At 51.1% G+C, this 56,339-nt stretch carries 58 protein-coding genes and 1 tRNA gene (1 of these 59 cut by a window edge); 24 read left to right on the forward strand and 35 right to left on the reverse strand.

All coding sequences use genetic code 11. The features are described from left to right. From rsmI to P771_RS0102110, 11 genes are all read left to right on the forward strand, one after another. On the forward strand, nt 1-373 hold the end of the coding sequence (rsmI, locus tag P771_RS0102060) for a 16S rRNA (cytidine(1402)-2'-O)-methyltransferase (RefSeq protein ID WP_028573822.1). It extends 473 nt beyond the left edge of the window; the window shows 373 of its 846 coding nt (coding positions 474-846); the start codon falls outside the window, past its left edge; its stop codon occupies nt 371-373. Further along, a complete protein-coding gene (locus tag P771_RS0102065) occupies nt 373-1,134 on the forward strand; it encodes a PTS system mannose/fructose/sorbose family transporter subunit IID (protein ID WP_028573823.1) in 762 nt (253 codons plus the stop codon). Before rsmI ends, P771_RS0102065 begins: the two co-directional genes overlap by 1 nt. 54 nt (nt 1,135-1,188) lie before the next feature. Then, nucleotides 1,189-1,470: an HPr family phosphocarrier protein gene (locus P771_RS0102070; protein ID WP_244147279.1), complete on the forward strand. Its 282-nt coding sequence runs from the start codon at nt 1,189-1,191 to the stop codon at nt 1,468-1,470. Beyond that, on the forward strand, nt 1,471-3,237 hold the full coding sequence (ptsP, locus tag P771_RS0102075) for a phosphoenolpyruvate--protein phosphotransferase (protein ID WP_028573825.1): 1,767 nt from the start codon (nt 1,471-1,473) through the stop codon (nt 3,235-3,237). A 46-nt stretch (nt 3,238-3,283) separates the two neighbouring features. Then, complete coding sequence (locus tag P771_RS0102080) at nt 3,284-4,054, forward strand: MlaE family ABC transporter permease (protein ID WP_028573826.1); 771 nt, start codon at nt 3,284-3,286, stop codon at nt 4,052-4,054. 102 nt (nt 4,055-4,156) lie between these two features. Next, nucleotides 4,157-4,921, forward strand: coding sequence for an ABC transporter ATP-binding protein (locus tag P771_RS0102085; protein WP_150112111.1), 765 nt, complete (start codon nt 4,157-4,159; stop codon nt 4,919-4,921). A 122-nt stretch (nt 4,922-5,043) separates the two neighbouring features. Continuing rightward, nucleotides 5,044-6,567: an MlaD family protein gene (locus tag P771_RS0102090; RefSeq protein ID WP_028573828.1), complete on the forward strand. Its 1,524-nt coding sequence runs from the start codon at nt 5,044-5,046 to the stop codon at nt 6,565-6,567. A 101-nt stretch (nt 6,568-6,668) separates the two neighbouring features. After that, nucleotides 6,669-6,953, forward strand: coding sequence for an amphi-Trp domain-containing protein (locus P771_RS0102095; RefSeq protein WP_028573829.1), 285 nt, complete (start codon nt 6,669-6,671; stop codon nt 6,951-6,953). A 175-nt stretch (nt 6,954-7,128) separates the two neighbouring features. Further along, nucleotides 7,129-7,992, forward strand: a complete 864-nt coding sequence (locus tag P771_RS0102100) for a LytR/AlgR family response regulator transcription factor (RefSeq protein ID WP_028573830.1) — start codon at nt 7,129-7,131, stop codon at nt 7,990-7,992. 193 nt (nt 7,993-8,185) lie between these two features. Next, nucleotides 8,186-10,105: an acetate--CoA ligase gene (acs, locus tag P771_RS0102105; RefSeq protein ID WP_028573831.1), complete on the forward strand. Its 1,920-nt coding sequence runs from the start codon at nt 8,186-8,188 to the stop codon at nt 10,103-10,105. 134 nt (nt 10,106-10,239) lie between these two features. After that, nucleotides 10,240-10,539 carry a hypothetical protein gene (locus tag P771_RS0102110; protein ID WP_028573832.1) on the forward strand — a complete coding sequence of 100 codons (300 nt, stop codon included), beginning with the start codon at nt 10,240-10,242 and terminating at the stop codon, nt 10,537-10,539. A 48-nt stretch (nt 10,540-10,587) separates the two neighbouring features. On the opposite strand, the gene P771_RS0102115 is transcribed toward P771_RS0102110, so the two are convergent. After that, entirely contained in the window at nt 10,588-11,460 is an 873-nt protein-coding gene (locus tag P771_RS0102115) for a hypothetical protein (protein WP_028573833.1), read from the reverse strand. A gap of 151 nt (nt 11,461-11,611) precedes the next feature. Between P771_RS0102115 and P771_RS16160 the strand changes: the two genes are divergently transcribed. Then, on the forward strand, nt 11,612-13,411 hold the full coding sequence (locus tag P771_RS16160; RefSeq protein ID WP_084301597.1) for a histone deacetylase family protein: 1,800 nt from the start codon (nt 11,612-11,614) through the stop codon (nt 13,409-13,411). Nucleotides 13,412-13,527: 116 nt separating this feature from the next. Beyond that, nucleotides 13,528-14,661, forward strand: a complete 1,134-nt coding sequence (locus P771_RS0102125) for a metallophosphoesterase (protein WP_028573834.1) — start codon at nt 13,528-13,530, stop codon at nt 14,659-14,661. Here the strand turns inward: P771_RS0102125 and P771_RS16165 are convergent. The 15 genes from P771_RS16165 to hysB all read right to left on the reverse strand — a co-directional run bounded on the left by P771_RS16165 (nt 14,636) and on the right by hysB (nt 25,442). Continuing rightward, the gene (locus P771_RS16165; protein ID WP_051617050.1) at nt 14,636-15,310 is read right to left on the reverse strand and encodes a DVU0298 family protein; all 675 of its coding nucleotides are present in this window, start codon (nt 15,308-15,310) and stop codon (nt 14,636-14,638) included. The two genes, P771_RS0102125 and P771_RS16165, sit on opposite strands and share 26 nt — an antisense overlap. 111 nt (nt 15,311-15,421) lie before the next feature. Next, complete coding sequence (locus P771_RS0102135; protein ID WP_028573835.1) at nt 15,422-16,633, reverse strand: FprA family A-type flavoprotein; 1,212 nt, start codon at nt 16,631-16,633, stop codon at nt 15,422-15,424. 56 nt (nt 16,634-16,689) lie between these two features. Next, nucleotides 16,690-16,851 (reverse strand): rubredoxin, encoded by a 162-nt coding sequence (gene rd / locus P771_RS18620; RefSeq protein ID WP_084301599.1) that lies wholly within the window; start codon nt 16,849-16,851, stop codon nt 16,690-16,692. Between the two features lie 13 nt (nt 16,852-16,864). Beyond that, nucleotides 16,865-17,041, reverse strand: coding sequence for a rubredoxin (locus tag P771_RS18625; protein ID WP_084301601.1), 177 nt, complete (start codon nt 17,039-17,041; stop codon nt 16,865-16,867). A gap of 13 nt (nt 17,042-17,054) precedes the next feature. Beyond that, complete coding sequence (locus P771_RS0102150) at nt 17,055-17,261, reverse strand: rubredoxin (RefSeq protein WP_028573836.1); 207 nt, start codon at nt 17,259-17,261, stop codon at nt 17,055-17,057. 12 nt (nt 17,262-17,273) lie between these two features. Beyond that, nucleotides 17,274-17,654, reverse strand: coding sequence for a desulfoferrodoxin (locus tag P771_RS0102155; RefSeq protein WP_028573837.1), 381 nt, complete (start codon nt 17,652-17,654; stop codon nt 17,274-17,276). 161 nt (nt 17,655-17,815) lie between these two features. Then, on the reverse strand, nt 17,816-18,394 hold the full coding sequence (rbr, locus tag P771_RS0102160; RefSeq protein ID WP_028573838.1) for a rubrerythrin: 579 nt from the start codon (nt 18,392-18,394) through the stop codon (nt 17,816-17,818). A 46-nt stretch (nt 18,395-18,440) separates the two neighbouring features. Further along, complete coding sequence (locus P771_RS0102165; protein WP_028573839.1) at nt 18,441-18,836, reverse strand: Fur family transcriptional regulator; 396 nt, start codon at nt 18,834-18,836, stop codon at nt 18,441-18,443. 155 nt (nt 18,837-18,991) lie between these two features. Further along, nucleotides 18,992-19,258 carry a ComEA family DNA-binding protein gene (locus tag P771_RS0102170; protein WP_051617051.1) on the reverse strand — a complete coding sequence of 89 codons (267 nt, stop codon included), beginning with the start codon at nt 19,256-19,258 and terminating at the stop codon, nt 18,992-18,994. A gap of 441 nt (nt 19,259-19,699) precedes the next feature. Beyond that, nucleotides 19,700-20,143, reverse strand: coding sequence for a hypothetical protein (locus tag P771_RS0102180; protein WP_028573841.1), 444 nt, complete (start codon nt 20,141-20,143; stop codon nt 19,700-19,702). 256 nt (nt 20,144-20,399) lie between these two features. Then, nucleotides 20,400-21,773 carry a PFL family protein gene (locus tag P771_RS0102185; protein ID WP_028573842.1) on the reverse strand — a complete coding sequence of 458 codons (1,374 nt, stop codon included), beginning with the start codon at nt 21,771-21,773 and terminating at the stop codon, nt 20,400-20,402. A 19-nt stretch (nt 21,774-21,792) separates the two neighbouring features. Then, nucleotides 21,793-22,341, reverse strand: a complete 549-nt coding sequence (locus P771_RS0102190) for a glycine cleavage system transcriptional repressor (RefSeq protein ID WP_028573843.1) — start codon at nt 22,339-22,341, stop codon at nt 21,793-21,795. Nucleotides 22,342-22,410: 69 nt separating this feature from the next. After that, on the reverse strand, nt 22,411-22,875 hold the full coding sequence (hysD, locus tag P771_RS0102195) for a NiFeSe hydrogenase maturation protease (protein ID WP_028573844.1): 465 nt from the start codon (nt 22,873-22,875) through the stop codon (nt 22,411-22,413). Nucleotides 22,876-22,975: 100 nt separating this feature from the next. Then, nucleotides 22,976-24,490 (reverse strand): NiFeSe hydrogenase large subunit HysA, encoded by a 1,515-nt coding sequence (hysA, locus tag P771_RS0102200; protein WP_084301603.1) that lies wholly within the window; start codon nt 24,488-24,490, stop codon nt 22,976-22,978. A 37-nt stretch (nt 24,491-24,527) separates the two neighbouring features. Then, a complete protein-coding gene (hysB, locus tag P771_RS0102205; RefSeq protein WP_028573846.1) occupies nt 24,528-25,442 on the reverse strand; it encodes a NiFeSe hydrogenase small subunit in 915 nt (304 codons plus the stop codon). Nucleotides 25,443-25,978: 536 nt separating this feature from the next. Between hysB and P771_RS0102215 the strand changes: the two genes are divergently transcribed. The 5 genes from P771_RS0102215 (at nt 25,979) to P771_RS0102235 (ending at nt 30,381) form a co-directional block, all read left to right on the forward strand. Continuing rightward, a complete protein-coding gene (locus P771_RS0102215; RefSeq protein WP_028573848.1) occupies nt 25,979-27,139 on the forward strand; it encodes a TraB/GumN family protein in 1,161 nt (386 codons plus the stop codon). 58 nt (nt 27,140-27,197) lie between these two features. Further along, on the forward strand, nt 27,198-28,622 hold the full coding sequence (locus tag P771_RS0102220) for a S1 RNA-binding domain-containing protein (RefSeq protein ID WP_028573849.1): 1,425 nt from the start codon (nt 27,198-27,200) through the stop codon (nt 28,620-28,622). A 199-nt stretch (nt 28,623-28,821) separates the two neighbouring features. Beyond that, the gene (locus P771_RS0102225) at nt 28,822-29,493 is read left to right on the forward strand and encodes a hypothetical protein (protein WP_028573850.1); all 672 of its coding nucleotides are present in this window, start codon (nt 28,822-28,824) and stop codon (nt 29,491-29,493) included. 17 nt (nt 29,494-29,510) lie between these two features. Beyond that, nucleotides 29,511-29,813 (forward strand): hypothetical protein, encoded by a 303-nt coding sequence (locus tag P771_RS0102230; protein ID WP_150112112.1) that lies wholly within the window; start codon nt 29,511-29,513, stop codon nt 29,811-29,813. After that, nucleotides 29,737-30,381: a stage II sporulation protein M gene (locus P771_RS0102235; protein ID WP_084301605.1), complete on the forward strand. Its 645-nt coding sequence runs from the start codon at nt 29,737-29,739 to the stop codon at nt 30,379-30,381. The genes P771_RS0102230 and P771_RS0102235 overlap by 77 nt, the downstream gene beginning before the upstream one ends. Here the strand turns inward: P771_RS0102235 and P771_RS0102240 are convergent. Together P771_RS0102240 and P771_RS0102245 are read right to left on the reverse strand one after the other, a co-directional pair. Continuing rightward, a complete protein-coding gene (locus P771_RS0102240; RefSeq protein WP_035243794.1) occupies nt 30,372-31,400 on the reverse strand; it encodes an Lcl C-terminal domain-containing protein in 1,029 nt (342 codons plus the stop codon). The two genes, P771_RS0102235 and P771_RS0102240, sit on opposite strands and share 10 nt — an antisense overlap. Nucleotides 31,401-31,404: 4 nt before the next feature. Continuing rightward, on the reverse strand, nt 31,405-33,306 hold the full coding sequence (locus P771_RS0102245; protein WP_028573854.1) for a molybdopterin-dependent oxidoreductase: 1,902 nt from the start codon (nt 33,304-33,306) through the stop codon (nt 31,405-31,407). Between P771_RS0102245 and P771_RS18880 the strand changes: the two genes are divergently transcribed. The 3 genes from P771_RS18880 to P771_RS0102260 are packed head-to-tail and all read left to right on the forward strand — an operon-like array spanning nt 33,295 to nt 35,354. Then, nucleotides 33,295-33,459 (forward strand): hypothetical protein, encoded by a 165-nt coding sequence (locus P771_RS18880; RefSeq protein ID WP_153304074.1) that lies wholly within the window; start codon nt 33,295-33,297, stop codon nt 33,457-33,459. The two genes, P771_RS0102245 and P771_RS18880, sit on opposite strands and share 12 nt — an antisense overlap. Nucleotides 33,460-33,484: 25 nt before the next feature. Beyond that, entirely contained in the window at nt 33,485-33,997 is a 513-nt protein-coding gene (locus P771_RS0102255; protein WP_028573855.1) for a hypothetical protein, read from the forward strand. Between the two features lie 58 nt (nt 33,998-34,055). Then, nucleotides 34,056-35,354 carry a M23 family metallopeptidase gene (locus P771_RS0102260; protein WP_208595934.1) on the forward strand — a complete coding sequence of 433 codons (1,299 nt, stop codon included), beginning with the start codon at nt 34,056-34,058 and terminating at the stop codon, nt 35,352-35,354. 99 nt (nt 35,355-35,453) lie between these two features. Here the strand turns inward: P771_RS0102260 and P771_RS0102265 are convergent, their stop codons facing one another. The 3 genes from P771_RS0102265 to P771_RS0102275 form a co-directional block, all read right to left on the reverse strand. Next, a complete protein-coding gene (locus P771_RS0102265) occupies nt 35,454-38,369 on the reverse strand; it encodes an insulinase family protein (protein ID WP_028573857.1) in 2,916 nt (971 codons plus the stop codon). A 135-nt stretch (nt 38,370-38,504) separates the two neighbouring features. Then, nucleotides 38,505-39,899, reverse strand: a complete 1,395-nt coding sequence (locus P771_RS16170) for a M23 family metallopeptidase (RefSeq protein WP_051617052.1) — start codon at nt 39,897-39,899, stop codon at nt 38,505-38,507. A gap of 146 nt (nt 39,900-40,045) precedes the next feature. After that, nucleotides 40,046-40,582 carry a hypothetical protein gene (locus P771_RS0102275; RefSeq protein ID WP_028573858.1) on the reverse strand — a complete coding sequence of 179 codons (537 nt, stop codon included), beginning with the start codon at nt 40,580-40,582 and terminating at the stop codon, nt 40,046-40,048. Between the two features lie 321 nt (nt 40,583-40,903). Between P771_RS0102275 and rfaD the strand changes: the two genes are divergently transcribed. Then, nucleotides 40,904-41,872: an ADP-glyceromanno-heptose 6-epimerase gene (gene rfaD / locus P771_RS0102285; protein WP_028573859.1), complete on the forward strand. Its 969-nt coding sequence runs from the start codon at nt 40,904-40,906 to the stop codon at nt 41,870-41,872. 90 nt (nt 41,873-41,962) lie between these two features. Here rfaD and P771_RS0102290 read toward each other — a convergent pair whose 3' ends face one another. The 4 genes from P771_RS0102290 to P771_RS0102310 form a co-directional block, all read right to left on the reverse strand. Next, on the reverse strand, nt 41,963-42,202 hold the full coding sequence (locus tag P771_RS0102290) for a hypothetical protein (protein ID WP_028573860.1): 240 nt from the start codon (nt 42,200-42,202) through the stop codon (nt 41,963-41,965). Beyond that, nucleotides 42,203-43,753, reverse strand: a complete 1,551-nt coding sequence (gpmI, locus tag P771_RS0102295) for a 2,3-bisphosphoglycerate-independent phosphoglycerate mutase (protein ID WP_028573861.1) — start codon at nt 43,751-43,753, stop codon at nt 42,203-42,205. Beyond that, complete coding sequence (gene rsfS / locus P771_RS0102300; RefSeq protein WP_028573862.1) at nt 43,746-44,132, reverse strand: ribosome silencing factor; 387 nt, start codon at nt 44,130-44,132, stop codon at nt 43,746-43,748. Before rsfS ends, gpmI begins: the two co-directional genes overlap by 8 nt. 234 nt (nt 44,133-44,366) lie before the next feature. After that, nucleotides 44,367-45,308 (reverse strand): bifunctional riboflavin kinase/FAD synthetase, encoded by a 942-nt coding sequence (locus P771_RS0102310; RefSeq protein WP_035243796.1) that lies wholly within the window; start codon nt 45,306-45,308, stop codon nt 44,367-44,369. Between the two features lie 237 nt (nt 45,309-45,545). Between P771_RS0102310 and P771_RS0102320 the strand changes: the two genes are divergently transcribed. Further along, a tRNA-Leu gene (locus tag P771_RS0102320) sits at nt 45,546-45,632 on the forward strand. A gap of 133 nt (nt 45,633-45,765) precedes the next feature. Here the strand turns inward: P771_RS0102320 and P771_RS0102325 are convergent. The 9 genes from P771_RS0102325 to P771_RS16185 form a co-directional block, all read right to left on the reverse strand. Beyond that, nucleotides 45,766-46,545: an acyl-CoA dehydratase activase gene (locus P771_RS0102325; protein WP_035243798.1), complete on the reverse strand. Its 780-nt coding sequence runs from the start codon at nt 46,543-46,545 to the stop codon at nt 45,766-45,768. 48 nt (nt 46,546-46,593) lie between these two features. Continuing rightward, nucleotides 46,594-47,358, reverse strand: a complete 765-nt coding sequence (locus tag P771_RS0102330) for an ABC transporter ATP-binding protein (protein ID WP_028573865.1) — start codon at nt 47,356-47,358, stop codon at nt 46,594-46,596. A gap of 5 nt (nt 47,359-47,363) precedes the next feature. Continuing rightward, nucleotides 47,364-48,200: an ABC transporter permease gene (locus tag P771_RS0102335; protein WP_028573866.1), complete on the reverse strand. Its 837-nt coding sequence runs from the start codon at nt 48,198-48,200 to the stop codon at nt 47,364-47,366. Nucleotides 48,201-48,358: 158 nt separating this feature from the next. Continuing rightward, nucleotides 48,359-49,501: an ABC transporter substrate-binding protein gene (locus P771_RS16175; RefSeq protein WP_051617053.1), complete on the reverse strand. Its 1,143-nt coding sequence runs from the start codon at nt 49,499-49,501 to the stop codon at nt 48,359-48,361. A 60-nt stretch (nt 49,502-49,561) separates the two neighbouring features. Next, a complete protein-coding gene (locus P771_RS0102345; protein WP_035243800.1) occupies nt 49,562-50,719 on the reverse strand; it encodes a double-cubane-cluster-containing anaerobic reductase in 1,158 nt (385 codons plus the stop codon). 15 nt (nt 50,720-50,734) lie between these two features. Beyond that, nucleotides 50,735-51,712 carry an ABC transporter permease gene (locus tag P771_RS0102350; RefSeq protein ID WP_035243802.1) on the reverse strand — a complete coding sequence of 326 codons (978 nt, stop codon included), beginning with the start codon at nt 51,710-51,712 and terminating at the stop codon, nt 50,735-50,737. Next, the gene (locus P771_RS16180) at nt 51,712-52,491 is read right to left on the reverse strand and encodes an ATP-binding cassette domain-containing protein (protein WP_035243804.1); all 780 of its coding nucleotides are present in this window, start codon (nt 52,489-52,491) and stop codon (nt 51,712-51,714) included. The genes P771_RS0102350 and P771_RS16180 overlap by 1 nt, the downstream gene beginning before the upstream one ends. Before the next feature lie 86 nt (nt 52,492-52,577). Then, nucleotides 52,578-53,570, reverse strand: a complete 993-nt coding sequence (locus P771_RS0102360) for a sugar ABC transporter substrate-binding protein (RefSeq protein ID WP_028573869.1) — start codon at nt 53,568-53,570, stop codon at nt 52,578-52,580. Between the two features lie 633 nt (nt 53,571-54,203). Next, on the reverse strand, nt 54,204-54,434 hold the full coding sequence (locus P771_RS16185; RefSeq protein ID WP_051617054.1) for a DUF6125 family protein: 231 nt from the start codon (nt 54,432-54,434) through the stop codon (nt 54,204-54,206). Nucleotides 54,435-54,602: 168 nt separating this feature from the next. Here P771_RS16185 and P771_RS0102380 point away from each other — a divergent pair, with 168 nt between their 5' ends. After that, nucleotides 54,603-55,565: a virulence RhuM family protein/type II toxin-antitoxin system death-on-curing family toxin gene (locus P771_RS0102380; RefSeq protein ID WP_028573870.1), complete on the forward strand. Its 963-nt coding sequence runs from the start codon at nt 54,603-54,605 to the stop codon at nt 55,563-55,565. Nucleotides 55,566-55,695: 130 nt separating this feature from the next. Here P771_RS0102380 and P771_RS0102385 read toward each other — a convergent pair whose 3' ends face one another. Next, complete coding sequence (locus P771_RS0102385) at nt 55,696-56,214, reverse strand: DUF6125 family protein (RefSeq protein WP_028573871.1); 519 nt, start codon at nt 56,212-56,214, stop codon at nt 55,696-55,698. Nucleotides 56,215-56,339: the final 125 nt, after the last annotated feature.

Below are 56,339 nucleotides of genomic sequence, written 5' to 3' on the forward strand. Positions count from 1 at the left end.
TGTTCCCACTACCCTGGTTTTTTTTGAACGCAAGAACAGAGTTTCCTCCTGTCTGGAGGTGGCCTGCAGGGTGCTTGGCCCCAGGGAATTCTGCCTGGCCAGAGAGTTGACCAAAAAATTTGAAGAGTTTATTTTTGGGGTGCTGGGCAGTACAGAGGTCAGCAGCCAGGATCTGCTGGGGGAGATAACCATTGTTCTCGGACCGCCGGACAGGGAGCCATCCAGAACAGATCCGGCCAGGGTGCTGGAGCTTATCCGTGAATACCGGGACAGGGGGCACAGGCCCAGAAAGCTGGTCGGGCTTGTCCAGGCCGGAACCTCAGGGTGGACCTCGAAAGAAATCTATGACCTGGTGGTCAGGGGCGATAATTAATGTCCAGAATCAGTCTGAAAGCCCTGATCCTCTGTTTTCTGCGCTCCTATCTGACCGGCAGCGCCTGCAATACCAGAGGCATGCAGAATATCGGACTGGCCTATGCCATGGACCCGGGACTCAGGGAGCTTTATCCTGATCCCCTGAAACTGCAGAAGGCCAGGCGCAGACATTTAAGGTTCTATAATACACATCCTTTCTGGAACCCCCTGCTGGTGGGACTTTTTCTGTTTCTGGAAAGCAAGATATCCAGGAATCTCTTTCCTGCCCGAACCCTGCCCAAGGTTAAATCCACCCTGGTCTTCACTCTGTCGGCCATAGGTGATTCCTTTTTCAGTGGCAGCCTTCTCGTCACCTGGTCCATGGTGACCATCATTCTTATGTTTCTGGGGCTTAACTCCTGGGCCCTGGGACTTGGACTGGCCCTGTTTGCAGCTCTGCAGTTCTTCAAGCTCTTTGTTTTTCACAAGGGTCTGACCCAGGGCCTGGTTTTTATCAATAATCTCAAAAAATGGGACCTGATCAACTGGGGCGGCAGACTCAAGGTGATCAATGCCCTGCTTGTCCCGGCATTTTGGCTTGTCATTTGGCCCTTTAACTGGCATTTGTACAACTTTGTCACTGTATCTATTGCATGTATTGTTCTGGCGTATGCCTATAAAAATCTCAGGTGGGTCAGGGGAATTCTGCTCCTGTCCGTCCTGGCCCTCAGTCTTGTAATGCCCGATCTTTTTCTGTGGCTGGAAGAGCTGGGCCCATAGGGTGCTGCCGGGACAGGAACTTATACCTGGAAGATTCTGATCAGGAATATTAAGGTGGATGAAAACAATCAGGAAATACTGGTGAGCCTTGACAGTGAGTTCGGGCTTCACGCCAGGCCTGCAGCCCTTCTGGCCAGGGAGGCCCAGAAATTTTCCTCGGATATATGGCTTGGCTTTGATGGCCGAGAGGTTGACGCCAAGAGCATTCTGGACATTCTGACCCTGGCGGCACCCAATGGAAGCACCTTGAGGATCCTGGCCAGGGGAAGCGATGCCCAGGATGCTGTCCGGCATATCAGGAGGCTCATAATGGGAAGGTTTGAGGAAAAGGGATAGATGGCCAAAGAGATACTCAAGGGCATTCCTGTTTCTGCCGGCATAGCCATCGGCAAGACATATTACCTGAACCGGGGAGAAAATACCTCCACCATCCGCATGGACATCGACAAGGGGCATGTTCCTGAGGAAAAAAACCGTCTCAGGGAGGCCTTCAGCCTGGCCTTGAACGACCTTGAGAAGATCCGGAAAAAGATCCCCAGGGAACTCAAGGAGCAGGCCGCCATAATTGATTCTCACATCATGCTTCTCAAGGACCGGAAGTTTCAGAATGCTGCTGGAGATTATATCCGCAAGGACATGATCAATGCTGAATGGGCTCTGGAAAAGGCGGTTTCAGACATAGAAAAGGCCTTCAGCAGAATCGAAGACGAATACATCCGGGAAAGGATCCAGGATGTCAGACTGGTGGCTGATCGAGTCCGCAGCCAGCTTCACGGCAGTCCTGCAGATCCCGGGACATTCACCCAGCGGATGATCCTTCTGGCCCCGGATCTTTCCCCGGCCGACACCATCGAGCTGCAGCTGGACAAGATAATGGCCTTTGCCACGATTTCAGGGGGAAAGACCTCTCATGCCGGGATTATAGCCAGGTCCCTGCAGATTCCGGCCATAGTGGGAGTGGAAGGGCTGAATGAGCTTCGGCATGGACAGTTCGTCATCCTGGACGGGTTCAATGGAAAAATAATTGTGGAACCAGGGGAAGATGAACTGGCCCACTATACTGAACTTAAATACCAGTTTGAAGAGTATCAGTCCCAGGTCAACAGAAACTGCCACCTGCCTGCTGAAACCATTGACGGCTATAAAATTCAGGTGTTCGCCAATATTGAGCTGTTTGAGGAGGTTGCAGCCGTCATTGACAACGGGGGTGAAGGAATCGGGCTTTACCGGACCGAATACAGCTTTCTGAACCGGGACGATCTGCCAACTGAAGAGGAGCTTTTCGAAGAATACAGGGACCTGGCCTCCATCATTTATCCGCATAAACTGGTCATCAGGACCCTGGATCTGGGAGCGGACAAGATCGCCTCCCAGTTCGGACCGATAAGAGAAGCCAATCCTGCACTGGGGTTAAGAGCCATCAGGTTCTGCCGCAGACACCCCGGGCTTTTCAAGATGCAGCTCAGGGCCATCCTCAGGGCCAGTGCTGCCGGGAATATATCCATCATGTTTCCCATGATTTCCGGCATGCAGGAGCTGCTGGAGGTCAAGAAGATGTATCACAGCGTGCGCAGCGAACTCAAAGCCGGGAAGGTAGACTTTGATCCCACCATGCCCATGGGTATAATGGTTGAGCTGCCCAGTGCAGTGCTGGTGGCTGACCTCCTGGCCAGGGAAGTGGACTTTTTCAGCATTGGAACCAATGATCTTATTCAGTACTCTCTGGGCATTGACCGGACCAACAAGCACGTTTCCTATCTTTATCAGCCCCTGCATCCGGCCATCCTGAGAAGCATCAAACACGTTGTGGATGCCGGGCATGAGGCGGGTATTGAGGTCAGCCTGTGCGGTGAAGTTGCCTCTGATCCGTATTGCGTCCCCATTCTCATGGGCATGCAGATAGATTCCATCAGCCTTAATCCCCAGGCCATTCCGGGCATCAAGAGAATTGTCCGCCAGGCCACCATGGATGAGTGCAAAGAGCTGCTCAAAAGGGTGCTGGAAAGCAAGGATGTACAGGAGAGCAACAGACTGGTCAGGGAAATGATCTTTACCCGTTTTCCCGAAGAACTCATGTTTTATACGTCTCTGATTGAAGAATAGTCTGGTCGGGCTGCCTGACTCTCTATAAACCGTTATTCGAGGGACAATGAAAGGCATTTTTGCTTACATGGGCAGAAGCACTCTGGACCTGATGAGGGAGATGGGCCAGATAATGCTTCTTTTTATTGAGGCTCTGTACTGGCTGTTTCGTCCCCCGTTCAGGATCAGACACTTTTTCAAACAGATGGAATTCATCGGGGTGAATTCTCTGTTCGTGGTCATGCTCACCTCCCTTTTTACCGGCATGGTCCTGGCCCTTCAGACCTACTATGCCTTTCGCATGTTTTCTGCTGAAACCCTGGTGGGTGCTACAGTGGCCCTTTCCATGACCCGGGAACTGGGTCCGGTCATCACCGGACTCATGGTCACAGGCCGGGCCGGATCGGCCATCTGCGCCGAGATCGGGACCATGAGGGTGACTGAGCAGGTGGATGCTCTGACTGTAATGGCCATCAATCCGGTCCAGTACCTGGTTCTGCCCAGGGTCCTGGCCGGTTTCATTGTCCTGCCCCTTTTGACGGTCATAAGCGATGTCATGGGCATTCTGGGGGGATACCTGGTGGGGGTGAAGGTCCTGGGTATCCACGGCGGCCTTTTTATGAACAAGATTTACGAATTTGTGGAGCTGGGGGATGTATACAACGGGCTGGTCAAGGCCTCGGCCTTTGGGGTGATCCTGACCCTTGTGAGCTGCTACAAGGGGTTTTACACCAGGGGCGGGGCTGAAGGCGTGGGCCGTTCAACCACTCAGGCTGTGGTCATGTCCTCGGTCCTGATCCTGGTGAGCGACTACATTCTGACCGCGCTCATGTTTTAGCCAGCCCCGGCTGAGGGTCAGCAGCTACTGGTTAGGGTGTGCTGTCCGGAATGGGGGCTGATGCGGGATTGAAATTTTTCAAAAATAAGTACAGTCTGAAAAATGAACAGTCTGAAGAAAATAATCGAGCTGAAAAAGGTCAGCAAGTCCTTTGGCAACCATCTGGTTCTTGATGACCTGGACCTGGGCCTGGAAAAAGACAGGGTCAATATAATCATCGGCCGGAGCGGGGGAGGGAAAAGCGTCCTTATCAAGCATATCATCGGCCTGTTAAAGCCTGACCGGGGCCAGGTCCTGATTAAAGGCGAAGATATTGCGCCCATGAGTGAGCGGGAGATATCCAGGATAAGGCGCGGATTTGGGATGCTGTTTCAGGAGGCAGCCCTGTTTGACTCGCTGACCGTGGCTGAAAACGTGGCCTTTCCCCTTCAGGAGCACACTAAGAAAAGCCACAGCGAAATCATGGAGATCGTGGAAACCAAGCTTTCCTCAGTGGGACTGGCCGGCATGGGCTACAAGATGCCCTCGGAACTTTCCGGAGGCATGCGCAAAAGGGTGGGGCTGGCCAGGGCCCTGGCCATGGACCCTGAGATCGTGCTGTTTGACGAACCCACTTCCGGACTGGACCCGGTGATGGCCGCAGCCATCAACGAACTTATCGTCCGGACCCGGCAGGAGTTCAATGCCACCTGCGTAGTCATCAGCCACGACATTGATGCGACCATGAAGATTGCTGATCATATTTACATGCTGTATAACGGCAAGATCATTGCTGATGGTTCTCCTGAAGAGATCCGGCAGTGGGATGATCCTGTGGTAAGGCAGTTCATCCGGGGAGAAGCCACAGGACCCATCAAGGTCAACTGAGCTTCAAGCCGTGAGCAGGCTGAGACCGGGTTAGTTGAACCGGTCTGTTTTAAAGGCCGGTCCTGCCTTCTGGGTCATGGAAGGGCTGCATAAATTAAAACCGTTTTGTCAGAGAAACCGTCATGTCTCAAAAAATCGGAGTTGAAGTAAAAGTTGGCATTTTTGTCTTCATCGCAATTATCCTTCTGGCCTACATGACCACCAGGATCACCAAGGGACAGATGGTGACCAGGGACATGTATACCATTTATGCCTATTTTGACAACGTGTCAGGACTCAAGACCAACTCACCAGTGGAAATTGCCGGAATTGACGTGGGTGTGGTTCATGAAATCGTTCTGGAAAATAATCTGGCCCGGGTAGGCATGGCCATCAGACCGGGAGTGAATATCTATTCCGATTCCAGAGCCACCATCAGGACCAGGGGAGTTCTCGGGGACAAATTTGTGGAGATCAGCCCTGGCAGCTCCCATATGGCCAGGCTGGGCGACAAAGGCAGTATTGCTGACAGTATTCAGCCCACTGACCTTGACCAAGTCATGGCCAAGGTCGGGGATATTGCTGATGACCTGCGCCAGGTTTCCAGGAGTGTGGCTCATGTTCTGGGCGGTCCTGAGGGTGAGGAAGGGATGCGCGATATGTTTGCCAATCTGCGCGAGTTTTCCGAAAACCTCAATCAGCTGGTCCAGGCCAATACCAAAGGCATTGAAATGATCGTGTCCAATCTTCAGAGTTTCTCGGCAGATCTGGCTGATGTCAGCCACAGCAACAAGCAGGGCATAAAGCATATCGTGGACAACTTCGAATCTGCATCCAGAGACCTGAATACAGCCCTGGCCCAGATGAGCAGCATCCTGAGCACAGCCGAGCATGGTGAGGGGCCGGTGTCCACCCTGCTCCAGGATCGGCAGATGAGCGAGGACATGCGGCAGACCGTGGCTTCCCTGGAAAGTCTGACCAGAAAGATTGACGAAGGTCAGGGAACTCTGGGCAGGCTGATCAGCGATGACACCACCGGCCAGAAGATCGACGACGCCCTGGACGGAATCAACCAGTTTCTGGATAAATATGACCGGTTCCAGACCATAGTGGATTTTCATACTGAGTACATGTTCCGGTCCGGTGATACCAAGTCCTACCTGACCCTGACCCTGCAGCCGGCTGAGGATAAATTTTATCTGCTGTCTCTGATAGACGATCCCAAAGGCAGGACCAGAACCACTGATACTGTAACCAGGAGGTGGAAGGACGGGGAATACTTGGGAAGCACCAGGGAATACGAACAAAAAACGTACAAAAACCGGCTTAAGTTTTCTGCCCAGCTGGCCAAGAGGTGGAACGACTTCATCCTGCGCGGAGGGATCATTGAGTCCACCGGCGGGGTGGGACTGGATTATTTCCTCTGGGATGACCGGCTCAAGTTTTCCTTTGATGCCTTTGACCTGGGTAACGAAGACGACCGGGCCCACCTAAAGGCAGCAGCCAACCTTTATTTCTTAAATAACTTCTATCTTACTGCCGGGTATGATGATTTTATCAGCAGAACCAGCAAGAACCGGTCCTTTTTCGGAGGGCTCGGGTTTTACATGACCGATGAAGACCTGAAGTACCTGTTTTCATCAGTCCCTCTGCCTGCCGGAGATTAAAATCCCTCAGGCTGCAGCTGGACCGGTAAAATGGACAGCATGTTTTTTCCCACTGCCATGGTTCATGGCCGGTTAACAAAAGTCAAACCAGGAGGTGCAGAATGGAAAAAGTTCTGTTTAAAAGCGAGGAAAAAAAACAGGCTTCAGAGGTTGCCTCAATCCTGAGGACCATTGCGGACAAGGTGGAATCAGGCCGGATAGAGCTGTCCAGGGGACAGGAAAAGATCGGACTGAATGTCCCAGGTTCCCTGACTCTGGAGATCAAGGTGGAAGAGGAAACCAAAACCGGAAAATCCACCCTGAAAAAGTCCCTGGAGATTGAGCTTGAGTGGATCGAAGGCGAAGACGGTCAACCAGCCCAGCCGGGATCGGTAAGCATCGGCTAGGTCTTCAGATTATCTTCCTGCCAGAAACCAGCAGGGCCGTCCAGGTCCTGCTGGTTCTTCCTTATAGCAAACTGCGGCTTGTCAATTCATCTGGAATCGGGTTACAAAACATTCCATCCTGAGGGACGTTAGAAAGTTTGAAAACCACTATGTCGGGACAGCACAGGTCTAGATCATGTCTTTTTTAAAAGCCCTAATCATTCATCCTGAGCGGGAGGTGACCACCCGGCTGAGGGAGTTTCTCAGCAAAGAAAGCAGGGTCAAGGTCCTTGGCGAGGCCATGACTTCCTTTGAAGCCCTGGAGCTTCTGGAAAACATTTCCTATGATGTATTTTTCCTGGGGATCAACCTTCCCAGCGGGGTGGACGGTGTGGAACTGGCCCAGATCCTGAATCAGAGGAAAAAAAGACCCAACATCGTGTTTGTCGCTGATGACGAGTCCCTGGCCTACAAGGCCTTTGAAGTGGGAGCCACTGACTATCTGGTCTGGCCTTTTTCCAGTTCCAGGGTGGCTAAGACCATTGAAAGGCTGCACAGGTTTTCCAGTCAGACCAGGATCGTGGACCGGGATAAGCCCGACAACTCCAGTCTTCAGGAAGATCTGGAAGAGGAAACCGTTCAGCTGAACCTGGCTGATGTAGACGAGGATTCGTTTCTGACCGCCCTCAGGCAGGCCTGGGATGTGAACCGCGGTTCCCGTCTGGAAATTGAAAAGCTGCCCATCAACCTGGATGGAAAGATGATCCTGGTTCCCTATAACCAGATCGTTTTTGTGGAGGCTTACGAGGACTACAGTTTTGTGCATACCTCACAGGAGAAATTCCTGACATCCTACCGGCTCAAGAACCTGGAAGAGCGGCTCAACAGGCATGGGTTTTTCCGGGTCCACCGCAAATACCTGGTCAACCTGGAGATGGTTACGGAAATAGCGTCATTGCCTGGCAGCAACTTCATGCTCAGGACGGCCGGACGCAAGAAGATCGAGCTGCCCATCAGCCGGAGAAGGATCAGTGAGCTGAAGCAGATCCTGGGTCTTTAGCAGGAGCTTCTTTCCCACCGTTCAACCAGATGGAATGGCCTTTAGCCGATTAAAGATCCCGTTTTATTTGAATTGAATTAAATATACCATTGATTTCCAAATGTACTGACTAGACCGGTATATTCACAGCAGACTTCAACTGATCAAAAGATAGAGCGCCGGGCAGCAGCTGCCGGGACAAAGGAGGATTTTTATGGAAGGCAAAGGAGCACTTGATTCCCTGCTTCAGGAAGAAAGGGTATTTCGTCCGCTTCCCCAGATGGTCATCGAAGCCAACATCAATCCCCAGGAATATTCCGAGGTGATGAAAAAGACCAGGGACGATTACCTGGACTACTGGGAAGAGGCAGCCAGAGAACTGGACTGGTTCAAGAAATGGGACAAGGTCCTGGATGACTCTGAAGCCCCGTTTTACAAATGGTTCACCGGTGCCAAGTGCAATATAGTCTACAATGCCCTGGACCGGCATATTGAGACGGCCAATAAGAACAAGCTGGCCCTCATCTGGGAAGGAGAACCCGGCGACTCCAAGAAAATGACCTATTATGAGCTGTACCGGGCTGTTAATAAATTTGCCAATGCCCTCAGGTCCCTGGGTATTAAAAAAGGGGACAGGGTCATCCTTTACATGCCTCCTTTGCCGGAAACCATGATTGCCCTTCTGGCCGTGGCCAAGGTGGGAGCAGTGCACAGCATGGTTTTTGCCGGTTTTTCGGCCAAGGCCCTCAGGGATCGCATTGATGACGCCCAGGCCAAGCTGGTGATTACAGCGGATGGTTTTTACCGCAACGGCCGGGTGATCAACCTCAAGGGCATTGTTGATGAGGCCCTTGTAGGCGGATGTGACTGCGTAGACACGGTTGTGGTGGTTCACCGGGCCAATGTGGAAATCGAGATGACCGAGATGCGCGATATCTGGTATGAAGACCTGGTCCGCAAGGAGAGTCCGGTTTCCGAGACCGAGGTCATGGATTCTGAAGACATGCTTTTTCTGCTGTACAGCTCAGGCACTACAGGTAAACCCAAAGGCATAGTCCACACCCATGGCGGGTATATGGTCGGGGTTCACCGCTCTTTGAACTGGGTCTTTGACATCAAGCCCACGGATATTTTCTGGTGTACGGCTGATGCCGGCTGGATCACGGGCCACAGCTACGTCATTTATGGTCCCTTGATGGCCGGAACCACCACCATTATGTTCGAGGGTCATCCCCTGTATCCCCAGGCAGACCGTCTGTGGCATATTGTGGCCAGATACGGGGTGAATATTTTTTATACAGCTCCGACCCTGATCAGGATGCTGATGCGTTTTGGGGCCCAGTACCCAAAGCAGCATGACCTGTCTACCCTGAGGCTGCTGGGAACAGTGGGTGAACCCATCAATCCCGAGGCCTGGATGTGGTTCTACAAGAACATCGGCCGGTCGGAATGTCCGGTCATGGATACCTGGTGGCAGACTGAGACCGGTTCCTTTATGATCAGCCCCCTGCCCATTTCCCTGCTCAAACCCGGATCAGTTACCAAGCCCCTGCCCGGCATTGAAGCCGAGGTGCTGGACGAAGAAGGAAAGCCTGTTCCCCCAGGCAAAGGAGGCTACCTGGTCATTAAAAGGCCCTGGCCCTCCATGCTTCGGACCCTTTACAAGGATCCGGAACGGTACAAACAGACCTACTGGGAAAAATTTCCCGGTTACTACCTGGCCGGTGACGTGGCCCGCAAAGATGAGGACGGATACTTCTGGATTCAGGGCCGTTCAGACGATGTCCTGAACATTGCCGGGCACAGGGTGGGCACTTCTGAGCTTGAAAGCGCCCTTGTCTCTCATAAGTCAGTGGCTGAAGCCGCTGTCATTGGTATTCCCGATAAAATCAAGGGTGAGGTGGCCAAGGCTTTTGTCACTCTGAGCGCTGACGTTGAAATCGATGATACTGATGAGCTGATCAAGATCCTCAAGACCCATGTGCGCAAGGAGCTGGGGCCGGTGGCCGTGGTCAAGAGTATTGAGTTCAGGGACAAGCTGCCCAAGACCAGGAGCGGTAAGATTATGCGCCGAGTGCTCAAGGCCCAGGAACTGGGTGAGGAGGTTGGAGACACTTCCACTCTGGAAGATTAAGTTCTGGGGCAGTATCTATACTGGAAGGTCAGAAAAGCCCGGTGCGCAAGTCCCGGGCTTTTCCATTCCAGAGTGTCAACCGGGTCTGATACCGGAAACCAGGTTCCGAGTCTGATCCGAAACCGGGGGGAAGCATGGACAGGAAGGAAATCAGGGACATTTTGGAGAGCTTTTTTCAGAAGTACAGGAAGTCTGAAGGAGACGACAGTACTTATACTGCTTTCTGGGCAGACCGGACCCCTGCCGGGACTGTTGAGATCGCCATGACCAGGTGTCCGGCAGATACAACCTTCAAGTTTTATCTGGACCGGAAAAAGGTGGATGAAGTCAAGGAATGGGATGGGTTTTTTCCTGCCCTGGACAGGTTTGCCAGGGAGCATGGGGATGCCTTTGATCCAGAATCATTCTTTGCCGGAATGAAGGACATGACCTGACCGGTCCATGTTTTTGCAAAAAAGTTCAGCAGGTTGAGAGGCCCGGGGCTAATTTGGCAGGCAGAAATCAGGCCCTGAGTTCTCCAGATCAATATTCAGAAGTTCAGAAACCCTTCCAGAGGTTGAGGCCCCAAGTACGGCTGAGATGGTGACCGGCTGGTCCGGATTGACCATCAAGGTCAGGGGTTTTTGCCTGTTCCAGAAGAGTGCGGTCGGATCGGTTCCAGCCTGATTCGACAGCCCGGACCAACTTTTCTGCACCCCGTCCTGATCTCTTTGCTCCGGGTATTCCATCTGAATCAGTCTGTGCACCATTCCGTAATCTTCATAACCAGCCCGGAGGCTGACTATCCTGACTCCCAGAATGGCTGCCCCCAGTAAAAGGGGGTTGTCAGTGCTTACCAGATAGGCCGGATTGATGTTGGCCAGGACTGCATCAGCACAAAACAGGCCCAGTTCTTCTTTTTTCAGGGTCAGCTGTTCAATCTTCAGCAGGCTTTCTTCCAGGCGATATGCATACCGGAATCCTGCTTGGACCCGGGACAGATCAGAGCCTGAAAGTCTGATTCTTTCAGCGGTTTTTACGTTCTGAAGCAGATTGTCCAGATTGAGATCCTGGATCCTGACGGTCATGCTGACAGGCCGCGAATCTTTCAGTTTCAGGTCCTGGAGAATTATTGTCCCGGCCTGCATCTCCACTCCTCCTGGCCAGTCAACCCTGGGCTGGTCAAAAGTGATTCTCTTAAGAAAAGGGTTGGCCCTGATGGCGGTGTATTCCACCTTCATCCTGGGGTTGTCGTTCAGGAATGCCCTGACCCGGTTTTCCAGCCGTTTTTCCAGGATGATCCAGGCAAGTCCCAGTCCTGCCCCGGCCAGCAGGGCAAGCAAGAGGAAGGCTATGAAAAGTCTTCTTGATTTCATCAGGCTAATCAATTTAAACAGGCGTGTTGGCAGCAGAGCCGGATCGGATGTCTCATGGAGGCCATTCTGATCCAGGCCAGGAAAAAAAGCAAATTCAACTGATGAGCCCTGTTTGGACCGGATCAGTTTTTAGGACAGGAGGCAGAAACATATGTTTCGGATTCGCAGGATATACGATGACTCCCTGGGCAGGGACCGGGAAGTGATTGATCAGGCCAGACAGATCCTCAAAGAACAGTTTCCCCAGATGGCTGCAAAGGATATCGCTCTGCTGCCGTCCCAGCTCAGGGACCCTCTTAAACATCGGTTCAGGAGCATTTTGTTTGCTGGAGAAGATCAGTCCTGGAATTTAAGAGGCTTTGCCCTGCTCATGCACGCAACTGACCTTGATTTCTGTTACCTGGACTATATATCTGCAGCCGGAAACAGGACCGGATCAGGTATTGGAGGGGCTCTTTACCAGCGGGTCAGGGACGAGGCCAAATCCCTTGGGGTCAGAGGGCTTTTTTTTGAGTGTCTGCCAGATGAACCGGACCTTTGCCAGGACAAGGACATCCTGGCCCAGAACCGGGCCAGACTGAGATTTTACGAACGCTTTGGGGCCAGACCGGTGTCAGGAACCGCCTATGAAACCCCGCTCAAGCCAACGGATGACTGCCCGCCGTTTCTGGTCTTTGACCATCTGGATCAGGACAGCCCCCTGAGCCGGAAAGAGGCCAGGGTCATGGTCAGGGCTATCCTGGAACGCAGGTACAGCCACAAGTGCCCGCCCGGATATATTGACATGGTGGTGGACTCCTTCCAGGATGATCCAGTCAGGCTGAGGGATTTCAAATACGTGAAGAAGAGCCGTGAAAAACCGGCCAGGCCCATGTATCCGGACAAGGTGATAGCCCTGTGTGTCAATGACCGGCATGATATTCACCATATCCATGAAAGGGGATATGTGGAAGCACCGGTCAGAATCTCAGCTATCCTGAATCAGCTGGACAGGACCGGGCTGTTTGAACGGGTCAGGATTTCCCGTTTTTCTGAAAAGCATATCCTGGAGGTCCACGACCAGAAACTGGCGAATTATCTGAAAAGGGTCTGTGCCGGACTTAAACCTGGTAAATCGGTTTATCCGTACGTCTTTCCGGTCCGCAATGCAGCAAGGCCTCCCAGGGACCTCCCGGTCAGGGCGGGATATTTCTGCATAGACACCTTCACCCCCATCAACAGCAATGCCTACCTTGCCGCCAGGAGAGCTGTGGATGCCACTCTGACTGCTGCAGCATGTCTGCTCAAGGGATACCGGCTCAGTTACTCTCTGGTCAGGCCGCCGGGACACCATGCCGAGAGGAAAGTCTTTGGGGGGTTCTGCTACTTCAATTCAGCTGCAGTTGCTGCCAACTACCTGAGTAAACTAGGAAAAGTGGCAGTCATCGATCTGGATTATCACCACGGCAACGGGACCCAGGATATATTTTACAGTCGGCCAGATGTGCTGACCATATCCATGCATGGCCATCCAAGGTTTGCCTATCCCTATTTCAGTGGTTATTCCAAGGAAAAAGGAGAGGGTCCAGGAGCCGGGTTTAATGTGAACTATCCTTTGCCTGAAAGTCTGGATGGGAAAAAATTCAGGCTGGTCCTGGAAAAAGCCCTGAAAAAGATCAACCGGTTCAAACCCCTTTTCCTGGTGGTTTGCCTTGGGCTTGATCCGGCCAAGGGAGATCCTACTGGAACCTGGTCCCTGAAGGCTGAAGATTTTGCTCTTAACGGACGGATGATAGCCTCCACCGGCCTTCCTGTCCTGGTGGTCCAGGAAGGAGGATACAGGGTCCGTTCCCTGGGCGTAAATGCAGCTGCTTTTTTCCAGGGCTTGACCGGGAGTCTGCCGCAGCCAGCGGGCACTAAGGATAAAGTTTCTGCATCCAGGGGTCTTGATGTACCTGGCAGGCTTCCCTAGTATATTTTCTGGAGGTTGATCTCCCATGGGTTCTTGCCAGGACAGAATGCTCACCGGCTTTGATGCGGGCGTTGTCCATGAGCGGGTAAAGCCATTTCTAAAAGGGATATTGTAGGATGCTTTTTTTTCTAGCCTTTTTTACCATCTACCTGGCCATGCACGTCTTTGTATGGTCCAGGTTCTGCGTTCAGCTGAAACCTGGCTCCAGGGTGGCAGCAACCGGGTATGCCGTCTGTGTGCTGCTTGCCCTGAGCCCTGTTCTGGCTCACCTGATCCCTGTTTCATGGCCCAAGATCCTGGTGTATTCCTTCTGGCAGTTCACCTTTACCTGGCTGGGAGTGATCTTTTATCTTTTTTTTCTCCAGCTGAGCGTATTTCTGCTGAAGACAGTTCTTCGGCCATTCATAGGCTCATCCTGGCCCAGAGCGGCATCATTTACCGGCATGTCCATCGTCATCCTTGCCCTGGCCATTGTCGGCTACGGATTTTATGAGGCTTCAAAACCGGTCCAGGTGGTCAAGCACCAGTTTGAATCAGAAAAAATAACCAGGGACATCAGGCTGGTCTTTTTGTCTGATCTTCATCTCGGAGTTCAGAAGTCCTCCAGACGCCTGGGAGAGCTGATTCAGCTCCTGGAGCACCAGGATGCCGATCTGATAATCTTTGGAGGAGACCTGGTCAATGACCACCTGGAGTGGCTGGAGGACGAAGCTCTGCAGCTCAAGGGCCTGACTGCGCCTCTGGGCAAATTCGGAGTGCTGGGCAATCACGAGTTTTATCCCGGCCTGGATAAGTCCCTGGCCCTGTTCAGGCAGTCGGAGATAGCAGTCCTGGATGACCGGAAAAAAGATCTGGAATCAATCAACCTGACCCTTATCGGAGTGACTGATCCTACTCCCTATCCAAGTCCCAGGGAGCATCAGGAGGAAACAACCCGGAAGCTGCTGAAGGATATCCGGCCGGACAGGTTCAACCTGCTGATAAGCCACCGGCCCTGGGGGGTTGAACACGCAGCCCGGGCCGGAGTAGATCTGCATCTGGCCGGACATACCCATAATGGACAGATATTTCCTTTCAGATATTTTGTCAGGCTGCAGTTTGACCATGTTTACGGGTTATATCAAAATTCCGGGACAAGGCTTATTGTGACCAGCGGGGCCGGAAGCTGGGGGCCTCCCATAAGGGTTCTGGCCCCGGCGGAAATTGTGGTGGTGGATATCCTGGCTAGGAACCAGGCAGGGTACAGATGACTTCAGCCCTGGTCTTGAGCAGTTTTCTGTCCCAGTAGAAAGTCAGGGATTCGGCCTGTACGGATCTCAATTTTTCCTGCAGAAGCCCGGATGGATTTCCAGTCAGGTCAAAAAAGAGACACAAACAGACCAGGGTAAACAGATCATCATGCTTTTCCAGGGCGGTTAAGGCGTTTCCCAGCCCTTTGGCCGCAAGACCGGGCATTCCCTGGGCAAATCTGGCCAGACCCCAGAAAGCCCCCCTACGCAGGGACAGGAGTTCCAGATAGTTGTCTGCTCCGTCTGATCGTTCCACCAGATAGGAAAAAAGTATGGGATGGTATTCCTGAGCCAGATCCTGCTGGACAGCCATTATTTCTCCCATGCACTGGGCCGCGCCCCAGCCGATTCCCCCGGATTCATCATTCAGAGACCACATGAGCCGGCGCATGACCATCCTGGCCTGTTCCATGTCCTGGTCAGCTATCCTGGCCACCACGTGTCCCATGGCAGTTACGGCGTGCCACCTGGTCTGCCGGTCCGGATTTAAGAGGGCGGAAAATACAGGTGAAAGGACTGACCTGGGATTGAACCGGTCCAGTCTGGTCAGGCCCTGGGTGATGTCTTCCCGGGCCAGGATGGCCAGGATTTCACTTTTCAGCTTTTTCATGGTGATTTCTCTGCAGCAGCTTCCACCAGATCTTTGAAATGAGAATAATCAGGCAGGACCTGGGCCGGGATTAATCCTGGTCCAGGTCCTGCACAGGTAGCAGGAATGCTGTCAGTGCTTCTGTCCAGCGACTTTCTCTTTGATGCTTCTGGCCAGAGTTTTACCCATCTCTCTGCACCTGGCCAGATCCTCATGAGTAGGAACGTTCTGGACCTTCAGAGGAGGAACCGGGACATCAAAGCCGGCTGTTTCCAGTATGTCCGCCATGGCTTTGGGTGCTTCGCCGCTCCATCCAAAGGACCCCAGGGCAGCCCCGATCCGGCCTTTGGGCTTGAGCCCCTTCATGTAGGTCAAAAAATTAGCCATCAATGGAAGCATGCCGTTATTATGGGTGGGAGAGGCGCATATAAGGGCTGCAGCGTCTGAGAATTCACCCATCACGTCACTGTGGTGGAATTTTTTCAGGGACATGAAATTGATTTCCAGGCCTTCCTCAACCAGGGCATCTCCCAGGGCCTTGAGCATCTTTTCCGAACTGTGCCACATGGTATCAAAGACCAGGACCGCTTTTTCCCTGATTCTCTGACTGGAAAAGTCATCATAAGCCTTTAGAATTTCAGGAACATGAGACCGCCAGACAATTCCGTGATCCGGTGCGATCATGTCAATTTCCAGGCCTGATTCCCTGACCCTGGCCAGGGCTTTCTGCACAAAGCCGGAAAAGGGAAGAATAATATTTGTATAGTAATGTCTGGCCTCGGACAGGAGCAGGCTGAGGTCATTCTGGTCGTCAAACAAACGGGTTGTGGCTATGTTCTGGCCAAAGGCGTCGCTGGAAATAAGGAGCTTGTGCTCCGGAATATAGGAGAACATGGTATCTGGCCAGTGAAGCATTCTGGCTTCCATGAACTGGACATTTGTCTGGCCCAGAGAGATGGAGTCACCGTCCTTGACCACCTGAACAGGCCAGTCCGGCCTGTGAAAGTGGCTGAGCAGGGACTTTTCTCCCATGGGAGAGCAGAATATCTTTTCAGGAGAGCACTTCTCCACCATAAAGGGAAGGGCTCCGGAATGGTCCAGCTCCACATGGTTGACCACAAGATAGTCAATATCAGACGGTTTGATCAGCTTGTGAATCTGGTGATAGAGGTCCAGCCTGAATTTTTCCGGAACCGTGTCAAAGAGGGTTACTTTGTCGTCCAGGACCAGAAAGGCGTTATAGGTGGTTCCCCTTCTGGCCAGAGAATAGCCGTGGAAATTTTTGATATTCCAGTCCACGGCCCCCACCCAGTATACATTCTTTTTAATTTCAACTACTGCCATAATTACTCCGGAATTGGTCTGGGCAGGCCCCTTTGAGGGGCCTGTCCTGTTTCTGATCAGGCTTCCTTGACAAAATCGTCCTTGGTGGCACCGCAAACAGGACAAACCCATTCAGCAGGCAGGTCTTCAAACCTGGTTCCTGCTGGTATGCCGTTGTCCGGATCGCCTTCAGCAGGATCGTAAACATAGCCGCAGATTTCACAAATCCATTTTTCCATGTCAGCCTCCTTGTTACTGGTTGTCCTTTGGTTCTGCTTTTTCAACAAAATATTTCTTTTTGGTGCCACACTGGGGGCAGCACCAGTCTTCAGACAGTTCGTCAAAAAGGGTGTTTTTCTTAACCCCGGACCTTTCGGCCAGAACAGGGTTGTACACATACCCGCACACTGCGCATTCATATTTTTTCATGGTCTAAAAATCCTCATTTTTCATTCAATGCTGATCCGGGTCCGGCCAGGGGTCGGAAGCATTTTTTTCCCCCACCGCAGACCGGGCATTTCCAGTTTTCAGGCAGGTCGTTGAAGCTTGTTCCTTTGCCAACTTTGCCTTTACGGTCACCTTTGTCTGGATTGTAAATACAGCCGCAGTTGACCATCTGACACTGCCACATTTCTTCTGGAGCGGCCATGGTGAGACTCCTTCAGTTTTCAGCCTTCCACAGGCCGTGAATATTGCAGAATTCTCTTACAGTGATTTGGTCTGCTTTAATGCAGAAATCAGCTTCAGGCTTTTGACCGGGTTTGAGAAATTCACGGTAGGTCCGGCCATCAGCGATGATTTCAATCCATTCAATATAGTGCTTTTCTTCCATGGGATGAGCAACACTGCCAACCAGGACCCTGTAACCGTCAGCGGTTTTTTCAATAACCGGGACATGTTTTTCCTTTGCCGCATCAACTGTGTTTTCAGTAAAACGCTTCATGGGCTGGCCGCAGCAGACCAGTTCACCATCTCCGGTGTGCAGGACCTCCACAATATTTCCGCATGCATCACATTTGTAGACTTCAAGCAATCCAGTCATGGTCACCTCGATAATGTTGAGTTTGATTAATAATCAGACACAGTTCTATACTTAAACAGTGTCCTATAGCGTGGCAAGGTTTTAATTTATAATAGATAAATGGTTCAGATAAAAAAAGGCAGGCCAGCTGGCCTGCCTTTTGGTCCGGGATTACGGGAGAGTTATTGCCAGCTTTCACACAGGACTTCAAAGTGGGCTTTGGGATGAGCGCAGGAGGGGCATTCATCCAAGGCTTCCTTGCCTTTGTGGGTGAATCCGCAGTTCTGGCACTTCCAGACAACTTCCTCGTCCTTTTTGAAGACCCTGTCCTTTTCAATATTGGCGATAAAGCTTCTGTATCTTCTTTCGTGGAGCTGTTCAGCAACAGCTATGGCCTCCATGGCTGCGGCAACCTGGGGAAAGCCTTCTTCCATAGCGACTTTGGCGAACTCAGGATACATGGTTTCATGTTCATACCGCTCACCGTTGGCTGCTTCATGCAGATTTTCCATGGTGGTCCCTATTTTCCCAGCTGGAAAGGCAGCCTGGATTTCCACCTCGCCACCCTCCAGGAACTTGAAGAGCCTTTTGGCATGCTCTTTTTCCTGATTGGCAGTTTCCTCAAAGATATTGGCAAGCTGGACATAACCATCTTTCCGGGCCTGCTTGGCAAAGTAGGTGTACCGGTTGCGGGCCTGGGATTCGCCGGCAAAAGCAGTCAGGATGTTTTTCTCGGTCTTGGTACCTTTAACAGATTTCATTTTTTCCTCCTAAGGGATGTTTTAATTAAAGGGTTAATCGTGTTGGTCACGACAGTTCTTCAGACTGGAGTTTTTGGCATTCAGGGCAGAGCCCCAGGATTTCCAGCCTGATTCCTGTAATGGTAAACTCGGAATCTATTTCAGTAAGCTGCTCAGGATCAATGGTCAGGCCAGCCTCGATGTCCCGAACCCGGCCGCAACCTGAGCAGATGACATGCAGATGATCTTCAGGCGTACCGTCAAATCTTTTCTGGTCTCCGCAGGTGTCTATTTTTTTAATATGCCCCTGTCTGCAGAGGATATCAAGGTTGCGATAGACAGTACCCAGACTGATGGCAGGCATGTCCATCCGGACCCGGTCATATATCTCTATGGCCGTAGGATGTGATTTGGTCTGCTTCAGTTTTTCCAGGATTATTTTTCTTTGCTTGGTAAGCCTCATGTCCGCCTCTTTTTCGGAATGATTACTATTAGCATTAACCCCTGTCAAGTAAAATTTTTAAAAAAAGTAAACGGCCTGAAAGCCGCCGGCTTTCAGGCCGAATCCCTTTCATATGCCAGGGCCTGGCTACTGACAGTGCTCAGAGAAAAAGCTCCTCATTCAATGCTGATCAAATCCTTGATTTCGTTATACCGGACTTCTCCAATACCTGGAACCTGCATGATGTCCTCTGTTTTGGTGAAAGGAAACTCCTGGCGGTAGTCTATGATCCTTTCAGCCAGGGCCGGACCGATGCCGGGAAGGGATGTCAGCTGTTCAGCATCTGCGGTATTTATATTGATCTGGGTGCTGCTGAGGCCGGCAACAGGGGCAAATAAAAGGGAAAGTAAAATAATGGCAGTGATAAAAAAGCTGCGTTTCATGAGGTTTACCTCCACAAAGAGTTAAGCATGAAAGCCCTTGGCATATGAAGGATTTCAATTAGTTGCTATTTTTAGCAGACTTTATAGTTTTGTGCAAGCAAATTTGAAAGATGTGGATTTGTCCAGCCCTGGTTAGGGGCAAAATGTTCAGCAGGAAGGGTCAGGTCCCTCCCAGGTCCTGTCCATGGCCCGGGTAGAGTATTTGCGTGAAGTTTCAGGCGCCATCCTGGTGTCCGGCAGCTGACCGGAAATGGAGATTTTTGATCTGAGAAGAGTTAATGGAGAAAAAAGAGAACTAAGATGGTTTATGACCGGGGAGGGCCTTAAAAGTTCAAGACCCAAGGCCTGTAAGCAGTTCTCTTTTTATTATTGGGCTGAAACAGGAACAAAAAAAGGCCCGGCTGAGTGCCGGGCCTTTTAAAAGGTATCAGGGAAAACAAGCTACTGGCTTAACTCCTGCTGGACCTGCTGCAACAGATCTCTGGCCTGCTCAAGCTTGGCCTTTTGTTCCTCGCTGACCTGCCCGCCGATATAGCCGGCCTTTTGAGCCATTTCATCAAGCATTCCGCCCAGGACCATGTTCTTGACCACATCGGGCAGCTGTTCAATTTCAGCTATGCGGGCATCCATTTCCACCATCTTGTTGTCAAGATCCTGAATCATCTCTCTGGTCTCGGTGATCAGGTCAACCTTGCCTGAAATTTCATCCATGTTTTTGTTCAAGGCATAATAAAAAATGATTAAAAGAAAGACAGCAAGAACAGAAACTATTACTCCGACCTTGCCCATATCTCTTTTGCCTCCGCCAAGTTCTTCAGCAGAATAAGCCGGATTGGAAGCAGCCAGGTTTTCTTCACCAACCGGTTTGATTTTTTCCTGTGACATTAACAACGACCTCCTTTAAGAATTTTATGTCCGTATGAGTCGGAAATAGATGAAACAGTTTTTTCCACAAGGCTGATAAAGCAGGACAGCAGTAGATAAATCCGCTGTCCTGCTTATGTTTATCTGATAAACTTTATTACATGATTAGCCGGTGCTTAGCAAGCCTTAACTGGGGTCCGGCCAGAAGGAAATTTTTAGTTAAAGACTTAACTGGTTGATTTTTATCAGCAGACCGGGCACATCATCTGAGCAATATCTAGTTGTTCAGACTCTGCAGAGGAGCAGGGATGAGCCCCCCCTTGGTAACAAAGGTGTTGTCAGAATGACCGGGTCCAGGGCTGATAATGGTGGCTTCACCAAGAAGACCACCGAATCTTGCTGTTTCTCCGGCCTTTTTGCCCGGGACTGGAATAAGCCGGGCAGCAGTGGTTTTTCTGTTGATCACGCCAATGGCCATTTCATCGGCAATTATTCCGGCGATGGTTTCCGGGGAGGTATCTCCTGGCAGGGCGACCATGTCCAGCCCCACCGAACAGACTGAAGTCATGGCTTCCAGTTTACTCAGGCTCAGAATGCCCCTGGCAGCTGCCTGAGCAATGTTCAGGTCTTCGCTTACAGGAATAAATGCTCCACTCAGGCCTCCGACATAAGAGCTGGCAAAGGCTCCGCCCTTTTTGACCGCATCATTGAGCATGGCCAGGGCTGCAGTGCTTCCCGGGGCTCCTATGGCTTCAAGTCCCAGTGATTCAAAAATTTCTCCGACACTGTCCCCGATATTGGGGGTGGGGGCCAGGGACAGATCCAGTATTCCAAACTTAACCCCAAGGCTTGCAGCTACTTCCCTGCCAATAAGCTCTCCAGCCCGGGTGACCTTGAAAGCTGTTTTTTTGATTACTTCAGCCAGGCAACCCAGGTCGCAGTCAGGGTTTGTTTCCAGGGCCCTGTCAATTGCTTTTTTGACCACACCCGGCCCACTGACACCTACATTGATGACTGAATCCGGTTCGCCTACACCCAGGTAGGCTCCAGCCATAAAGGGCACATCCTGGGGAATATTGGAAAAGACACAGAGTTTGGCGCAGGCCAGGCCGTCTCTGTCGCTGGTAAGCTGGGCAGCTTTTTTGATGGTTTTAGCCATCAGGTAGACAGCGTCCATATTAATGCCTGCTTTTGTAGAGGCGACATTTATGGATGCGCAGACCCGGCTGGTTTCAGTCAGGGCCTGGGGCAAAGATTTGATCAGGGCCAGATCGCCCCGGGCAATGCCTTTTTCAACCAGGGCGGAAAAACCGCCGATAAAATCTATGCCAACCTCCTGGGCAGTCAAATCCAGGGTCCGGGCGATCTTGACCATGCCTTCCGAATTGAACGGGGCTCCGGCAACGGCAACAGGACTGATGGAGATGCGTTTGTTGACCACGGATATCCCGTACTTTTCCCCCACCTGGTCGCATACCTTGACCAGGTCACCGGCCCTGGACACGATTTTATGCCGGACATTGTCCAGGAATCTGTCCAGAGAATCAGAGGCGCAATCAAACAGAGAAATCCCAAGGGTGATGGTCCGAACATCCAGGTGTTCGTTTTTGACCATTTCTATGGTGGAAAGAACTTCCTTATGAGTAAGCATGACAATGTCCCCTGATAATCTAGATCCGGTGAATGGATTCGAAAATATCCTTGTGCTGCAGGCTGCAGGCCAGGCCAAGGCTGGATGAAGCTTCCTCCAGACGCTGGCGCAGGTCAGATACAGCTGCAGTGGCCGGGACATCCATTTCTATGATGATAACAATCTTGTCCGGGTAAAGATCACTCCGGTTGATGGCCCTGATGGTGGTTATGTTGCAGCCGAAATCGCGCATGACACCGGAAAGGGCGGATATCTGCCCGGTTCTGTCCGGACCTATGGCCACGGCGACAAAGGGGTCGGAATTCTGGATTGCCGGACATCCGGCCTGCATTTTTTTCAGACGGACATTAAGACCCTGGGGTTCCAGCCTGGATTGGAGACTGGCCTGGAGTTCTCCGGATGTCCGTCCATGGCCCAGGGTGAAAATGAATATGGCTGCAAACTCGCTCTGCAGAACGGTCTGGGTCAGATCTTCGATGTTGCACTCATGGACGGTGAGGATTTCGCTGACCTCTGCGACTATCCCCGGTCGATCACAGCCCAGCACTGACAGGACGAATTTGTTCATGGAAGTGGTGTTGGCAAAGCAGGTTTTCAGTTAACAATGATTTTCTGAGGCTGGCCCCAGGCCAGTCTCTTAGAAGGTTTCCAGAATCCTGGTGATCTCCTTTCTGGCCAGTTCCAGGTAGTCTGGAAAGGCATTTTCCAGGGACTGGGTCAGACCCATTTCCCAGGCAATTTTCTCCGGTTCAATTCCCAGGACAGTCAACACAGGTTTTTTCCCAAGCAGCTCAGCCATTTTCAGGGAGTCAAGGAGATCAATATCATGAAGAGATACCTGCTGTGAACTGTTTTCCTGCAGGTCTTTTTCTTCCAGACGATAAATGGTGCCGGGTTCCCGGCCGCCGCGGACAGCGTCAAGCACCAGGAGGTGGTCGTAGTTTTCAAACAGATAGAAGAGATCCTGAGTGAAAGTTCCTCCGTCCACAAAAGCAACGTTTTCCGGCCAGTCTTCCTTTTCCAGGGCCTGGACGCAAAAAACTCCGACTCCTTCATCCTTGAGCAGGATATTTCCGATTCCCATTACCAGCAAGGTTTTCATGATCAGCAGCTTTCCCCGGTTGCCATGGATTAAGATTCTAATAAAGCAAAAGGCCGGGTTTACCGGCCTTTTGCGATTCAGTCAATCTGGCTGTTTAAGTCTATTCAATGGTCATTACGTGTTCTTCGCCGGTCTCAGCGTGCAGCACGTGCACGGCACAGCCCAGTCACGGGTCAAAGGCGCGGACCACCCGGCCCACATTCACCGGACTGCCCGGGTCTGGAACAGGAACTCCGATCAAGGCCTCTTCCATGGGGCCTCGCTGGTCACGGTCATCCTTGGGACTGGCATTCCAGATTGTTGCTGCCACGACCTGGTAGTTTTCAATATAGTAATCATCAACCTTGATATAGTGCAGCAGGGAGCCTCTGGGAGCCTCGGTCAAACCCATTCCCTCACCCTCGGCTGGCACTTCTGAGTGGACGTAGGTCTCTTCACCAGGCTTGACTTCACCCAGCCATTTTTCAACAGCTTTGGCCACGATCAATGCTTCCTCAGCCCTGGCAATGTGTCTACCCAGGATGGAGAAGGCCTTGTCACCGAAATCGCGCATGGTTTTGAATCCTGCCTGCTGGGCTACAGCGCTCAATTCAGGATTGGTGATCCACATCCTGGCCAGGGGGCCGACCTCGTGGGGCAGGTTGTTGTATCTGGGGGCTTTGACAAAGCTGTAAGCGCCTTCCTTGTATGGATCAGGAACAGTTTTGCCCTGGCTGGGATGCAACCCGGTGGTGGCATCGTCGAACCAGGAGTACTTGACGTCTTCCAGGATCTTGTCGGTGTCAAGGGGATAGTCCTGTCCATCAGTGTAAACACCCGGCTTATGCAGAAAGGTTGTTTCTTCGTCGTCCAGGGGGAACACTCCGAAAGAAAGGAGGTTTTTACAGCCCTTGCCGGTTTCCAGAAGATCCGGATAGACTCCGCCCAGGGCGTAAACCAGGGGCAGGTATTCATTTTCAATAAAGTCAATAACTCTTTTGAAGCGCCACATGAATCCAACGATCTTGTCCACAGTGGGGATCTCTGTGGTACCGCCAACCACCAGACCCTGGACATGGGGCATTCTTCCACCGAACAGGGCGACCATCTCGTGACAGATCCGCCTGATTTCCAGGGCCTTCAGGTATTGATCCACTCCGACCTGGTTAGTGGCGGCGTCAACCCGGATGTCGTTGTTTTCATATCTGGGTACGAATGGGGCCACATCTGGTCCATTGACATAGTCCAGGGCTGCCAGATGGTAAAAGTGCAGAATATGGGACTGCAGGTAATTGGCGCCAAAGATGAGATTGCGCATGATGCGGCCATTGGTGTTGACCTTGACATCAAAGGCGTCATCCAGGGCCCGGACCGATGCTGTGGCATGGGCTGTGGGACATACTCCACAGATCCGCTGGACCAGCTGGGATGCATCCCTGGGGTCACGGTCAATCAGGATATTTTCAAAGCCTCTGAACATGGGGCCTTCGCAGCGGGCGTCCACAACCACGCCGTCCTTGACCTCCACTTCCACCTTGAGATGGCCTTCGATCCTGGTCAACGGATCAACAGACACCTTTATCTTCTGACCTGGAGCATAGGCTCCCGGGGCTCTGTCAGGTTTCTTTCCTGCCATGTTATTCCCTCCTAATATAAGATTTGATCAGGATTTTTTAAACTACTTCGTAAAACGGAGACATCATGTCCGGGAAGCCCGGTTCTACACAGCCGATACAGACGGCATTTTCAACGCACCAGTTGACCCCGTTGTTCCAGCGCCTTTTCCAGCAGTCAGCATTGACATGGGGCGCTTTACAGCCGATTTCGTAGCGACAGGCCTTTTTCTCGGTAAAGGTCTTGCTCATTACGTTCTGATCGTAGTAGCTGCGGTAGGGACAGTTGTCGTGGATATTGGAACCGAAGAAGAGCTTGGGCCGCAAATGGTTGTCAAGCTCGGGAATCCCGTAGAGAAGGACATGAGCTATGGTTCCCACCATCCAGTCCGGATGAGGGGGACAGCCGGGAACATTGATGACAGGCTTTGCAATGTTGTTTTCCTGGTAGATCTGGGTCACCGGGACTGCATCAGTCAGGTTGCCCCAGGCGGCAGGAATTCCACCATATGCAGAGCATGTACCCAGGGAAAGCGTGGCTGCACACTTGGCCCCCAGGGTCTTGGTCATTTCTAGCATGGTGATGTGCTGGCCATCCTTTTCACCCACGTAACAGTACTTTCCGTCTGCAGCCTTGGGCACGGATCCTTCTATGGCCAGGAAGAACTCGCCTTCATATTTGTCAGCCACCTCAAAAAGGTGGTCTATGGCCAGAGCACCCTTGGCTGCCATTACCGTGGGATGGTATTCCAGGCTGATGATTTTCAGGAGCACTTCCTTGATGCTGGGGTGGACAGCATTCAGAAGAGAAACCGAGCAGCCGGTGCATCCCTGGCCTTGAATCCAGATCACTGGTGCTTTCTGGGCTTCCTTTTCCATGGCCATCAAAAGACCGGGATGGACCATCTGGGATATTCCCAGACCTGCCACGGTCCCGCCGCAGATTTTCACAAAATCGCGTCTGGTTAAGCTCATAACCCTCCTCCTTTGTTGGGGTCCAGGCGGTTTTTAAAACCGTTTGTTAAAAAAGTAACTTGATCTTAATAGATTAGTTACAATCCTATTAACCAAATTTATAAGAAATTGGCAATAGAAAAAAAAAGAGCAAGAAAAAATTTATGTTATACATAAAGTATTACAATTTTGAAATAATTAAGGCGAAGAATCTACTGGATCGGGTTTTAATGAGCAGGAGTCAGGCTGCCATGGATTTATTCTTGACCAGGTTCTGGTATTTATTATCCTTGATAATCCCTGGGATTGTGGTGTGTTTTCGGATGGTTGTGGAATGGATGCGCTTCAGGGTGAGCTGCAGGTCTGGGAAGTCTGTCTGGAAACTCCAGTTGAAATTTTCAGGTCTGCATGGAGCAGCTGTGCAAAGCTCGTGGCCCGGAACCCATAAAATGTTTGACAGAGGGATGATTCAAATACATTTAAGGGAACAACAAGATATGCAGGAATCCGTCAACCGGAACTTTTTTTGATCAAAAACGAACAACCCAGGGAAAAAATTGGAATTGGAAAACATTACCCACGTTACAGTCAAGGGCAGGGATATATACCTGCTTGGCACAGCCCATGTTTCAGAACAGAGTGTAGAAGACGTAAAAGTCGCTGCACAGGAATTTGAACCTGACACCATCTGCATTGAACTCTGCCCATCCAGATACGAGGTGCTGGTCAGACAGGATGCCTGGCAGAAAATGGACATCTACAGGGTGGTCAAGGAAAATAAGGCCCTTTTTCTCCTGGCCCAGCTGGGCTTGAGTGCTTTTTACCGCAAGATAGGACAGAAGCTCGGGGTCAAGCCCGGGGCTGAAATGCTCGAGGGTGCTGTGCAGGCTGAAAAGCTTGGTGCAACCCTGGTCCTTGCTGACCGGGATGTGAACATTACCCTTAAACGGATCTGGGCTTCCCTTTCCTTTTTTTCAAAGTTCAGGTTTCTGACCCACCTTTTGCTGAGCATGATGTTTCAGGGGAATATCGAAAAAGAGGACATTGAGAAACTGAAGAGTAAAGATCAACTCCAGATGGTCATGGACGAGTTCTCCAGGTCTTTTCCCCAGGTGGGCAGGACTCTGGTGGATGAACGGGATCAGTATCTGGCTCATAAAATAGCCACCAGTCCCGGTCAGAAGGTCCTGGCTGTTGTCGGGGCAGCCCATGTTCCAGGAATCACCAGATACCTGGGACAGGAGATAGATCAGGCAGCCCTGGAGGAAATGCCTGGCAAGCCGGTCTGGCCTTCACTGGTCAAGTGGGGTATTCCATTGATCATTGTCAGTCTTCTGATCCTGGGTTTTTTGACCCAGGGCACTGAGCATTCGGTTCAGTCTCTATATATCTGGGTTCTGGTCAATGGGCTTTTTTCAGCCTTGGGAGTGACCCTGGCCCTGGCCCATCCTTTGACCATCCTGAGTGCTTTTGTGGCGGCCCCCATAACCAGCCTTAATCCGACCATGGCTGCCGGCTGGATTGCCGGACTGGTTCAGGCCTGGGTCAAAAAACCAATTGTGGCTGATCTGGAAAATCTGCCCCGGGCCCTGACTTCTTTTAAGGGTTTCTGGCTGAACCCCATCTGCAGGATTCTTTTGGTAGTGGTTCTGGCCAATCTGGGCAGTTCCCTGGGTACATTTGTGGCTGGAACCTGGATTGTGACCAGGGTGTTCTGATGATGCGGTTGATATCGAAAAATTCCGGCATAAAGGCCGGTTCAGACGGAGTAATGACATGGAAAATATGAATGATGAAAAGAGTTTTGCCCAGCTGCTGGCTGAATCAGAAACAGAGGCCGGAGCCGAGGTCAGGCCGGGAGACAGGATAACAGGAAGAATAATCAGCATCGGCCGGGACCAGGTCTACGTGAGCACAGGCACCAAAGTAGACGGAGTGGTGGACAGAGAAGAGCTTCTGGATGAAAAAGGTCAGCTGCCTTACAGTGAAGGAGACCAGATTGAGCTCTTTGTGGTTGCGCAGAGTCAGGGAGAGATAAAGCTTGGCCTTTCGTTTGGCACGCAAGGAGGGGTCGAGCAGCTGATCCAGGCCATGGAACAGGGCATCCCTGTTCAGGGAAAAGTCAAGGAAACCTGCAAAGGCGGATACAGGGTCCAGGTCATGGGCACCAAGCCGGCCTTTTGTCCCCTGAGTCAGATGGATATCCGTCCGGTGGAAGACCCCGGCAGCCTGATTGGCCAGACTTTTTTGTTTCTGATCAACCGGATTGAGGAAAAAGGGCGCAATATAGTGGTTTCCAGACGGGCTCTCCTGGAAAAGGAACAGCAGGATTCCCTGGAGACTTTTTCCAGACAGGTCGGACCAGGGGACGAGCTCCAAGGCCGGGTCACCAGAATAGAACCTTACGGGGCTTTTGTCGAGGTTGCCCCGGGTCTGGAAGGACTGGTTCACATCAGTGAGATGAGCTGGTCCAGAAATCTGAAGCCTGAAGAAATCGTATCTTCAGGTGACGTCGTGACAGTCAAGCTTTTGAGCCTTGAAGAACAGGGCAAGGGCAGGGTGCGCATGAACCTGTCCATGAAACAGGCCCAGGCTGATCCCTGGGATGATATCCTGAAACGGTTTGAACCTGGAAGCGTGGTTTCCGGAATCATAACCAGGACTGCGCCATTTGGGGCATTTGTGGAGCTGGCTCCTGGAATTGAGGGCCTGGTTCATATCAGTGAAATGAGTTATTTGAAGCGGATTCACAAGCCGGAAGAAGAAGTATCTCCGGGTGAGCAGATCAGGGTCAAAATAAAAGGGATTGATGTCTCTGAAAAGCGGATATCCCTTAGTATACGTGATGCCATGGGAGATCCATGGGAAGGGGCAGCCTTGCGCTTTGTCAAGGGAAAGCCCATTGAAGGCCGGGTGGAAAAACGTGAAGAATTCGGTCTTTTGGTCAGGCTTGAACCCGGAATAGTGGGACTTGTTCCTGCATCCAGCCTTGCCAGGTCGCAGGACAAATCTCTGGAGAGCAAGAAGCCTGAAGATCCGGTCATGGTGGTTGTTGAATCAGTGGATGAGGCAGCCAGGCGTATAACCCTGGCCCCGGCAGACAGCCTGCAGACAGATGACTGGAAGTCATTTGCCCCGGAAGCCCACGGCATGGGCTCCCTGGGGCTTGAACTGAAGAAAGCCATGGAAAAGAAAAAATAGTGTTTCCGGCAGGTCGGTCAGGGATGGTCTTTTGATCCTGGCACAGACTGTTATAAGCTGATGCGCTTGGCCTCGATATCTTGACCAGCCCGACCTTTTGCTTAATATTCTTGTATTGACCGGTCTGATCAAGACCGGAAAGATGGCTGAAGGTTTAATCCTGAATCATTTCAGACCCCCTGAACCAGGCAGGCCAAAGATGAAAACTTCTGTTTCCCGCAACAGGTCCGGCCGGAAAAGACTTGGACCTGCAGCTGTTGCCCTGATTATCCTCGGGGCCATGGTGGTCAGTGTGATTATCACCCTCCTGGTGGCCAAGACCTGGCTTTATCCCTCGCCCATAAAGCCGGTGGACCTTAATGCCCAGGAGCAGGCCATACTTGAAGCCAAGCTGGAAAGCCTGCCCGGAAGCGGCAGGAGTGTTCAGGAGCATGGTCAGGATGCTCCCGGACCGGAACCATACCGGGAAAGTCCAGAGCACCGGGTCATCTATTTTACCCAGCGTGAACTCAACGCCATGGTGGACCGCAATCCAGACCTGGCTGGAAGGGTGGCCCTGCACCTTTCTGAAGGAATGGTTTCAGCAACCATGCTGGTGACCATGCCTAAGGACATGCCCATGTTTGCCGGGCGGACAGTCAAAGTATCCACCGGTCTCCACCTTGATTATCAGCAGGGAAGGCCGGTAATCACCCTTGACGGAGTGAGTATAATGGGTGTTCCTGTCCCGTCAGCCTGGCTCGGAGGCTTCAAGGGCCGGGATATGGTTGCCTTTTATGGTGCGGATGAAGGGTTCTGGAGCATTTTTTCCAGGGGTGTCAAGGACTTGAAAGTGGAACAGGGCAGGTTGAGGGTGGAGCTGGCTGAGTAGGGCTTATGAAGTTTCCCATGCGCATTTATGGAGAAATCAAAGGGCTGGATCCGGAACGGATCAGTTTCCTGCAGAGGATCGACCTGGACCCATTTGAACTGAATGGTCTGAATCTGGAGGTTGAGCATGAAGGCCGGTTTCTGGATATTGAACCCCTGCTGGATGAGATAGTGGCCTGTATGGCAGAGAACGGCCAGGGGTATGTAGATTGTATTGATCATGACCATTGGATAGTTCTGCGCTATGATCTCAAGCCTGGAAAATGGACCTGCAAGCGGATCAACCCTGACATCAGCCTGGAGAAGTATCATCAGGAATAATTTTGAAACCCATCCCCTTAAACCCGGCTTGAGTCAGGCTGTTGCCACCCTCAAGGCAGCCATGCCCTTTGTTCTGCTGGCAGCCTTTGTTTATATGCTGGCCGCGGTGGCCGGATGGATCTATTCGGAAGACCTGGACATCCTCAAGCTTCAGTTTGAACAGCTGGCAGAAAGGTTTCAGGGACTGGGTCCCTTTGAATTCATGGCCAGGATCTTTGTCCATAACCTTGTGGCCAGTTACCTGGCCATGTGCCTTGTTGTTCTGTATGGCCTGATCCCGTTATGCCTGGCTGCTTTTAACGGCCTCCTTCTGGGATGGTTTGCCGGCTGGATGGAGGGCGTTTCCTGGATTCAACTGGCTTTTCTGCTGGTTCCCCACGGCATTTTTGAGTGGCCGGCCATGTTTGTGGCCTTTGGAGTGGGCATCTGGAGAGGACTGGGACATCTTCTGGGGTCGGAAACACTGTCCTGGTTTCAGCGCTGGAAAAAGGCCCATCTGGTCTATCTTTTTTTTGTGGTTCCCCTGCTTTTTGTGGCAGCAGTGGTTGAAAGCCGCTATCATTTCTGATCAATGTCGCGCACCGGCCAGACATAAAATTCTGGCCTGGCCTTGAATCCGACGCCTACAGCCCCTTTATTCAGATAAAGCACGTATGACCAGTCAGGCTCAAAGAAGCTGGAGGTGGATGACCAGTATCCATCATTGAGTCCGGTGAACGGATGAGAAAGAGGCAGGGCTGGAGAATGTTCAGAGGCATCTATCAGTGACTCAAGCTCGTTTATATTGGGCAGTCTCCAGAGGTGAGTCCCTTTCATGTCCTGAACCAGATTCAGAGCGCCTGCCCAGTTCAGAGGGCGGTTTATCAGGGCTCCAGGATCATACCAGATCAGGTTGGTCAAGTGGTCGAAGACCTCGTTTTCTTTCCTGAAAAATCTGGGTTCCGGCCAGGCCTCCCCACAATTCCAGTCAGGGTCCTGGCCGGTTCCTGGACAGGATATTATTTTGCCCAGATGGTCAAAACAACTGTTTTGACCGGTTTTAGGGATATGGGTCGGAGTGCCGCGCACCGGCCAGACCAGGTATCTCTGATCTTTGCGACCATAGAACATGCGCCCTCCCTCAAGGTGAACATGCCAGGCATAGGCCACAGCCTTGGCCGAGGTTGTGGATGTCCAGTACCAGGCCAAAAAGACCTGGATGAAGGGATGATCTCCTGGCAGAGCCGGTTTCTTGTGTCCGTGGGAGATAAGTGAGCGCATTTCCCTTCTGTTGGGCATTCTCCAGTCGGTGAAACCCCTGAAGGCCTGTCTGTTCATGGTCTTAATCTCATCAAGGGCCTGGTTCCAGGTCAGGGGAAAATCGAAAAAATTGGCTTTCCGGGTCCAGCACAACCCTGTGAGTTCATCCTGGACCAATTCCCGGTTCAAGATGGTAAACCTTGGTTCAGGCCAGGCTATGCCGATGTTCAGATCAGGGTCCTGACCAGTTTCCGGACAGGATATCTGGATTCCGTCAGGATCGTAGCAATGATCAAGCCCGGTTCGGAGGATATTTCGAGGCCGGGGTGGATTCTGGAACCTGTTCATGCCGCTACTCCTGGATCAGACAGCAGGTTTGACTGTAATAAGCTGCGCACCAGCCCATGTCCGTGGATCTTGACTGGATGAGGATGTTGGGGTTGTGACCATGCTTGATCCATCCGTCCCTGGGGATGATGACTGCTTCAGGATGAATGTTATCCACTACTTTGACTCCCACCTCCAACCTGCCAAGGGGGGTGACCAGAAATGTCTTTTTGGACAAGTCAAGACAAGCTGCCAGGGGGTTGTTTGAAGAGATAGAAACCATGGGCAGTCCGGTCTGGTCCTGCTCCGGAATCTGGGAATGCATGTATTTCCCTTGAATCAGGGACAGCAGGCGCAGGGGATACCCGGGATCAGGGGCAGGTTCCCTGCTGAGGGTCCGAGGAAAAGAGTACAGCTGGTCAGGATGATCAAAGATCATATCCTGGAATGCAATATCCGGGGCATCGCCTTTCAGAAATCCCCTGGATCTAATTTCCTCCAGGCTGACCCCGATCTTTTCCAGGCCGGTTTGCAGGCATTGGTCAGGTCTGGGAAAGGTCACAGCCGGGAAAAGGCGATGCCCCAGGTCCTGGAGGATATCAAAGTCTGACCGGCATCCGCCTCTGGGTTCCAGGATCTTTCCGGAATAATTCACATAGTCATGCAGGCAGGAGCCCAGGACCTCCTCTTTTTCCAGCATAAAAGCCGGAGGCAGGATCAAGTCCGAACGCAGGGCTGTATCGTTAAAAAAGCCGTCCACGCAAACAATGAACCGTGCTTTAAAGGCCTTGATCAAGGCTGAACTGTCCGGGACCTGGTTGACCACATTATGTCCGTCAATCCAGATGAACTCGATTTCCGGGTTTGAGTCCGCAATTTCCCGGCCCAGGTTGAACAGGGCCAGCCTGGGCCGTTTCACCTCGCCTTTGGGCTGATCCCTGGTTGATGCTGTCCAGGACCCCAGATTCCGGCCAGACCCAACATTGAAATAGCTTCCTCCTCCCCTGATTCCGATGTTGCCGGAAATCATGGCCAGGGCGTTTATGAACCGGACATTTTCTCCGCCATACAGGTGTCTCTGCAGGCCCCAGCCGATGAGGGAAGCAGTTGGACCGGACCGGGCGTATATTTGAAACACCTCTCTGGCCGTGTCTTCTGATACATGGCAGGCCGACAAAAGATCGGACAGATTTAGAGAACGCAAAAGTTCCAGAAAGTCCTGGTGGTTTGAAGCCCGGTCAAGGTTCATCCTGTCGGCCAGACCGGCATCCATGAACATTTTGATTATGGCTGCTGCCAGGAAACGGTCAGTTCCGGGACGGATCAGGATTGACCTGTCAGCCAGGTCCGGCTTTTGACCACCCGGAGAAATGGTGATGATCCTGGTTCCAGACCTTGCGGCCTTGCTGATCAATGCTGCTGTGTGGGGGGATGATCTGGAATAATCCTTACCCCAGTTAACGATATATTCAGCATTGAGCAGGTCCAGGGGATCATTGTGATTCAGGCTGCCGAAATCCCTGTTGCAGGCCTCGATCCCGGCTTCATCGCACAGGGAGCCAAAGGTGGTGGCTGAGTTCAGGGTCTGGAAAAAGTTAAGACTGGCCTGGGCCAGGACCCCCCGGTATCCATACCCCCGGACATGGAGTATTTTTTCAGGAGTGCTGCGCAGCCTGTTTAAATGCAGGGCTGCAAGGTCCAGGGCCTGATCCCAGGATACGGGCAGAAAATCGTTCCCTTTGCGCAGCAGGGGGGAGGTAATCCTTTCGGGTGAGTCCAGTCGCCGGAAAAAGTTTCTGCCCTTGGCGCAGACAAATCCCTGGGTGATGGGATGGTCAGGGTTTCCCCTGATGCTTTTTTTCTCTTTGTCCACAACAAAAGAACAGGCATCAGGACAGTCCAGGATGCAGGCAGAATGAAAATTCATGACAGATTCTCCGAATTGGGCTGGGATTTGAAGAATACCAGAAAAATTAATTACCAGCTTGTTCTATTTGATATTCACGGTCAAGACCGGTATGTTCCAGCCAGGGCATCAATTCTTGCCCGGACCGGAATAAACGGACTTTTTTCCGGGTAACACAAACCCTGGATCATACTCTGTCATGGAAGAGAAAAAGCATATTGAAATATGGGTTGAGGATCTGTGCAATTACGCCTTGGACCGGGAAGATATAAAATGGATTGCCGATGCGGTTCCCCCGGGTGCAGGTCTTGACCTGAACACTCTGGAGTACGAACTTCAGCTTTTGAAAATAGTTGTGGTGGGCTGGAGCATATCTTATTATCTCCAGGATGAGCCGGTCAAAAACGAGGTGGTGGAGCCTTTCTGGAAAAATATCCATGATGTGTCCGGGGGTCTTTCCCAGGCCACCAGCTTGCTGATTGGAAAAGATATCAATTATTTTGAAATAATAAGATCCAGGCTGGACAGGTATGTCCAGGCCATGGCCGGGGCAGAACAAGGCACTGAGCCGGTCATGGTTGTCGGGCCGGAATTTGCCGGATGCCTGGGTGAGCCAGGAGACCTGGCAGCCTCCATGGCCGGGTCCAGGATGTTCCTGACTGCCACAGGGGGGGTCAAAGAGTATCTGCAGACGGCAGGCTTCAGGATCTGACCCGTTTTCTAAACAAGAACCATAAATTATTCTTTAAACCAGAGAGGAAGTCATGAGCGTGAAATTCAAGAAAAAATTTTATATCCTGCTCGTCCTGATCCTGGCAGGGGTGGCCGGAGGGCTTTATTTCAAGTTTGCAGACCAGGAAAAGCCCGTGGTGTCGGTTTCCCCGGAAGTAACCCATACCAATGACCGGACATTGTTTCAGGTTGAGGTCCATGACCCGGGTCTTGGTTTGAAGAGCGTTGAGATCCGGGTGAGTCAGTCCGGGACCTCCCATCCGGTTGCTGCTCAGGAGTTTGCTGAGGCTGTGAGTGATTTTTCTTTTGAACTTGAACTGCCCAGGCTTGATCAGGGTGAATTTCAAGTGGAGGTCATTGCCAGGGACAGGTCCATTGTCAACTGGGGCAAAGGTAATGTCACCACTCTGAACAGGACCATGGTCTTTGACAACCGTCCTCCTGGCATATCTGTGTCCACCACCACCCATAACCTTAATCAGGGCGGGGCCGGGCTGGTCATCTACCAGCTGTCCAAGGACGTGGTCAGGACCGGAGTTCAGGTGGGAGATTATTTTTTTCCTGCCTTCCAGCAGCCTGACGGAAGGCATTTCTGCTTGTTCGCATTTCCCCATGACGCAGACCCGGCAAGCGATGTCCCCAGGATCATAGCCAGGGACAGGGCCGGGAATGAGCAGATCTCAGGCTTCAACTATCATGTAAATCCCAGGAGTTTTAGAAACGACCGTCTGAATATTGGAGATAATTTTCTTCGTTCCCAGATGCCCCAGTTTGAAAGGGACTTTCCCGATGAAAATGATCCGTTTCATATTTTTCTTCGGGTGAACAGGGAAATGCGGGCCGATAACCGGGCCAAGGTGGAGGAAATAGCCCAGAGGACTTCTGACCAGCTGGACTTTGACGGTGTTTTTCTGAGAAAGCCAAATTCAGCCCAGATGGCCGGATTTGCCGATCGCAGGACTTACTTTTACCAGGACCGGGAAATTGACCGCCAGGTCCACCTGGGAGTGGATCTGGCCTCCACTGCCCAGGCCCCGGTTCCATCAGCCAACAAGGGCAGGGTGGTGTTTGCCGGTCCCATCGGCATTTATGGCCAGACAGTTGTGGTGGACCATGGAATCGGCCTGCAGACCCTTTATGCCCATTTAAGCAGCATTGATGTCCAGGAGGGGCAGATGGTGTCCAAGGGCGAAACCGTCGGACGGACCGGGACTACAGGGCTGGCTGTAGGTGACCACCTGCATTTTGAAGTCCTTGTTTCAGGGATCTCGGTCAATCCAGTGGAATGGTGGGATCCAAACTGGATCAATAATAATATTACCAGCAAGTTGGATTAACCCGCCTCAATAAAGTGCAGGGGATGCCAGGGAAAAGGACTTGGTAATAAAGTTCCCCATCCCCTGCAGATGGATCATTGTTCTTCAGGCCGGCTTCTTTTAGAGCAGTCTGAATCTGTTTTCCAGGTTCAGCTCTTCTGCTGCTTTGTCCACCTGGGCTTCACCACCCATGATGCAGATCATGTCCGGGCTGTTTTTCAGACCTTTGTCCAGAGCCCGGCCGAATTCCTTGAAGTGATCAAGGGTGGAACTGAGGATCTGATCTCTGATGGCCTGGCGGTATTCCTGGGTGATCCCGGCCAGATGCCTGGCTGTGGAGGAAAAGCCCCTGGCATCGGGCAGCTGGTAGGAATCCATTTCACCGATGGCTCCGATGACTGCTTTTTCCACTTCATCACCATCCATCCCTTCACTCATCAGAAATGTTCCAGATCCGTCAAAGGCCTTTAGTGTGTCCAGGATATTGGGATCACGGTAAGAGGCAAAGGCCATGACTCCTGACAGGTGGTCGTAGCTTCCGAATGCGCCGTAAGCTCCTCCCTGGACCCGTACCTGGTCCCAGAGCCACCCGGCCCGGAGAAGCCTGGTAGCCACCAGACTTGAGCCATGGAAGGTGTATCCGGTCTGCTCAAGGTTAATTGATTTGCCTACATAGTTGACCTGGGCCGGGATGATTATGGCCTCGCGGCTGGATGGCCATGCCGTGACCCAGCTGGAAGAGGCCAGATCAAGTTGGGGAAGATTTTCTGCAAACCCTTTGAAGAGTTCCAGGTTGCTCTGGAAGGACTCCTGTTCAGCAGTCAGGTTCGCCAGGAGGGCTTTTTTGTGAAAGAGGAGTCGCCTGATCTCCTTTAGTTCCCTCAGGACCTGATCCCAATCGCTGTCAATGCGGGCGGTCAGTTTTCGTAAGAAAAGCAGGTAGCTTATGCCGGACATCTGCTCCTGAGCCCAGTCAGCCTCACTGGACCCGGCCTTGAGGCGCATGCCCACGAACCTGTGGCCGGCCGGGATCAGGCTCTGCTCCATGCCTGCCTTTTCCTCCAGCACGATCTGCCTGAATCGTTCTCTGTTATCCAGGTCTACATCTGCAATGATTTCTTTGATGATATGAAAAAGCTCGGAAGTGTTTTCGGGCAGGGATTTGCCCCGCAGGAACAGGTAGCAGACCCCGTCCTGGCCCCCCATCCTGGTGTGGGTGAAAGTGACAGGGGATATTCCACCGGTTTTTTGTCTGATCCTGGTGGTCATCCTGACAAAGTCATGCCTGGCCGTACCCATTTCCAGCAGGGCCCGGCCGAACAGGGGAACATAGGCCAGATATTCCCTGGGCAGGAAATGGAGGTCAAATCCAAGGTCAAGATAGAATATGCCGGCAGTGGGCTGGGGATGAAAAAGGAACCTGACTCCTTCTGCCTCACCCTCCTGTTTGGGGGTGATCCTGAGTTCCTTTTCCAGGTCAGCGCGTTTGAGTCTTGGAATCCTGGCCAGTTCAGCCGGATCGTCAGGTCTGGCCTGGGCCTGTTTAAGTTCAGCTGTGTTTTGGACAATGTCCTGAAGGTCCTCTTGGCTCAGCCGCAGCCGGACCTCCTGGAGCCGCAGGTCTTCTTTTTCCTGAATTACCGCACCAAGACCAGGGTCAGGTTCCAGGATGACCACTGACCGGTGGGTGTTGTCCAGGAGGTATTTTCGGATCAATTGTTCGAAAACTTTTTCACCTGTATTTATTTTGGATTTTATTCCATCAAGGGTCCTGGAAAATTCCAGCAGGATAAAGGGGCTGTGATCGTAGAGCCATGTGGTCAGAGCCCTGAACATTACGGCCAGGCCTCTGGGAAAGGATCCGGTGTTGTTTTCGCGCAGGGCGAATTCCAGGCTGTTGATGGCGGCGGTGATGATTTCCGGGTCAATACCTTGAGCAGCCAGCTGGTCCAGGGTGGAATTGATCAGTTTTTCAACTTTGCCCAGGTTTGCGGGCTCAATCCCTTTGAGCCCTGTTGAGTAGTACATCTGGAGAATATCAGTTTCCAGGCCAGCTCCGGTCAGGTCCTCGCCCAGTCCGGAATCGATCAGGGCTTTGCGCAGGGGAGAGGCTGGCATGCCTGTAAGGATAAAGTCCAGAATGCGCAGGCTGAGGTTGAGTTCTGGATCATGTGTTTCCGGAAGGAGCCAGTTAATGGTCAGGTAGGTTTTGGAGCTTGAATCAGCGGATGCGCTGTAGGTCTTGACCAGCCTCTGGTTCAGATTTTTTTTCTGTTGAGGGACAATGGAGGAATCAGCATCCATTCTGCTGAACTGATCAAGGTATTCTGCCAGTTTTTCCAGCCGTTCCTGTTCAGGGTTGTCTCCGTAAAAAAATATAAAGGCATTGGATGGGTGGTAAAGTTTCTTGTGAAAATCCACAAAATCATCATAGGTCAGGTCCGGGATTGCCTGAGGATCACCTCCGGCATCAAAACCATAGGTAGAATCAGGGAATATGGATTGCTGAGAATAGTCGGCCAGGAGGCTGTCCGGTGAAGAGTAGGCCCCTTTCATTTCGTTGAAAACCACCCCCTTGTACTTCAATGGGCTATCCAGGTTTTCCAGCTCATAATGCCAGCCTTCCTGTTCGAAGATATGTCTGGTGATGCGCGGAAAAAACACTGAATCCAGGTAGACATCCATGAGGTTGTAAAAATCCTGCAGATTCTGGCTGGCCACTGGATAGCAGGTTTTGTCCGGGAAGGTGACAGCGTTCAAAAAAGTCTGCAGAGAGCTTTTGAGCAGTTCCACAAATGGCTCCTTGACCTTGTACTTGCGTGATCCACAAAGGACTGAATGCTCCAGAATGTGGGGAACCCCGGTATTGTCTTTAGGCGGAGTGCGGAAGTTTATGCTGAAGACCTTGTTTTCATCCTGGTTGGTCAGGGAAAGGACCCTGGCTCCGGTTTTTTTATGCTCAAACAATCTGGCTCTGGAGTTTATCTCAGAAATATCCCGTTCTTCAATCAGGGTGTATTTATCTAAATAGCTCAACGTTTTCCTCCTGAAGGGGTTGGTTTTGGACTCATGGTCAATGAAAAAGGCGCTTAGCCTTCATGCCTGGACTAAACGCCTTGACGTATCTTGATTATCGACTGAATCTGCTTAAATTCGAACATGACCGCGGCCTTATTCAAGCCTGGCCAGTTTCTCACGTTTTTCAAGGGATGCAAAAAGCGTCTTGAGGTCTCTTCTGGCTGTGTGGAACCTTTCCAGTTCATCTCCTTTGAGAGTGCGGCCTGGAGGTGTTTCCACAGTGGCCGGATTGACGTGACTTCCCCGGTGGTGGACTTCATAGTGAAGGTGGGGGCCGGTGGCCATGCCTGTTGCTCCCACGTAACCTATGGTTTCCCCCTGCCTGACCCTGGCTCCGGATCGGATACCCGAAGCAAATCTGCTCATATGGGCATACAGGGTCTGGTATTCGTTGGGGTGTCTTATTGTGACCACATTCCCATAATTGCCCCTTCGGCCTGCAAACTCCACCACCCCGTCTCCAGCGGCCATGATGGGCGTTCCAGTGGGAGCGGCAAAGTCCAGCCCCTGGTGCATCCGGCTGTAGCCGAGGATGGGATGACGGCGCATGCCGTATCCGGAGCTGAGCCGGGCCCCGTCAATGGGCGTGACCATCAGGGTTTTGCGGACACTCTGGCCTTTGTCGTTGAAAAAATCCACTTCACCGTCGCGAGTTTCATAACGGTAAATGGCCAGGTCTCTTCCGCGGGTATTGAGGCTGGCGTAGAGGACAGATCCTCCCCGGACAAAGTTCCCATTGTCGTCAAACTGCTCCTCAAAGAGGACCTCAAAAGCGTCGCCGGGCCGGATATCTCTCTGGAAATCAACATCAAAGGAGTAGGCCCTGATCATTTGCATGAGCACGTCTACAGGGATACCAGCGGATACAGCCGCATTATAAAGGCTGGAGGTGATTTCAGCCTCAGCCCTGGCTGGTTTGGCCTGAAGCTCACGGACTATTTCCTGAGCCACAAATCCGTTTTCCGGACACCTGGCCACCTGGACCTCCCTGGTCACGTCCAGTTTCAGGTTCAGGGTCTGAAACAGCGGGTCGTAGTCTTCCATAGTTTCAAAGGCCAAGACTATTTCATGATCCTGACGGAGTCTTCTGGGGTTGAAGACTTCCTCCAGAGTGGTGATGACGGTATGGGCTTCGGCCCTGGCCAGGCCTTCTCTGGTCAACAGACCCATCAGGGTGTCCCCGGCGGAAACAGATACCGTCTTTTCCTCATGAAGAATATTTGGATCGTCTTGATGGACATCTTTCAGGGATTCACCGGATTCTTTGAGATAGGGCTGGTCTGCAGACAGGGGAGATTGCGGGTCTTTCAGAGTCAGCTTGCTGCTTTTACCGGGCACTTCCGAACGTTTGAAATCCAGGCCGACCAGAAAATATGAAAGGACAACGGTCATGATGACCGCAAAAAGCAAGAGGGGTTTTTTGCTGGGTCTGCGGTTGCGCTTGAGTTTGAGTCTTGAATTTTTGTATGAGGGTATATAGTAGTTCATCGCCTGGCCTCTTATTGGATTGATAACGGTTTTCAGTCAAGTCTTATTATCTAAAAATGCCAGGAAATCAAGGAGGAACATCCTGCTGAGGTGCGCTTATAGAGATCAGAGCAAGATCTGCCGCAGCACTGAAATTCAGGTCAGGATCAGCTTTCGTCCTGATCCCTGAAGCCCTCCCTGAGCAGCCTGAACTCCCCTGTTTCAGTATTCAGGTCGTATATATTAAAGTTTTTGCGCATGTCCAGCCCCTCATAGTGGACCGCAAAGTTAAGAGAGGCCGACCCTTCGTCTCCACTGACGATTCTGTGGAAAACCAGCCTGGGCCAGACCAGCATGGCCGGGCCGTTGTAGATGAGTTTTCCCTGTTTGAGGATCTTGTCCGGGGTAACGGTAAAGTTGAGGATTCCGTTTTCCCTGGTGAAGATGTCTACATGTCTTGTTCCGTAAAGGACTATGAGGTTATCAGCCTGATGGGGATGCATATACCAAGGTCTGGCAACATCTCCCACTGGACCTGGAGAGACAGCTGCCTTTTCATGGATAACCCGGTCCATGGCCCCGATTTCCGGAAGGAATTCCATGGGCACGTTGTCAAAGCTTACCCCTGGGGTTCGTCTGAATTTAATCAAGGGAATAATGGAATAGAAATTTTCAACCTGCTCTATTATTTTGACCGTGGACATGGCTGCCTCCCGCTTTTAGTATTCATTAAGTTATGTCTGCCCCGGGAATCATGTCTGATCCGGACAGATCAGGTATGTGGCTTATGATTGCAGACAACCTGAAAAAACAGGTCTTGTCAACGGTCTGAGTGATTTTTACCAAGTAAACCAGGCAAATATAAAATAAGATCAAGGGCTTTCTTGCTTAATATGTTGATATTAATCAATAAATATGGACAGGGCTCAGGTTGACTTGCCAGGTCGAAGCAAATAATCTTAACCAGCCCATTAACCGGGCAAATCAGGCCTGTTGGGTCTTTACCTGGAAAAAAGGAGAGTAACTTGCACATCGTTACTGGAGGAGCCGGATTCATCGGCAGCGGATTTGTGTACAGGCTGAACCAGATGGGCCTGGATGATATTCTTATTGTTGACAACCTGGGTTCCACAGAAAAATGGAAAAATCTGGTCAACCTCAGGTATCGAGATTATATCCACAAGGATGAATTTCTGGCCAAGCTGGAAAAGGGTTTTTTCCCGTATGTGGAGTCTGTTATTCATATGGGGGCCTGTTCTTCCACCACGGAGAAGGATGCCGATTATTTGATGTCCAATAACTTCCACTATTCAAAACGACTGGCCCGTTTCTGCCGGGAAAGCAGTGCCCGTTTCATCTATGCCAGCAGTGCCGCCACCTATGGGGACGGTGAGCTGGGTTTTAATGATGACCATGCCACCATGACAGACCTCAGGCCTCTCAATATGTACGGCTATTCCAAGCAGCTTTTTGACCTCTGGGTGAAAAGAAAAGGGCTCCTGGACCATGTGGTCGGGCTTAAATTTTTCAATGTGTTCGGGCCCAACGAGTATCACAAAGAAGATATGCAAAGCGTTGTGCGTAAAGCCTATTTCCAGATCAAGGAGACGGGCAGGGTCAGGCTGTTCAAGTCTTACCATCCACAATTCGGCCACGGTGAACAGAAAAGGGACTTTGTCTACCTCAAAGACTGTCTGGAGGTTATGGCCTGGTTTCTGGAAAAAAAGGATGTCAACGGAATTTTCAATCTGGGCTATGGCAGGGCAAGGACCTGGAATGACTTGGCAAAGGCGGTCTTCCAGGCAATGGACCTTGAGCCTGAGATTGAATACATGGACATGCCCGAAACTTTGCGCGGCAAATATCAGTACTACACCTGCGCACCCATGGACAAGCTGGAACAGGCCGGATGTCCTGTGGCCTTTCACTCCCTGGAGGACGGGGTCAGAGATTATGTGCAGAACTACCTGAGCAGGAATGATCCCTATCTGTAAGGAGGCTGTCCGGGCTGATGGTTACAGGCAGGAAAAGAAACATTACTGACTGCCGGACCCAGGTCTCAAACCATAACCAGCCATCCCCGTTCACACAAAGTCAGGATCAATGGCTGCCTGGCCATTATTCAGGATCAGCTTGATGTACTGGACGGTGGTGTTGTCCACAGGAACCAGGGGAAACTGCTTGCGGCAGAAGTCGCAATTGCCCATGGATGGTTCAGTGGGTGCCAGCAGGGGGACGTTCCGTCCGCAATGGGGACATGGGTAGAGCATGACCAGTTCCATTCCCACCGGCCTGACCGGAGTGATGAATTTCTGTTCAGCCATTTAAGAGTCTCCTTTGACCAGGCTTTTACCGGTCATTTCCCTGGGTTTTTGAATATTCCACAGGTCAAGGATGGTTGGGGCAATATCAGCCAGGATTCCCCCTGGCCCAAGTTCCAGTTTTTCAAATCCGCTGACAAGGCATAGGGGAACCGGATTCAGGCTGTGAGATGTCTTGACCCGGCCTGTTCCATCCACCATGTCGTCGGCATTGCCATGATCTGCAGTGAGCAGAATCAGTCCGTTTTGGTCAGCCATGGCCTCCATTACCCTGCCTACGCATTCATCCACGGCCTGGCAGGCCTTTATAGTGGCCGATATATTTCCGGTGTGGCCGACCATGTCCAGGTTGGCGAAGTTGCAGACATATAAATGGGATTTTTTCTGCCTGATACTTTTTACCAGAACATCGGTCACTTGAAAGACGCTCATTTCAGGCTTGAGGTCATAGGTCGGGACTTCCCTGGGGGAAGGAATAAGGACTCTTTCTTCACCTGCAAATGGTGTTTCCACCCCGCCGTTGAAAAAATAGGTCACATGGGCGTATTTCTCGGTCTCAGCAATCCGCAGCTGGGTCAGACCCTGCTGAGAGATCACTTCAGCCAGGATGTTTTTCATTCTTTCCGGAGGGAAAAGCACTGGCAGACCAAAGTTTTTGTCATACCTGGTCATGGTGATGATGTTGAGCCTTGGAAAGGACAGCCTTTCAAATCCGGTAAAGCCGGGATCATAAAGGGCGCTGGTCAGTTGCCTGGCCCGATCAGCCCGGAAGTTGAAAAAAATCACACCGTCCCCGTCCTGGAGAGTGGCAATGGGGTTGTTTTCATGGTCAACCATGACATGGGGTTTGACAAACTCATCGGTCTCTCCCCGTTCATATGAGTCTTTTATGGCCTGGACCGGGTCATGGGCCTTAATGCCTATGCCCAGGGTCAGGGCATCATAGGCCTGCCTGGTCCTGTCCCATCTCCGGTCTCTGTCCATGGCATAGAATCTGCCAGTTATGGTCGCCACCTGTCCCAGGCCGGTCCTGTTCAGGTGTTTTTCCAGGTCTGCCACAAATTCTGCTCCACTCAGGGGTGAGGTGTCCCGGCCATCCAGGAAACAGTGGATAAAAACCCGGGCAACTTTTTTCTGTCTGGCAATGGTGATCAAGCTGTGCAGGTGGTTCTGGAGACTGTGCACTCCACCGTCAGAGACAAGACCCATCAGGTGCAGTCTTCCTTGAGGCCCTGTCCGGGAGAGCAGAGTGTCCAGGTTTTGGTTGTTTTCAAGTTCACCCTGCTCAATGGCCAGATTAATGCGCATTATGTCCTGGTAGACGATGCGTCCGGCCCCGATATTCAGATGGCCAACTTCTGAGTTGCCCATCTGTCCCTCAGGCAGCCCTACATGGGGCCCGGAGCATTGGAGAGTGGTGGATGGATAGTTCCGGGCGATCAGATCAAGGTTGGGAGTTGCAGCCTGGCTTATGGCATTGCCCGGGCCTTCTGGTGCAAGGCCCCAGCCGTCCAGGATCAGCAGAAGAACGGGATTGCCGGCTGAATCAGGCATGCTCACCTCCGGTGGCTTTCAGGGGAATCTCTCTGCCCCTGGTCCAGAACCCCTCCAGGTTGTAGAAGAGCCTGGTTTCATCCAGAAAGATATGGATAATAATGTCATTCAGATCCAGAAGGATCCACTCCCCTTCCTGGTAGCCTTCCATACCCAGGTAATCCAGCTGGTTTTCCTTTACTGCCTCCAGTACATGGTCAGCCAGGGAGCGGGCATGACGGTTTCCCCCGGCTGAGGCCAGGATCATTCCCTCGAAAGCACCGGAATAGATGCTTACGTCCAGGGCCAGGACATTGGAGGCTTTTTTTTCCAGCAGCAGGCTGCCCAGAAAGGTCAGCTTCTCATTTAGCTCGTTGCGACCTTGTTTGGTATGGTTCATCCGTAAGTCCTTTTTAGATGTGATGAGTATACTTATGATCTGGCCGGGAAATATTCAAGTCCGGTTTTGGCTGTTTTTTTGCTCTGCATATGCAGAGCAAAAAACAGTCGCAGTTTAAACGCCTGGCTGGAACAGAGGCTGGGGCCTGTGCCTCGGGTTGGAGAAAGCCGGGCCATGAGGCAACCGCCACGAGTAAAGGGTTTATTCTTTTGCCCGGACACCAGACAGAATAAATCAGTCCAGCATGGACTCCGGTGCTGAAAGGATCTTGCGGCCCAGAGCACAGTCCTTCTGAATCTGCGCTTTGAGTTCGTCTATGCCTGAGAATTTTTTTTCCGAACGCAATCGCTGGACAAAATGGACTTTTATTGGCTGGTCATAAATGTTTCCGGAGAAATCCAGAATATGGACTTCCACAGAGAGGTAGTCGTTTCCAAAGGTCGGGTTGTACCCGATATTGGCCACAGCAGGCAGAATTTTGCCGTCAACCTCAGCCCATACAGCATATACTCCGGTCCTGGGAAAGAGCTCGTCTTTGAGGAAAATGTTGGCAGTAGGAAAACCCAGCAGGGCTCCGCCTCTTTGCTTGCCGGTAATCACCCGGCCTTCCACCCGGTAGAACCTGCCCAGCAATGGTCTGACTTCCCAGACCCTGCCGTCTTCCACCATGTCCCTGATCCTGGTGGAACTGACAATTGCTCCATCCACCATGACCGGAGGAAACTGATCCACGGAAAAGCCGTACTTTTCCCCAAGGACCTTGAGCAGGGTAAAATTGCCTTTCCGGCCTTTGCCAAAGGCGTAGTCATAGCCAATGATCAGTTCTTTGACCTTGAGCTTGTCCACCAGGTATTTATGAACAAACTCCTGGGGCTCAAGCCCGGCCAGCTCCCTGGTAAAGGTCATGCACAGGGTGTAATCCACGCCCATTTGATCAATGAGTTCAAGCTTCTGGTCGGTCAGGGTGATGAAGGGCGGAGTTTTGGTGTCCACCAGGACCCGCAAGGGATGAGGGTCAAAGGTTATGACCATGCTGGTCAGATCCATGAGTCTGGCCTTTTTTTTGACCTTGGTAATGAGCTGCTGGTGTCCGACGTGAACACCGTCGAAATTGCCGATGGTCAGGCAGGAGCCTCTGGTCTGTCGGGCAGGGACCTCTATGTTGGTTGTGATCATGTATAAGGGTATCCTTAGTGTGAGTCCGGGATAACAGTCTTTCAGCCGGAAAAACACTGGCCAGCCATTTCCTGGCAGCTGTCCGGATGAAATTCGGCCAAACAGAAAAAATAGCTCAAAACCGGCCGTTCTTCAAGTGTGGATGTTATGGTCAGATTTCCAGGGTGATAATATTATTGTTGCTCCAAAAAAAGCTTGTCAAACTCGACAAGATGACTTAAGAAATTTTCTTTCCAGGCCGAAGTGGTGGAATTGGTAGACACGCTAGGTTCAGGGTCTAGTGGGGGTTCCCCCGTGGGAGTTCGAGTCTCCCCTTCGGCACCATAAAAATTTAAAAGCCCGGGTCATTAGGATCCGGGTTTTTTTTGTGCCATTTGTTTGCGGGGTTTGTTACTGGATTAAGACAGGCTGATAAGGACCGGACGCTGTATCCAATTATAAACGTTGTCAGTTTCTGCTAAGAGTTGTCTAGACCATAAATGGCAGCTCCATAAGCACCCGCTGTGTCCGGATCTGAAGGGATCAGCAGTTCTGAGTCTGTTTTTTCCTGGATGAGTCTGACCATGCAGGGGTTATGGGCCACGCCTCCGGCAAAGACCAGTGGTTTGGTCAGGCCGATCCGGTTCAGCATCTTCATGGTCCGCTGGGCAATGGCCTCGTGCAGTCCAAGGGCAATGTTTTCTGGTTTTTCTCCTCTGGCCATGAGAGAGGTTGCTTCGGTTTCGGCAAATACGGTACACATGCTGCCTATGGGCACCTTATGCTTGCCCCTGAGAGCAAAGGAACCAAACTCCTCCATAGGAATCTGCAGGGCCAGGGCCATATACTCCAGAAATTTACCCGTGCCTGCTGCACACCGGTCATTCATTTCAAACTTCATGACCCTGCCCTCAGCTGTTAGGGAGATAGCTTTAGTATCCTGACCTCCAATATCAAGGATAGTCCCGGCATTCGGAAAAAGGGCGGACACTCCCAGGGCATAGGCCTGGATCTCGGTGATGGTCTGAATGTTCTTTATGGAACTGTGCTCGGCAAAAAGTTTGCGCCCATAGCCTGTTGCAACAATGGCCTGGACACGAATATCATTCAGGATCAGCCGGCACTGTTTAAGGGGGTCATAGGTGGTGGAGACCCGGACAGAATAGACTGGTGTTCGGTTCTGCAGAACCACCAGTTCAATGGATCTTGATCCGATATCCAGTCCGGCCACGTCTCCGGCAATCTGTTTATTTTGCATAGTATTTACCTTTGCCAGCAATATTGAGATGTACCCCTTGTTTTACTGCTATTGTTTGATCTGACTGTCCAGCATTTCCAGTATCCTGGTGGTCAGGTGGCCGTATTCGGGATCGGAGCGTTTTCTGGGTCTTTCCATGTCTACTGTAATTTCTTCGAGTATCTGTCCGGGTCCAGCGGACATGACCAGGATCCGGTCAGCCAGATAAATTGCTTCGTCTACGCTGTGGGTAACAAACAACACTGTCTTGCGGTTTTTATTCCAGATCCTAAGCAGTTCTTTCTGGAGCAGAATTCTAGTATGGGCGTCCAGTGCTCCAAAAGGCTCATCCATGAGTAATATCTCAGGATCATTGGCCAGGGATCGGGCAATGGCCACCCTCTGCTGCATTCCGCCGGACAGTTCGTAGGGATAAGAGTGAGCATAATCTTCAAGGCCGACCAGCCTGAGATACTTCAAAGCCGAGTCAATCCTTTCACTTTTTTTTCTGCCCAGAAATTCCAGACCCAGGGATACGTTGCCGATCACGGTTCTCCAGGGCAGCAGTGAGTATTCCTGAAAGACCATGCCTATTTCATGTGTACTTGAAGTCAGGGGCTTGTTTTTATAGGAGATTGTGCCTCCGGAAGATTCTTCCAGTCCGGCAAATATTCTCAGTAGTGTGGACTTGCCACATCCTGAAGGGCCAAGAATGCATAAGAAGTCATTGCTGTGTACCTCCAGGCTGATGCCGGACAGGGCTTTAATGACTCTCTTTTTGTCAGTCAGATACTCTTTATAAAGATCTTTTGTTTTTAAAATCAAAGGGTTCATAACTCTTATCTGTACTTGCTCTGCCAGGCAAAATTCCTGGTTTCAATGGTTTTGAAGATAGTGTCCAGCATAACTCCTACCACGCCTATGGAGATCATTCCGGCAATGACAACATCTGTACGGGCGACTGTATAGGCATGAATGATCAAATAGCCTACTCCTGAAATGCTCCCTGGCAGCATCTCCGCTGAAACCAGACACATCCATGCCACTCCCAGACCAATTCGCATTCCGTTGACAATGGAAGGGGCAGAAGCAGGGATCAGTATTTTCCAGAAGATCTTGAATTCATTGCCTCCAAGGGTTCTGGCAGACTCGATCAGGGTTTTTCTGATGTTTTGGACTCCGTATATTGTGCTCAGGAGAATAGGAAAGAATGCTCCGATAAAGATTATGAAGACCATGGATATCTGGATATTTCGTAGATAGATATAGACCTGTCCTGACTGGAAAGGGGAAAACATGGCCAGGCTGCTTACTCCGAACCAGGCCAGGACCAAAGGCACCCAGGCCAGCGGAGGGATGGGACGAAATAAGCCCAGAAAATAGTGGAAAAGACTGAAAATAACTTTGCTGTACCCCATGAACATACCAAGGGGGATGGCCAAGCAGAATGCAGCAGTATATCCGGTGAGCACCCTGATCAAGCTTATTGTCAGATTGTCCACCAGGGAGCCCATACCGATCATGGGTTGGGTCGGACTTTTCAGTAAAATATAGACGTCACTTATGCCCGGCAGGATGATCTTATTGTCAATAATGGTGGACATCATCTGCCAGAACAGCAGAAAGGCCAGGGGCATAGCCATATAAATCGAAAGCTTGACTAGGGTGTTACGCATCAGTGGTCTCTTTGGTCTCTTTCATACACTGGTCGACTGGATCTTAAAGGAATATAATCATGAACCAGCTTTGCCGGCAGCCCGGGCAAAAATCTCCCAGACTTCCGACGCTGGCTATTTTATAAGATTTTTGACTGCTTAAGCAGCAGCTTCATCTGTTATGCAAACCTGAAGTCAAAGAGGTCGTCTTTAACCTGGTCCAGCTTTTTACCTTTAAGCTTATTGTTGAAGACATTCATATCGTTGAGGACATCAAGATAAACCCCGGCTCCCCTTTGCCAGTTATCGGAAGGGTAAGTGGTATAGACAACAGTGGACATCCTGGCTGCCTCTGCAGGGATACCAATCCAGTCGGCTACGATGGTCGCTGATTCATCCGAATGATTGTTGCAGAAATCAGCTGATGTCTTCATCAAAGACATAAAGGCCTGGACAGCCTCAGGATTGTTGTTGATCAAGTCATTGCCTGCAGCGAAGATGCAGCAGGGAAAATCATGCCAGTACCCCTGGGGCGGGAGTTCACGCAGGTCAAGGACTATTTCCCCTGTACCCATATGCTCCGCAACCTGGGGATGGGGAGAAGGACCGACCCATCCGTGGACTTGTCGGCTGATGAGAGCCGGTGACAGACTTGATGTGGACCTGAGGTCGACCATGAGAATGTCTGCAGAAAAATCAGTGGCATCAGAAGTGAACTTGATGCCTGCCCGGTGCAGACCACCCTCAAAGACCATTTTTGGAGCACTGGTGGGGGAATGATAACCGATTCGTACCGGCTCTTTCTGATCTCTGACGTACTTCAGAAAATTTTCCCATCCTTTGATCCCGGCCCCTTGGGGAAAGACCAGGGCCAGGCCTTCGGTATGAACCGGGCCGAGGATTTTCATGGGAGTCCCGGTGTCGATGCCCACCATGGCAGCAGGAAGGGAATAGCTGGCAAGGTTGATATGCCTTTGAGCAAAAAGAGTAGCTGCTTCTGAGCCGCTTTTGGAAACAATGAATTCGATATCAGTAATCTCAGCTCCATCTGAAACCAGCTTATACTTCTGTTTGTCAATGACCGGCTTGAGATAAATACCAGAATCTGAAAATTCTTCTCCCTTGTACATGGCAACCATAATTGGAGCCTGGTGGTCAACAAAGATATAGCTGCATTTAATTTCTGACCTTCTTCTCGCATGCGCCTCCTGCCCCCTAACAAGCGGCAGGATGCCGCAACCACACAAGGCAGCACACGTGGCAACGCTGCCGGATTTTTTGATGAACTCTCTGCGGGTCAAGTTAATCTTCATGCTGCTCATTGTCTTCTCCTTTGCAAAAAATTGGGTTGGTCCATTATATTAAACAATTCAAATAAAATATCAGCTGATCATTTCCAGAAAGGCCTCGATCCTGGTCCGAAGCTGTTCAGTATCGTTGTCTGAATAATCTGTATCTATATGCATGAAGGGCAGGTTCAGAGTGTTGGCTGCCATGTCCTGGATGCTGTTTGATTCAACATTGTAAGTATGACAAAACTGCCAGGTCTGATCGATTATACCGTTAACCTTGAACTCCTGCGCCAGCTGCCGGACCAGATCAAAGCGGCCCTGGTTGGGAGTCATGCATGAGCAGGGAGTGCGCAGATATCTCAGAGCCAGGTTGTGATATGGATCGCCCTGTTCCTCCACCAGGAGGTCAAAGCTTTTAATGCCGGTACAGTTTTCCATACAGACAACCACCCCTCCGCATTCTTCAATCAGCCGTAAAACCTTTTCTGAACCTTTGCCGATGGGACAGCCAGTCAAAAGGATTCTTGGGGCATTTTCAGGACAGGCAGAGAAACCGGACTTTTTCAGCTCTGAAAGATCTTTGAATAGATTCTCAAGGGACTGGATATACCGGGCCATATCCACCACAAATGAGGAGGACTCAAAGACCGGCAGAAGATCCATTCCCTTTACCGGCACAGGATGGTCAGCCATCAACCAGGCGATGGACTTGAGCAGACGGCGCTGTTCATTGTACTTAAGAATCTGATGCTGTAGATCTTGTTGAGTAATGTTCTTGCCGGTCTGCTTTTCCATGAACAGTTTCATGGACCAGACCTGATCCTTCCACAAGGCCAGGGCTGCAGGATCGGTCTGAGAATAGGGGAGGTGAAGAAGATAAAATGGTTTCAGCTTTTTCAGGATCTCGAACATCTTTTTTTTGCCGTCGCAGGTAGTTTCACCGATTAAGATGTCTGAGGCATTGTAGAACGGACAGGTTTCAGTAACTGCATACCCGAAGCTGGACTTGATCAGGGGGCAGAGATTGGCCGGCAGGATTCTTTCAGCCTCACTGATGGGTTCCTGCCTTTTGCCGCAAAGCGAAACCGGCACAGCTCCAGCGGCCCGGATGATCTCCAGAGGGGCATAGGTGCAAAAGGCCCCAACGATCAACTGGCTCTGCTCTTTGGCCATATCCAGAGCCAGCAGAGATTGTTCAGCCCAGTTGTTAAAAAAGGCCAGGGATTCTGGTTTGGCCTGTTTATTCATGTTTCTCCTCCAGGACTAATAGGTAATTTTTGAGCTGACCCTGCTTGAATATGCGTAAAATGACACTGATAATATGACAATGGTTCCGTAAACCATGCGGGTCCAGAATCCGGAAAAGCCCGAACTGATTATCCCGGCTTCGATGATGCCGATGATGATCGCTCCGATAAAGGTGCCGTAAATGGTTCCTGTTCCTCCGAAGACAGAAGTCCCGCCGACAAAAATGGCGGCAAAGACAGGAAGCAGATAGCCTTCGCCCTGGGTCGGCCACCAATTGGCCATCTCCAGACAGACCATGACGCTGGACAGGGCCGAAAAAAAGCCGAGCTGTACAAAGCAGAGCATTTTGGTGAACCTGATGGGTAAGCCCATCATCCTGGCCGTGTTTATGTTGTCGCCAATGAAGCGGATGTTGTCTCCGATTTTGTGACGATTTAAAATGATCCACAAAAAAACAGCCACCAGGACGGCCCACAAGGCCTGCATGGGAAAGACGTTATTCAGGCGGCCTACAAATAGAGTGTGCAGGCTGGTGTCTCTTAACGGGACCAGACTCACTGCCAGACCGGAGCTGGCGACCATGGTGAATCCGTTCCAGAAGAACTGGGTTCCGATGGTGGCTATGATTGAGGGAACTCCGACGAATACAACGATGATACCATTGATCAGACCAAGCATAGAGCCGGAAAGCAAGGCCAGGCCCAGGGCCAGATAGACACTTCCGGTTGATGAGAATACCTGGGAAAAAATGAATCCTGAGAAGAGCATGAGAGAAGGAAAGCTCAGATCGATTTCACCGCTGACAATGACCAGGGTCAGGGACAGGGCTATGATGGCTGCAAAGGGAACTATGGACATGTAGGCGATGTAAATATTGGGCGACAGAAATGTCCTGGGGCTCAGGATGGTGAAAATTCCCAGGATGATCAGCAGGATGATGGTGATGGAGATCTGAGTCTGGTAGTTTTTGATCAGGCTTGCAAAGGGTTTCATTATTGCTCAGCAGGAGTTGGTTCGGAGATTTCGATCATGAAATTGATTATGCCTTCCAGGTCGTGCTCATCTTTATGATAGGATCCGGCCAGTCTTCCCTTGTCCAGAATGACGAACCTGTCAGCTATGGCATAGGCGTGGTTGATATTGTGGGTAATATAGATGCATGACTTGCCTAATTCTTTGATTTTACGAACAAAATTAAGAACCTTGTCCACTTCTCTAAGGGAAAGGGCTGTGGTTGGTTCGTCCAGGATAACCATGTCGGAATCAAAATACATGGCCCTTCCAATGGCCATTCCCTGACGTTCACCCCCGGAAAGGCTGCCGACCATTGTTTCAGGTTGGAGCGATCTGCCTTTCAGTCCGACGAATTCATTAAGAATCCTGACGGTTTCCAGCTTTTCTTTTTTAATACTGATCAAACCGAATTTGTCCGTGATATGTCTGCCGATAAAGATATTTCTCCACAAGGGCTGTTTTTCGCCCAGGGATTTTTCCTGGTAAACTGTTTCAATGCCCAGTCTTCTGGCTGCTGAGACTGAGTAGCCCTTGAAGTTGATATCCCGGCCATTGATGGACAACCGGCCGGAGTCAGGTTTGATCAGGCCGGAGATGATTTTGATCAAAGTGGACTTGCCAGCCCCGTTGTCACCCAGCAGAGCTACAATTTCTCCTTTGTGCAGATTCAGGCTCAGGTCGCGCAGGGCCTGGACCTGACCAAAAGACTTGGATACACTGGTCAGCTGCAAAAGAGGACTGATTTTGTTGCTTGTCATAGATAACTGCACGGTTCAGGCAGCGGTGCCCCGATATCTGCAAGGGTACCGCTGCCTGAACAATACGGGATGAATGAGCTGCAGGCCTACCTGATTCCTTCCTTGGCCAGAGGGGCGATCACCTTAATGTTGTGGTTGTCGATCATGCCTCCACCGGTATCAATGTCCAGGCCGGTGAATCCGAATCTCTGGTGCATGACGATCTGGACCACTGAGAGATACCCCATGAGAAAAGGCTGGGCTTCAGAGACCAGGTTGACGTAACCATTTTCAATGGCTGAAGCAGTGGCCGGAGAAAGAGAAAATCCTGCAACAAAGATTTTGCCTGGCGCAACACCGGCTGTCCTGAGAAAGTTTTCCATCTGAGAGGTCAATGCCCCGTGATCAACAATCATCAGTTTACAGTCGGGATTTCTGGCCAGGTATCCGGAAACCAGGGGTGTTCCCATGGAACTGTCTTTGTCGACTTCCGGGGAGATCTCAAAGTAGTCAACCACAATATTGTTGGCTTCCAGGACATCCAGGATGGCCTGGGCTCTTCTGCCTCTTTCCTGCAGTCTTTTTAAACCCCAGACAAAGGCCCGGTCACCTGCCTGAAGCTGGGCTCTTTTCAAGGCTTCCTCGGCCAGGGCTTTTCCCTGCAGATAATTATCTGTTCCAACATAGCCGAAGCCTTTGGTGCGGAACTTTTCCTGGTTCTTCTTTAACTTGGTATCAATGCTGGTCACGATGATGCCTTCATTGACTGCCTGTTCAATAAAGGGAGAATAAGCATCATCTCCAGGGTGGCCCATAACCACGATACCGTCAGGCTTATTGGCCATGGCCTGTTTAAAATTGGAGATCATCTTTTCCGGGCTCCAGTCCGAATACATGAACCGCACATCCACCCCCAGGTCACGGGCTGCAGCCTGGGCACCGTTTTGGACGACAGTATTATACGGTCCGCCAGGAGATCCCCCAGTGTCAAACCATATGGTCATACCCTGGCCGGTCCTTGAATCCGAAGCCAGAGAAATACCTGCAGACAGGGATAGGGTCAGCAGAGAAAGCAGGATCAGCATAAAGATTCTTTTCATGGGTATTCTCCTAAGATTGCAAGACAGCAGGTTATGGGTTGCAGCAGTTGACATTGGAAACGACCATGGGTTTAACTTAGGTGCGGTCAATAAAAAGCGGTATTATGAATTAATTATCTTAATAAGATAGCAGTGCTGCATGGTTTTAGTCCAATAGCAAATTATTATGACTTTGCTTTGAATCTATAGGTGATATTGATATTAGGTATGAGAATGGGTTCAGGAATCGAAGCATTATTTTGCCTGCATTGACCTTGATGATTATTATGGATTTATATCCTGAACTAAGCGATTTTTCATGTAACTGCCCAGTATCAAGGTCATTGCGAACATCAGGATGGTGCGTGGCAGTCTCGTGGGTAACCAGATGAGATTGCGTCGCTTTGCTCGCAGTGACAAAGAAAGATCGCTCATCTTAGGGTTATGGGAAAGAAAAAAGAGATGAAAAAGGAGCAGGCAATGCAAATTGATATAAATCTGGTTCTGTCAATTCTGGCCGGGGCAACAGTTCTGGGAGGGCTGATATGGCGCAGCAAAGGCAAGGGCTGTTTGCCGTGACTGTTTATCTATCTTCCGCTGGGAGCGGGAGCTTTGACCTACTTCATACTGACCAGTCTGACCTAGAACCCCGGGCTAGTCATCAGCAATGGTAAACCGCCATTTGCAGTGCATGTCGCTGGAATGAGGATCAGGCGGGGCAAAGATGCACTCCACCCTGATCCTGGGGTCAATTTCCCGGGCAAATCCTGAAAATTCCTTGTGATGCATGTCTTTGCATTTGTACTCGCCAAGGCCGTGTTTTCTTCGCCCTTCCTGAGCCGGGCATGGTGCTTTGATTCTGACAGCTTTTTTCCTTGTAATCACTACAAAAAAGTGGTTACTTGCCCGGAATTTGATTCAACATAGCTTTATTTCAAGACTTGTCTAATAAACGCCTTGGGTACATGGTGTGTCAGGGCTCCACTTGCAACCTGAACCCCTTAAATTAACTCGGTTCGATCTCAAGCAAAACAAACACACAAGCTGAAGAAAATGGAAAACAGGGTAGAAATATACAGGGAAAGTGACGGTCAGACTCAGATCAAGGTTTCGTTTGATCAGGATACTGTCTGGCTTGATGCGCATCAGGTGGCTCAGTTGTTTGGTGTGCAGCGTCCGGCTATTGTTAAACATATCAGCAATATTTATAAATCATGTGAACTTGATAAGCAGGCAACCTGTTCCATTTTGGAACAGGTTGCCTCTGATGGCAAAAAGAGAAAAATGAACCTGTACAATCTTGATGTCATCATATCTGTAGGGTATCGTGTCAATTCAATTCGTGCCACCCAGTTCAGACAGTGGGCAACAAAGAGGCTTAAGGATTACCTGATCCAGGGATATGCCATTAATGAAAAGCGTTTGGTCCAGAAACACCAGGAAGTAAGGCAGCTAAAAGACGGCATCCGTATCTTAAGCCGGGTTATTGAAGAAAAGGCAGGGGATACAGACTTTGAATGGCTGAAGCTCTACGCCAGTGGCCTGCGCCTGTTGGATGACTACGACCAGGAAAGACTTGATGTTAAAGGCGATACCAGGACAGCAGTTACATATCCTTCCCATGAAGAGTATCAGGCTGTCATAAGACAGATGCGCAAGGATTTTGGTTCGCAAGTTTTCGGACAGGAGCAGGGGCCAGGCTTTAAAAGTGCAGTTGAACATATCCGTCAGGGATTCGGCAATCAGGATTTGTACCCGTCTTTTGAGGAAAAAGCCGCGACCCTGCTATATCTCATAGTCAAGAATCACGCCTTTGTTGACGGCAACAAGCGCATAGCAGCAGCAAGCTTCCTATTATTTCTGCAAAAAAACAATCGCCTGATGTCCACCCAGGATGTGCTGACCATCAGCAATGAAGCCCTGGCAGGGTTAACTCTTTTCATAGCGGTGAGCAGGCCGGATGAGATGGAAACTGTGAAAAGATTGATCATAAGTATTCTAAACAGGAACAAGTAGAGAGCCTCTGTCGGCAATTAAAAAGCATGTGTCCTCCCCCGATTCAAAACCACAGTTTTTTATCTATCTTCCGCTGGGAGCGGGAGTTTTGACCTACTTCATACTGACCAGTCTGATTTAGCTGTCTGGGTTACTTGTCAGCAATGGTGAATCGCCATTTGCAGTGCATGTCGCTGGGATGAGGATCAGGCGGCGCAAAGATGCACTCCACCCTGATCCCGGGATCAATCTCACGGGCGAACCCGGAAAATTCCTTGTGATGCATGTCTTTGCATTTGTACTCGCCAAGGCCGTGTTTTTTTCGTCCTTCCTGGGCCGGGCATGACGGCACCTTCAGGATCAGCTCACCATCACCGAGCCTTTCCATTTCATAGTCAACCAGCATGGTCCAGCAGAACAGATCAAAGGCCTGGAGAAAGCCGTCCAGCCCGGTCTGCTGGATATTGAAGCGTTTTTTGATGTCCCTGGCTGCCAGTCCGCCCACCTTGGCCCAGACCTGGGCATTCAATTCTTCAGCCGTATCCAGTCCGAAACGCTTTTCCGTGGAGATGAACCAGAAGGCATCAGTCAGCCTGAGCTGCCAGAGCAGGGCGTGAATGAGTTCCTTGAGCTGGTCATTATCCAATTGATCCAGATCCTGTCCGGGCATAAGACCTCCTTCAATCTTTTTCAGCCAGCAAACTGCTTTTTGGGTTTGGTTATGATAAGAGCATGGCTGGGTTTAAGCTTATCCTGATCATGCTCTGAAGACAAGGCAGCCCTGCAAGTCGCTGT

Origin of the sequence: Desulfonatronovibrio hydrogenovorans DSM 9292 (assembly GCF_000686525.1) — a bacterium.
GTDB lineage: Bacteria > Desulfobacterota > Desulfovibrionia > Desulfovibrionales > Desulfonatronovibrionaceae > Desulfonatronovibrio > Desulfonatronovibrio hydrogenovorans.

Excerpts from the sequence above, each read along its gene's own strand:
- acs (WP_028573831.1), top strand. The coding sequence starts at position 8,186 with ATGGAAGGCAAAGGAGCACTTGATTCCCTGCTTCAGGAAGAAAGGGTA.
- P771_RS0102095 (WP_028573829.1), top strand. The coding sequence starts at position 6,669 with ATGGAAAAAGTTCTGTTTAAAAGCGAGGAAAAAAAACAGGCTTCAGAG.
- P771_RS0102385 (WP_028573871.1), bottom strand. The coding sequence starts at position 56,214 with ATGCCCGGACAGGATCTGGATCAATTGGATAATGACCAGCTCAAGGAA.
- P771_RS0102180 (WP_028573841.1), bottom strand. The coding sequence starts at position 20,143 with ATGTCACAGGAAAAAATCAAACCGGTTGGTGAAGAAAACCTGGCTGCT.
- P771_RS0102115 (WP_028573833.1), bottom strand. The coding sequence starts at position 11,460 with ATGAAATCAAGAAGACTTTTCATAGCCTTCCTCTTGCTTGCCCTGCTG.
- P771_RS0102360 (WP_028573869.1), bottom strand. The coding sequence starts at position 53,570 with ATGAAAAGAATCTTTATGCTGATCCTGCTTTCTCTGCTGACCCTATCC.
- P771_RS0102325 (WP_035243798.1), bottom strand. The coding sequence starts at position 46,545 with ATGCAAAATAAACAGATTGCCGGAGACGTGGCCGGACTGGATATCGGA.
- P771_RS0102225 (WP_028573850.1), top strand. The coding sequence starts at position 28,822 with ATGAAAACTTCTGTTTCCCGCAACAGGTCCGGCCGGAAAAGACTTGGA.
- P771_RS0102150 (WP_028573836.1), bottom strand. The coding sequence starts at position 17,261 with ATGGCCGCTCCAGAAGAAATGTGGCAGTGTCAGATGGTCAACTGCGGC.
- P771_RS0102220 (WP_028573849.1), top strand. The coding sequence starts at position 27,198 with ATGGAAAATATGAATGATGAAAAGAGTTTTGCCCAGCTGCTGGCTGAA.
- P771_RS0102125 (WP_028573834.1), top strand. The coding sequence starts at position 13,528 with ATGCTTTTTTTTCTAGCCTTTTTTACCATCTACCTGGCCATGCACGTC.
- rsfS (WP_028573862.1), bottom strand. The coding sequence starts at position 44,132 with ATGAACCATACCAAACAAGGTCGCAACGAGCTAAATGAGAAGCTGACC.
- P771_RS0102170 (WP_051617051.1), bottom strand. The coding sequence starts at position 19,258 with ATGAAACGCAGCTTTTTTATCACTGCCATTATTTTACTTTCCCTTTTA.
- P771_RS0102165 (WP_028573839.1), bottom strand. The coding sequence starts at position 18,836 with ATGAGGCTTACCAAGCAAAGAAAAATAATCCTGGAAAAACTGAAGCAG.
- P771_RS0102245 (WP_028573854.1), bottom strand. The coding sequence starts at position 33,306 with ATGAATTTTCATTCTGCCTGCATCCTGGACTGTCCTGATGCCTGTTCT.
- P771_RS0102330 (WP_028573865.1), bottom strand. The coding sequence starts at position 47,358 with ATGAACCCTTTGATTTTAAAAACAAAAGATCTTTATAAAGAGTATCTG.
- rbr (WP_028573838.1), bottom strand. The coding sequence starts at position 18,394 with ATGAAATCTGTTAAAGGTACCAAGACCGAGAAAAACATCCTGACTGCT.
- gpmI (WP_028573861.1), bottom strand. The coding sequence starts at position 43,753 with ATGCCTGATTCAGCCGGCAATCCCGTTCTTCTGCTGATCCTGGACGGC.
- hysD (WP_028573844.1), bottom strand. The coding sequence starts at position 22,875 with ATGAAAACCTTGCTGGTAATGGGAATCGGAAATATCCTGCTCAAGGAT.
- P771_RS0102230 (WP_150112112.1), top strand. The coding sequence starts at position 29,511 with ATGCGCATTTATGGAGAAATCAAAGGGCTGGATCCGGAACGGATCAGT.
- P771_RS0102135 (WP_028573835.1), bottom strand. The coding sequence starts at position 16,633 with ATGGCAGTAGTTGAAATTAAAAAGAATGTATACTGGGTGGGGGCCGTG.
- ptsP (WP_028573825.1), top strand. The coding sequence starts at position 1,471 with ATGGCCAAAGAGATACTCAAGGGCATTCCTGTTTCTGCCGGCATAGCC.
- P771_RS0102255 (WP_028573855.1), top strand. The coding sequence starts at position 33,485 with ATGGAAGAGAAAAAGCATATTGAAATATGGGTTGAGGATCTGTGCAAT.
- P771_RS18625 (WP_084301601.1), bottom strand. The coding sequence starts at position 17,041 with ATGAAAAAATATGAATGCGCAGTGTGCGGGTATGTGTACAACCCTGTT.
- P771_RS0102310 (WP_035243796.1), bottom strand. The coding sequence starts at position 45,308 with ATGATCACAACCAACATAGAGGTCCCTGCCCGACAGACCAGAGGCTCC.
- P771_RS0102085 (WP_150112111.1), top strand. The coding sequence starts at position 4,157 with ATGAACAGTCTGAAGAAAATAATCGAGCTGAAAAAGGTCAGCAAGTCC.
- P771_RS0102235 (WP_084301605.1), top strand. The coding sequence starts at position 29,737 with ATGATCTCAAGCCTGGAAAATGGACCTGCAAGCGGATCAACCCTGACA.
- P771_RS16165 (WP_051617050.1), bottom strand. The coding sequence starts at position 15,310 with ATGAAAAAGCTGAAAAGTGAAATCCTGGCCATCCTGGCCCGGGAAGAC.
- P771_RS0102065 (WP_028573823.1), top strand. The coding sequence starts at position 373 with ATGTCCAGAATCAGTCTGAAAGCCCTGATCCTCTGTTTTCTGCGCTCC.
- P771_RS0102345 (WP_035243800.1), bottom strand. The coding sequence starts at position 50,719 with ATGAATAAACAGGCCAAACCAGAATCCCTGGCCTTTTTTAACAACTGG.
- P771_RS0102090 (WP_028573828.1), top strand. The coding sequence starts at position 5,044 with ATGTCTCAAAAAATCGGAGTTGAAGTAAAAGTTGGCATTTTTGTCTTC.
- P771_RS0102110 (WP_028573832.1), top strand. The coding sequence starts at position 10,240 with ATGGACAGGAAGGAAATCAGGGACATTTTGGAGAGCTTTTTTCAGAAG.
- P771_RS16160 (WP_084301597.1), top strand. The coding sequence starts at position 11,612 with ATGTTTCGGATTCGCAGGATATACGATGACTCCCTGGGCAGGGACCGG.
- P771_RS0102275 (WP_028573858.1), bottom strand. The coding sequence starts at position 40,582 with ATGTCCACGGTCAAAATAATAGAGCAGGTTGAAAATTTCTATTCCATT.
- P771_RS16175 (WP_051617053.1), bottom strand. The coding sequence starts at position 49,501 with ATGAGCAGCATGAAGATTAACTTGACCCGCAGAGAGTTCATCAAAAAA.
- rd (WP_084301599.1), bottom strand. The coding sequence starts at position 16,851 with ATGGAAAAATGGATTTGTGAAATCTGCGGCTATGTTTACGATCCTGCT.
- P771_RS0102190 (WP_028573843.1), bottom strand. The coding sequence starts at position 22,341 with ATGAACAAATTCGTCCTGTCAGTGCTGGGCTGTGATCGACCGGGGATA.
- P771_RS18880 (WP_153304074.1), top strand. The coding sequence starts at position 33,295 with ATGAAAATTCATGACAGATTCTCCGAATTGGGCTGGGATTTGAAGAAT.
- P771_RS0102380 (WP_028573870.1), top strand. The coding sequence starts at position 54,603 with ATGGAAAACAGGGTAGAAATATACAGGGAAAGTGACGGTCAGACTCAG.
- hysB (WP_028573846.1), bottom strand. The coding sequence starts at position 25,442 with ATGAGCTTAACCAGACGCGATTTTGTGAAAATCTGCGGCGGGACCGTG.
- P771_RS0102100 (WP_028573830.1), top strand. The coding sequence starts at position 7,129 with ATGTCTTTTTTAAAAGCCCTAATCATTCATCCTGAGCGGGAGGTGACC.
- P771_RS0102080 (WP_028573826.1), top strand. The coding sequence starts at position 3,284 with ATGAAAGGCATTTTTGCTTACATGGGCAGAAGCACTCTGGACCTGATG.
- P771_RS0102290 (WP_028573860.1), bottom strand. The coding sequence starts at position 42,202 with ATGGCTGAACAGAAATTCATCACTCCGGTCAGGCCGGTGGGAATGGAA.
- P771_RS0102155 (WP_028573837.1), bottom strand. The coding sequence starts at position 17,654 with ATGACTGGATTGCTTGAAGTCTACAAATGTGATGCATGCGGAAATATT.
- P771_RS16180 (WP_035243804.1), bottom strand. The coding sequence starts at position 52,491 with ATGACAAGCAACAAAATCAGTCCTCTTTTGCAGCTGACCAGTGTATCC.
- P771_RS0102240 (WP_035243794.1), bottom strand. The coding sequence starts at position 31,400 with ATGAACAGGTTCCAGAATCCACCCCGGCCTCGAAATATCCTCCGAACC.
- P771_RS0102185 (WP_028573842.1), bottom strand. The coding sequence starts at position 21,773 with ATGCTTACTCATAAGGAAGTTCTTTCCACCATAGAAATGGTCAAAAAC.
- P771_RS0102350 (WP_035243802.1), bottom strand. The coding sequence starts at position 51,712 with ATGAAACCCTTTGCAAGCCTGATCAAAAACTACCAGACTCAGATCTCC.
- P771_RS16170 (WP_051617052.1), bottom strand. The coding sequence starts at position 39,899 with ATGAACTACTATATACCCTCATACAAAAATTCAAGACTCAAACTCAAG.
- P771_RS0102335 (WP_028573866.1), bottom strand. The coding sequence starts at position 48,200 with ATGCGTAACACCCTAGTCAAGCTTTCGATTTATATGGCTATGCCCCTG.